Source organism: Chelativorans multitrophicus (assembly GCF_011317445.1).
Lineage (GTDB): Bacteria > Pseudomonadota > Alphaproteobacteria > Rhizobiales > Rhizobiaceae > Chelativorans > Chelativorans multitrophicus.
Window position 1 is genome coordinate 1 of sequence record NZ_JAAAPL010000009.1, and the last position, 57,671, is coordinate 57,671.

The window sequence follows — 57,671 nt, forward strand, 5'->3', positions numbered from 1 at the left end:
CCGACAGACCATTATGCGGGTTCGCGACGAGGGTTCACGATCCGTTCGACCTTAGCGTACGATTTTGCACTGCTCTTGTTCCGACCCCGACCTCGGATGGTTGAAGCCCGAATCCTATGGAGCGGCGACCCTTGGCAAGGTTCTCTTCGGGATGGCGGCTTATCCGGTCGGCTCGGCAATTGATCGCGGTCATGGGCGGCTGATTATGTTTGGAGCTTCGGTCCGATGACGAGCGCTGGCGTGCGCCAGGTCTTTGATGAGGGAAACCGCCCGTATCACGCCGCAGCCGTGACAGATTTCCTGCTGCGCGACGCGTCCAATCCCTCAAGCGTGGTGTCCTGCATGGAAACCGCGCGGCAGAATGGGCGCATGGTGCGCACGGCGCTCACACGGGAGACCCGGGAGAGCATCAAGGAACCCTGGATAGCGCTGCGGCGCATCTTGAGGAAACCGGTGGACAAGCGTGAACTGCCCCCAGTGTTCGATGCCATCAAGCGCGAGACGGCGCTGATCCGTGGGGCCTTCCAGGGCGCCATGCTACGCAACGAGATCTTCGTTTTTGCCAAGCTCGGACGATGATCTAGCGGGCGGACAACACCGCCCGCATCCTGGACGTGAAATATTATATGTTTCTGCCCTTGGAGACGTGGGTGGGATCGTCGCTCGACAACCACCACTGGCAGACGATCCTTCGCTCTGTTTCGGCGCAGCGCTCCTATCGCTGGAGCTATGACGGAGACTATGCGCCGGCCAATATCGCCAACTATCTCATCCTCAATCGGCGCATGCGGCGCTCTCTTGCCTATTGCTCTGGCATCTGTGATTCACTCGGCTTTCTGGTGGAGGAATACGGAGCGGCCACGGATGTCACGAAATGGCCGAGGCCAAGCTGAAAAAGCTGAAGACTGTGACCATTTCCGAAATTTTTGAGGAGGTTCCTGACCGAGTTCATCCGCGACAACGCCGCGCTGGGCGATCAGATGCGGCGGATTATCGATCCATTGAGGGTGAATGTGAATGGTGAATGGTGGTGAGCTGGAATGGCTATTATCGGCAAGAATGTAGCGATCCGATATTTCCTGCGCTGGATCACTGTTCATCATTTACTATTCACCATTGACCGGCGTACACGCGCATGATCCCATGCGGCTGAAGATCTCCTACAGCACCGAGTACCACTGTGATGCGCCGCTCACATACGCGCTGCAGCGGCTGCGGCTCTTCCCAAATCCGGGCCAACCCAGACCGTTCTGGAGCGGGCGCTTTCGATCGAGGGAGCCATGGAGGAGGTGCGTTATGACGATTCTTCGGCAATGACACGCACCTCCTGAGCATTGGCAGTGTGCCGACCGGATCGTGATCACAGCATCCGGCCCTGGTTGACACGATTGATACGAGCGGGGTTTTCGGAGCGCATAGGGAGCTCGCGTCGCTGTGGCTGTTCCGTCAACCGGCCGATCTTTCGGAGGCCGGCCTGGGGGTGGCCGCGCTGGTGGAGAGGGTGGATGAGGGAAGCGGGATCGATGGCTTTTTCGCAAACCGCGCGGTAACATGGATTGGGGCATGAAAGCTCTCTATTTCAGGGGCTTGTCGATGTTCAGGGCCGCCACTTCGACCAAGGGATAATTCTGCTGTGCGTACGTTGGTATCTGGCTTACAATCTCAGCTTGCGTGATCTGGAAGACACGATGGCAGAGCGCGGCATTCACGTCGACCATTCGACTGTCCACCGCTGGGTTGTGCACTTTTCCCCGCTGCTGCTTGAACGCTTCAACCGGCGAAAACGTCCGGTCACCGGCAAGTGGCACGTTGATGAAACTTATATCTGGGTGCGCGGTCGCTGGATGTATCTCTACCGCGCCATCGACAGCATAGGCGACACGGTAGAGTTCTTCTTCAGCGAAAACCGTGACCTCCCGGCCGGCAGACGCGTCATCCGCAAAGCGCTGAACCGTCATGGCCGACCAGATCGTATTGTCATTGATGGTAGTCAGACGAACCCGGAGGCAATCATTGCGTGCGATGGCGAGAGCCGGCTTCGGAGCCAAACGCAACGGCCACTGAAGCCGATCCGCGTTCGGCAGAGCCACTACCTCAATAACCGGATTGAACAGGACCATCGGCGGATCAAGCGGCGCGTCCGGTCAATGCTCGGCTTAAAGTCCTTTCCTCGGCCGCCGTCATATTGGCCGGCATCGAGATAGTGCATATGATGCGTAAGCGTCGGGCAAGCTACGCCTATAATCCAGCACCGTCACTTGTCGAACAGGTCGAAATCCTGGCCACGTAAAAACTCGATTTCGGCTTCGGGTTTGCGACAGAGCCGTCGTAACTTGCGCCGCACAGAAATACTCCATCGAGCCGCGCTTGACCGCGACGTTCGTCATAGACGGCGTGCATGTACTGTTTAATCGAGAACAGCGCCCGACCCTTCAGGTATACGCCAGTTCCTCGACTAGGGCGCGCGTGGCATGCTCCCGGTGCATGGCGTTGTAGCATTCGCCCCACCCGATAACCCCGTCCCGTGTGGTGATCTTGGCTAGGATCAGGTTTTTCGGCCCGCTTTCAGCAGGAAGCTCTCGATCGTTTCAATGGTGTCGGCCACGTCCCATATTCCTCCTGTTAGCGTGGGGTCTCATGGCTCCCCGGCACTGCACGGCCCTTCTACGGAGACCCGTCTTTGGCTTGCCGAATTGCGCTCCAAATCCGGTGCGGTGTCGCGGGCATGTCCAGATGACGAACCCCGAGTGGCCTGAGCGCGTCGTTGACCGCATTCATCACGGCGCAAAGCGCGCCGACGGTGCCCGCTTCTCCCACGCCCTTGACGCCCAGCGGATTGACTCGAGTGGGGACGTTGCTTGTTGCGAACCGGTAGCCGACCAAGTCGTCGGCCCGCGGCATCGCGTAGTCCATAAAGGAACCGGTCAGCAATTGCCCGTCTGCGTCGTACAATAGTTCTTCGCTCAGAGCCTGACCGGCACCTTGCGCGACGCCCCCGTGGATCTGGCCCTCGACCAATTCGGAATTCAGAACCCGGCCGAGATCCTCTACGGCGGTGTAGCGTGTCAGCCACCGTTCGCCGGTCTCGGGGTCGATTTCGATTTCGGCGACATGCATGCCGTTCGGGAAAGTGGGGGCCAAAGGTTTGAAGGATCCCTGGGCAACCGCAACAGTCCCGTCCTCGCCGATCGGCAGCCCCCCCGCAAATTCCGCGAGCGACAGCGACTGATTGCTTTTCGAGTCTCGGAAGACGCCAGCCTCGAAGACGATATCCTCCGCCGCCACCCCGAACTGTCGAGCGGCAATGGCAGCCAACTGGGTGATCAGCTTATTACAGGCATCGGAAATCGCCGGGCCTCCGACGCTGGTGGAACCAGAGCCGCCATTGCCGCGGCCGCTTTCCAGCCGGTCGGTATCGCCTTGGCGATGCAGCACCCGCTCTGGCTCGACGCCAAAATGCTCGGCCACTAAGTTGGGGAAGGCGGTTTCGTGGCCCTGTCCAACCGAGAAGCTGCCAGGCTCGACGAGTAGACTGCCGTCAGACAGGAGCGATACCTTGGCGTGGTCCGGCGAGGGGCCTCGGATGGTGCCGCCGGAGGTCTCGATGCAGATTGCAACGCCCAGCCCCAGCAAGCGGCCGTTGCGCTCGGCCTCGGCGCGACGGGCTGGGAAGTGTGCAAGATCAGCTTCAGCGGTACCCCGCTCGATGAGTGCCGGGAAATCTCCGCAGTCGTAGGTAAAGGTGAGAGCCGTCCGGAAAGGCATGCGCTCAGGTGGTACGAGGTTGCGACGTCGTAACTCTAGCGGGTCGAGCCCGAGCTCGTGCGCGGCGACGTCCAGGATGCGTTCGATGTAGTAGGCCGCCTCCGGCCGCCCGGCACCGCGGTAGGCGGCGATCGGCGGAGTATTGGAGAGAACGCCGCGCACCTCCACGCCGATTACGGGGATTTCGTAAACTCCGGCCATTGAGCCGATATTGTTGACCGCGCCGCCGCTGCCCCCGGAAAGGTACGCGCCGACGTTGAGGTCGATCCTGCCGGTCAGTGCGACGATCCGGGCGTCAGCATCCAAGCCGACTGCAATTTTTGCATCTGCCTCGCGGCCGCCAGGGTCGGATAGCATCGCCTCGGAGCGGCTGCTTTCCCAGAGCACCGGCTGGCCAAGATACTTCGCAGCGAACGCCACAGCCGCGCCCTCGCCGTGCAGTCCGCCCTTCATCCCGAACGAGCCGCCCACGTCGCCGATGCGAACATGTGGATCGTCATCGAGTCCGCGAGCCTTCAGCGCGTTCAGCAATCCGTGCGGTGACTGATGGCTGGCGCTCATGCCCAACCGCCCGTCGGGCTCGATCCAGGCGAGAAAAGCCCTCGTCTCGAGCGGACAGGCGCCAACGCGACTAACCTTGCAGGACAGGCGCGTGACGTGCGCCGCGCCGGCTAGTGCGCGCTCGGCCGTGTCCATATCGCCGCCTCGCCAGACAAAACCGATATTGTCCGGCTCCCAGACCCTCGGCGCGTCCGTAGTGGACCTCGCAGAGGCGACAGTCGTTACGTAAGGTAGCGGTTGGTAGGTCACCTCCACGGCTTCCGCCGCGTCCTCGGCCTCCGCGGCCGTGTCCGCAACCACCATGGCCACGGGCTCACCGAGATATCGCGCAATTCCCGACGCAAGCGCCGGTCTGTCCGTCTTGGGGGCCGGTGAACCGTCGGCGCGGGGATATGCGATGCCGCCGGGCTCGGGCCCTACACCGGCCGCTTCCAGGTCAGCCGCCGTAAAGATCGCCCTCACGCCCGGCAGGGATGCGGCCTGCCGACTGTCAATGCCGATGATCCGTGCGTGAGGATGCTCGGATCGCACGAAGCGAGCAATAAGACACCCTTCCGGCTTAACATCCGACGTGTAGCGGCCGTTTCCGATCAGGAACCGAAGATCCTCACGCCGTCCGGCGCGGGTCTGTCCGCGCTCATCTGATAGTATTGCCTGCAACCCTCATCTCCGATTGATTTACTTGTGGCAGTACCGGTTCTGGCTGGCTAGGTGCGCACGCCCACTACGCTTTGTCGACGCGGTGAGGTACTTGGATCTCCGGCTAGCCAGTACCTTATTGACATTTTTATCAATAATTCGCATAGCTGCAACCGATATTGGAGACAAAGGCCGCACCCGTCGCCTAACTCTCCGCTTATACGGGATTTTGTGAAGGTGCAGCAGACATGACGCTTGAATCAGAACGCTTGCAGGGACTGAAGGAGGGATTGACGGCTACCTTGACCATCGTCCTTCTCAAGCCTGGGCTACGCAGCGTATGGATCCACCGGTGCCATGCCCTTGCGCCCGGATCGGGGCAGGGTCGCCGGAAGACCCTTCCGCTTCGAGCCGGCGCCGGAGGATCTCGCGGACGCTGGCGGCCTCGTGGGGCACAACCTGTCTCCACCCGCGCCGCCATTGGGCGATGCCCGAAAGCGCGGTCGGGAGATCGGTGCAATGGGGCAGGCCGATGCCGGGACCTTCGGTGATATCCTCTGCGCGTGGATGGTGAAGGGGAAGGCCGGGAGTCTCGTGACGGACGGGCCGTGTCGGCTTGGTGCAGCCGGCTTGTTTACACCAGTAAAGAAATGACGCGAGCACTTAAAATCGCGCCGGGAAGGCGAACAATGATACAGAATCCACTCGGCCAGACCGTAGAGATCCCGGCCGATTCAAATCTGGAAAATATAATCAGTCAGCTTGAGGAGGATATCGTCTTCGGCCGGCTGCATCAGAGGGAACGGCTTATAGAGGACGATCTGATCTCTCGTTTCGGTGCCAAGCGACACGTCATCCGGCAGGCGCTGGCGGAGCTCGAGCACAGAGGGCTGGTCGAGCGTGTGCCTAACAGGGGAGCGTCGGTCTGTGCTTACAGCGCAGAGACCGTGCGCCAGCTCTACGACGTGCGCGAGGTGCTTGAACTCCACGCGGCGAAGCTGATTCCGCTACCGCTGCCTTCCGACATGCTCGACAAGCTGAAGCGCGTCCAGCAAGACCATGACCGGGCGGTGGACGAGGTCGATTTTCACATGGTCTTCCGCTCCAATATCGCGTTTCACCGGGTGTTCTTCGATTTCTGCAACAACCCCTTTCTTGCCAAGTCCATCGATGAATACGCGCTGCGCGCACAGGGGATCAGGTTCTACGCGCTGGCTGATCCGAACGAGCACAAGCGGGCGCGTGACGAGCACCACGAGATGATCGCAGCGCTTGAGGAGGGAGATCGCAACGCGCTGATAGATGTCTGCCGTCGGCACCTCGTTCCCGCCCCGCGGTTCTACATCGGCGCCCTTTCTCGCCTACCGGGCTGATGAAACCACACGCCCGCGCGGAAATCGCCTTGCCGCGCCCAACACATTGAGACGGAACTGACGCATGACCACCGGGCTGAAACGCGGCTTGACCAATTACGGTGATCCGGAATTCTCCGCTTATCTCCGTCGCGCCTTTATCAAGGCCATGGGACTATCGGACGATGCGCTGTCCCGGCCAATTGTCGGCATCACAAATACGTACAGTGACTTCAATCCATGTCACGGCAACGTTCCGCAACTGATCGAGGCAGTGAAGCGCGGAGTGATGATGTCGGGTGGCCTGCCGATGGTGTTTCCCACCATCACGCTGCACGAATCCTTCGCGTATCCGACCTCAATGTTCCTACGGAACCTGATGGCGATGGATACCGAGGAGATGATCCGCTCGCTGCCCGTCGACAGCGTGGTGGCGATAGGCGGTTGCGACAAGACGCTGCCCGCTCAGGTGATGGCGATGGTCAGCGCCGACCGCCCGGGCATCGTGCTGCCGACCGGGGCGATGTTGACCGGGGAGCATCGCGGCGTGCGGATCGGAGCCTGCACGGATTGCCGCCGGTTTTGGGCAAGCTATCGCGGCGGCGAGATCGCCGACGGCGAAATCAGCGAGGTTAGCGGGCGGCTGGTGCCGAGCGTCGGCACCTGCTCGGTCATGGGAACCGCCAGCACGATGGCGGGCCTTTGCGAGGCTATGGGCCTTAGTTTGCCGTACAGCGGTTCGATCCCCGCGGTTCTGGCGGAACGGATCCGTTGCGCGGAGGAAACCGGACGCCGCGCGGTCGGCCTTGCCGCAGAGGGACTGACACCTCGGCAGATACTCAGCGATGGCGCGATCCACAACGCGATGGCCGTACTGCAGGCGATGGGCGGCTCGACCAATGCAGTCATCCACCTCGCCGCAATCGCTGGACGCACCGGCCGCGCCTTCGATTTCGAGGCGCTGGACCGGTTAGGACAGGAAATCCCGGTTCTCGTCGATCTCAAGCCGTCGGGCACCTTCTACATGCAGGATTTCCATGCAGCCGGCGGCTTTCCTGCTCTGTTTGCGGAACTGCAGGATTTCCTTCAAACCGATTGCATGACCGTCGCTGGCGTCCCACTGTCCGCGACGATCTCCGGCGCTACAGACAGAAGGACCGCAAGCAAGGTCATTCGCAGCAGGGTCGATCCGATCTCGGATTATGGGGCGGTAGCGATGCTCTACGGCAACCTTGCACCGAACGGGGCGGTTATCAAGCAGTCCGCCGCATCGCCCGAGCTGATGCAACACGAGGGCAGGGCGCTCGTGTTCGACGGCGTGGAAGACCTGGCCGCACGGATTGATGATCCGGATCTCGACGTGGAAAAGGATGATATCCTCGTTCTGCGTAATGCAGGACCCATAGGAGGGGAAGGGATGCCAGAGGCGGGCTACTTGCCCATCCCCGCCAAGCTGGCGCGGCGCGGGGTCAAGGACATGGTACGGATTTCCGATGCCAGGATGAGCGGCACGGGGTTCGGCACGATCGTGCTGCACATTGCACCGGAAGCCTGGATCGGGGGACCGCTGGGCCTGGTGCGCAGCGGCGACCGGATCCGGTTGGATGTGAAGGGCCGGCGCTTGGACCTTCTGGTGTCGGATGCCGAACTGGAAGACCGTCGCGGTTTCTGGAAACCCGTGAGGCGGCCCGCGCCTCGGGGTTACGCCCGGCTTTTCGAACATTGCGTAACCCAGGCCGACGCCGGTTGCGACTTCGATTTCCTGAATGAAACCTCATCCGGAACATCGCTGGCATAGGAGCCTGAGAACGCAAACGTCGGGCCGCGTCTGCGGTCGACGCAACGTAGTCGCGGAGGTGGACTGTGGAAGCGGTCGCTCCAGGCCTGCCGCTTCATGCACTTTGTGGTTTGCCCAGAAGCTCCAGCGCCCGGACGAATGGCGAGTGATCCTCTGGCGCACGAGTGTGAGCGGCGCAGGCATCGAAAAGCTGCCGCGTCGAAGCCGTGTTCGGAAGCACCACGCCCATTGTTCGCGCGCCTCGAGCGCCAGGTTGAGGTCCTTCTGGTGCAGTTCGATACGGAATCCGGGGTTGAATTTGCGCTCGATCATCCGAGCGCGTTCATCCTCCGTGCAAAGTCACGGGTCGCGGTGGGTGAGATCGAACTCATGTTGATTACGAGCTTGCCGTCAGAAAGCCCATCGGCGACACTTTTCTCGCCGAACAATAGGTCGGCGACCTGCGGCGTTCCCGCGCGACTGCATCGTGGCCCGTCACGGTCTGCAGCCCCTTTGTAGCCAGGTCCGGATTCGGGGAGCGCCTTTGGTCCATGGCGAAAACCCTGGGGCCGGCTTCGAGCAGGTGCTCTGGCATCGGTTTGCCCACGACGCCCAACCTTATGAAGTCAATGGTTCCATATGGTCACTCCTTTCGGTTTTGCTTTTCGGCTGAGGGTATCCACTCGTACTATCCCGCGAAGTGCTTCTTCGGTGGGTTTATGAACGGCCTTTTTTGCCAGCCTGTGCAGCACCGAAGGTGAGAGGAAGAAAAAGTCAATATCTTTATTAATAAGATTTTCGAAAAAGATTATTTACAATCTATCGGCCTGATGTTATGCAGTTTTTTGGGAGAATTTGACGGTGAGGAGATGCAGCGCCAGGGCCGCACGTGGATGCGGCGCACCGCTAAACCTGATCAGAACATGCAAACCATGCAGGCGGAAGGTACCGAATGGCGAACGGGATAACGTTGGGAAATGAACTAACGGAAAGCGCGGAGCACGAGCCCTGGTATCGTTCGCCGTTTCGTCTGTTCCAGACCAATCTTTTGGAACCCGATGCCGATATGGACGTGGAGAAGGTTCTTGATTTCATCGAGGACATGGGTTGCAACGTCTGGCTGGTGAACGGCGGCGGCATCCTTTCGTTCTATCCGACGCGGCTTGAGCACCAGACCCGCAACCCTTATCTCGACCGGCGGCCGAGCGGTGACCTGTTCGGCGACGCGGTTGAGGCCGGCCACCGGCGCGGTATCCGGGTGATGGCGCGGATGGACTTCTCGAAGGTCAACCAGGCGGTGGCCGACAGGCACCCGGATTGGCTGTTCGTGCGTCCCGATGGCCGGCGGCAGGCCGCCGAGGGGCAGGTAAGCGTCGATCCGAGCGGCGATTATTACCAGGAAAAGCTGCTCGAGGTGGTCGACGAAATGATTGACCGCTACCCGCTCGATGGCTTTTTCTTCAATCGTGCCGGCTTCAACGAATTCGACTACGCGATGCACTATCACGGCGTATCGCAGTCAGAGGCTTCGAAGAGGGGGTTCGCCGCCTTCAGCGGCGGCCAGCAGTTACCGACAGGGCCGGAGTCGCCCAACTACGATCTCTGGCGAGCGTATTGCGCGAAGGTGGTCGGCGATCTCTGGGTCCGGATCTCGGCCCACATCAAGACCCGACGCCCGGACGTGGCGCTGCTGCGCTCGGACGATGTGATCTTCTTCGAGGCGAATAACAAGATGGGCCGCCCATTCTGGCCGCATCATGTCAACGAACAGGTTAGCGCCTACCGGACTCAGCGTCCGGACAGGCCGGTTCTGTGTCACTGCGTGACCTTCGTTGACATGCCTTACCGGATCGCAAGTGAGCAGCCGGAACATTTCGCGCAGCACCAGATTCAGGGCTTGTCCCGCGGCGCCAACATCTCAGCTTACATCATGGGCGTTCCGGGCGAGATCGAGTACCCTTCGCTCGAGGTAGGGCGCGAGATCATGCGGTTTCACCGCGACAATCAGGACGTCTACCACGGACTTGTTCCGGCCGCGCATGTGGGCCTCGTCCGGCCGAACATGCTGGCCATGAGCCTCGACCGGCATCGTGAGGCGCAGGAGGAATTCCGCGGGCTCTACGAGGCGTTGCAGCAGGCGCACGTTCCGTTCGACGTCGTCCCCGCCGAGGGGCTCGACGACATGAGGGCCAATGGCGGGCTGGGGCGTTACTCGGTCCTCGTGCTGGCCGATCTCGGTCCCCTCCCAGCTGAGGCAGTCACCGCGCTCGACACCTTCGTCGAGCGCGGTGGACGGCTGGTCGTGACTGGCCGGTCCGGCTTCGACGCCAAAGACCGCGCCCAGCTTGCCCGGATGCCCGCGGTCCGTGTCACCGAGACCACCACCGACCCTGACGCGCTGAAATCTGTCTACGTCACCGAGCGCCCGGTGGAAGAAGGCCGCTACTATTTCGCTCCTCTGTCGCCGGTTTTCGGCGCGCACCTTCGGGTGGAGGCGGCACCAGGCGCGGAGGGGAGGCTGGTCTTCCTGCCACAGGCGCCCTACGGACCGCCGGAGAAGTGCTACGGCCATGCCGCGGACGGCACGCCGGGCTTCTGGCTCGACGCAAGCGGCAAGGTTGCACTGATCCCCTGGACCGTCGGACGATCCTATCACGAACTCGGGCTGACCACGCTGCGCGACATCATTGTCGACGTGACGCTCTCTCTTCTGGGCGACGACGAACCGGTGCAGGCCGATTTGGAAGAGCATGTGGAGATGACGTTGCAGCGGCGCGGCAGCGATCTTGTGGTCCACCTGATCAACCTCTCCGGTGCGCGGCGCAAGAACTACGGGCCGCCCATTCGGACTCGCGGCGGAACGCTGCGGCTGGCCGGCGCGGCGGATGGCACCACCGCCAGAGCCCTTATCTCCGGATCGCCGTGCCCAGCAGTCCGCGACGGCGACGCCCTCGTCTTCTCTCTTCCCGAACTCAACCGCTTCGAAGTTTTGCTGATTGAGGCGAAATAGGGCGACGAAGATGAACCAGACCGTGACGAACACCGGCAAACAGGCTCGCACCATTAAGAGCGTGTTGGCTACGGTGCCGTTCGCATCCGAGCATATCGAAGCGTTGCGCCAGGCTGTGTTCCCGGCAGAGTTCGTGCACTGCGACGCAAAGGATGACGCGACTATCGCCAAGGCGCTGGAGACTGCAGACGTGGCGATCATCGCGGGCGATCTCGACGACCGTCACGTTGCAGCGCCCAACCTGAAATGGGTGCACTGTGACCATTCCGGCCTGACCAGGTCAGCGCGCCCGGACGTATTCGAGAAGGGGCTAATCGTGACCGGCTCGGCCGGACGCTCGGCCGAAGCCTTGGCACAGCACGGCTTCTACTTCGCGCTCGCGCTGACCTTCGAGGCCAAGGCCCTGCTGCGCGACCAGGCCGCACATGTGTGGCGCGGCATTCCCGACTACGCGCAAAAGCTCGGGCTGCCGGGCAAGACGCTCGGCATCGTGGGCTTCGGGCATACCGGAAAGGCGATGGCGGCGCTCGGTCGGGCCTTTGGAATGAAAGTGATCGTCTACACCCGCAGCGTTTGCTCCAGCACCGAGAACGTGGACGTTCTGCTCTGTTCCGAGGCCGGCCAAACCAAAGACCGGCTGGTCGAAGAGGCGGATATAATCATGCTGGCGACGCAGCTGACCGACGCCACCTACCACATGTTCTCCACCGAAGAATTCAGGCGAATGAAACGAACTGCACTGATCATCAACATGGCCCGAGGCCAGGTGATCGATGAGGACGCACTGCTGGTAGCACTGGAAGAAAGACAGATCGCCGGCGCCGGGCTTGACGTCTTCAGGCAGGAACCGCTGCCGGCTGACTCTCCGTTATGGGACCAGCCGAACGTGATGATTACCCCCCACGCCACGCCCGGACTGCCGGACAAGACGCAACGCTCGGTCGATATGATTCTCGGCAACATTGAGCGTTATCGGATCGGCAAACCCATGATCAATGCCATCACGGAACAGGACGTCTACACACCGAAATAGGCCCGTACTTACGCACGTCGGCTGCTGTATCCACTGAAGAATCGGTGGTCGGGGGAACAAAGTAGGAGGCCCGGAGAGGCTCAAAAAAGGGAGGAAGACAAATGTTAAGGCTATCGGGAAGACTAGCCGCCGCCGTCAGCGCCGGCATGCTGACCTGGGCAGCCGGCGCTCCACTCGCGGTAGCCCAACCAACTGACCGTGCGATTACGGTGGTTCTGCCGACCGAGCCGGATTCACTCGATCCGTGCGACACGCAGACCGCAACGAATGGTAATGTGAGCAAGGACAATATCTTTGAATCGCTTACCAAAGTCAGTCCTGAAGACGGAACGGTCATACCGTTGCTGGCGGCGTCCTGGGATCGCGTCGAGCCGAATGTTTGGCATTTCCATCTCAAAGAAGGTGTGAAGTTCCACGACGGTTCTGAGTTCGATGCTGAAACGGCAGCCGCAAACATTATCCGATCGCAAGCCGGTACTGATTTCTACGGCGGAGCTCTGGCCTGCTACAACTCCGAACAGTTCGTGGAGCGGGTCGATGCCGAAGCAATCGACAAATATACGCTTCAAGTGTCGACCGAGAGGCCCGATCCGATCATGCCCCTGCGGCTGACCTATATCGATATGGGCAGCCTCGAGAGCCAACAAAAGGCCGAGAAGATCACTAACCCCGTTGGTACGGGCCCCTATCAGTTTGTCGAGCGGATTCAGGGTCAATCGATCAAGCTGACACGTTTTGATGGATACTGGGGTGAAATCCCTGAGGTGAAAGATGTCACTTACGTATACCGTACCGAAGCGTCGGTCCGAGCGGCCATGGTCGAGACTGGCGAAGCGCAGCTCGCCACCGCAATTAGGGCCGAAAATGCCACGGGAGATGATCGTACTGTCGCATATAAGGACAACCGTATTTTCCTGATGCGCGTCATGACCCACAAGGAGCCATTTTTGGATCCGCGGGTTCGCAGAGCTATCTCCCATGCTGTTGATCGGGATTCGATAACGAGGGCACTAATGGGGATAACGGGATCTCCTTGGTATCAGATGCTCGGACCCCAGGTGAACGGCTTCATCCCGGATTTCGACAATTCGCAACTCGCGTATGATCCGGAAAAGGCACGGCAACTCCTGGAAGAAGCGAGGGCGGATGGTGTGCCTGTGGACACCGAATTCCTCATCATCTCGCGGCCCGACCAGTTGCCGAACCAGACAGAAGTGGTCCAGGCCATTGCTCAGAATCTGGAACAGGTTGGCTTTAACTTCCAGTTGCTGAACATGGAAGGCAGTGCCTGGTTGAAGTACCTGCGGGCACCGTTCCCTGACGATCAGCCGGCAACGCTTCAGATGGTATCGCACGACAACACATCCGGTGACGCGAGTTTTAGCTTTCCGCGGTACATCTCCTGTGAGGGACCGGTCTCCTCGACTTGTAACGAGCGGATAGACGAACTGCTCAAGCAAGCGGATGTTGCCGCCGACGAGGAGCGTGCAAAGCTATATCAGGAGGCAGCACGCATCCTTTACCTCGAAGAAACGTCCATGATCGGCGTTGCAGAGCAGGCGCGGTTGATCCGGCTCGGCGATGGAATCCGATACGATGCCAACCCGATGTCTGGTGTCATTATCCGCATCGCCGATATCCATTTGTCCGAGTAATTCCGTAGAGGGCTTCTAGGTTATTCAAGCTGCCCGATCCCATAACGGGATCAGGCAGCGCTAAAATTAAGCTCACCAAGCAAGACACAGCCGGAAGCGGTCGTTATGATAACATTCCTTAGCCGCCGCCTGACCTCGAGCATTATTACGCTCATTGGCGTCGTCGTCATGGTATTCTTTCTGGCTCGGCTAACCGGCTCGCCTGTCGATGTATTCTTTCCGGAAGGTGCGGCGCCAGAACGAATTGAAGCCTTCAACCGTGCATACGGTCTGGATAAGCCGGTCATTGAGCAATTCAGAATATTCCTATGGAAAGCACTGCAGGGAGATTTCGGTGATTCCATCTGGCAGCAGCGGTCCGCGATGGCAGCGGCTTGGGGAGAGATGCCGATAACGATTGTACTCGCTGCCATTGCTCTGTCCGTGTCGACGGGTATGGCGATTATTCTCGGATCTCTCGCGGCAGTCTTTCGTTTCACTGTTGTCGACCGAACGATAACATTCTTCTCACTTGTTTTGGGCAGCATGCCGGCGTTCTGGTTTGCTTTGGTCGGAATTCTTCTGTTCGCGGTGCACTGGCGCCTCTTACCCACTTCGGGCAGTAACACCTGGCTGGCGTGGATTTTACCCGTCGCAACGCTTTGCTTACAGCCGATTGGCGTGCTAACGCAGGTCGTTCGCGGAGCGATGATTGACGTCTTGACCTCTGGCTTCGTGCGTAACGCACGGGCACGTGGGTTTAACTCACGCCGTCTGGTATTTCGGCATGCTCTACGCAACGCGGCGCTGCCGATCATTTCTGTTGCAGGCGATATTGCCGCCGGAATGGTCAACGGTGCAGTTATCGTCGGCGTCGTTTTCGCATTCCCAGGCATCGGTAAACTGATTGTCGGCGCGATGTTGGCGCGAGATTTTCCTGTCCTGCAAGCGAGCGTGGTTGTCGTTGGGATTTCGGTCATCCTCCTCAATCTTATTGTGGACCTGATCTACGTCCTGGTCGATCCGCGTGTTCGCCTGAGCTGAGGGATTCCATGACAATCGCCACTCGTAGTTCTCAGATTTCACCGTTGAAGCGGATTTTTAATTCTCCTAAGTGGGAGATGTTCTTAGCATCACCTTTAGCTATTGCTTCGCTTGTCTGGCTTCTATTTGTGACATTTGTCGCCGTTATCGGCCCGATATTCGTTGCCGAGCAAGCTAACCATCAGGATCTGCTTTTACGCTTTTATCCGCCATTTACGCTCGACGAAGGTGTGAGCTACGTACTTGGTGGAGATAGCCTGGGCCGACCAATTCTTCTTCAGCTTATCGTCGGTGCCCGTACCTCCCTGATCATTGCAGCGTTCGTCGTGGGGATGTCGGCTTTGCTCGGCTATGCGATCGGCCTTTACTCAGGCTACTTCGGCGGGTGGATCGACAACATCCTTTTGCGTCTTGCCGATATTCTCCACACGGTTCCTTCGATGCTGCTAGCGCTGGTGGTGCTATTTGTCCTGGATCCAAGTATTACCAACCTGATTGTAGTGCTCGGAATCACACGTATACCGGTTTATTTACGCACAGCGCGGGCGCAGACGCTGGAGGTTCGCGAGCGAGTGTTCATAGAAGTCGCCCGCGCGGCCGGAGCGTCTCATTGGCGGATTATGACGCGTGACGTGGCTCCGATGGTTTTTCCGACAATCCGTACGTTGGCTATGCTCGAGGTCGCCACCGTCATTCTTCAGGCGGCCAGCCTGACCTTCCTCGGTATCGGCTTGCAGCGCCCCGACGTCGACTGGGGCATGATGGTGGCCGATGGTCGCGAATACTTGCGCAGCGCCTGGTTCGTTACGGTTTTTCCGGGCATCATAATCGTCCTCACCGCACTTGCGGCCAACCTGTTCTCGAACTGGCTGCGGGCGGTAGAGGACCCTGCACAGAGCATCCACTTCTTCTCGAAACCCCGCCGCCAAAAGGCTGAATAGCATGAGCGCGCTTCTAGATGTGGAGGACGTACGGATCGATTTCACTACGCGCCGCGGCGTCGTCCACGCTGTGAGAGGGGTTTCGTTCTCCATTGATCAAGGAGAATCGGTTGCCATGGTTGGCGCCAGCGGCTCAGGCAAAACCGTGCTCGGCAGGTCGCTCTTGGGACTTGTGGAAGAACCAGGTGAGGTGAGCGGGTCCATCATATTTAACGGACAACAAGTAGTCGGCAGTTCCGAAAGCCACCTTCAACCTATCCGGGGGTTGGGTATGGCGATGGTTTTCCAAGACGCGCTCGACGGGCTGAATCCGGTCTATAGCATAGGCTCGCATCTTATGGAAATTCTGACGATCCGGATGAAGAAGTCGCGATCCGAGGCCCGCCACGAGGCGCTGCGACTAATGGAAGAAGTAGGCATCCCGAACGCGAAATCCCGTTTTCACGACTATCCACACCAATTCTCAGGAGGCATGCGGCAGCGCATCTGCATTGCTCTGGCTATCGGATTGCGTCCCAAGATCCTAATCGCTGACGAACCGACCACAGCGCTGGATGTGACTGTGCAGGCTGGCATCCTGGATCTCATCCGCCGATTACAGGACGACTATGGAATGGGATTGATATTCATCACACACGACCTTGCGGTCGCTCAGCAGATTTCTGAACGTGTGCTTGTGATGTATAATGGTGAGATTGTAGAGCAGGGTGAAACGCGTGAAGTGTTTCAACATCCAAAGCACCGCTATACGCGGGCTCTGCTGGCCTCTCATCCGGCCCATGCGACGTCCTGGCGTGATCTGCAGCCGATGCCAGAAAGCTTTGTCCTGGAAGCTTGAGCCAGCGGGGTAAACCGCCGTGTCATCTCGATTCTATTCTGGAGAATAAGAGCTCGTGACAAAACGCCCGCAGCCCGTCGAGAACAGCCCTCCGCTTCTTGAGGTCAGAAAGCTCTACAAGTCTTTCGGAACACCGCGGCGGGGAGAAAAGCTTGGGCCGATCATTGCCGTCAACGATGTCAGTTTCAGCCTAGCAAGCGGCGAATGCATGGCTATTGTAGGTGAATCCGGGTCCGGCAAATCGACGCTCGCACGAACGCTTTTGAGATTGGTGACGGCGGATAGCGGAGAGGTTCTGTATCGAGGCAAGGATATACTGACGCTCTCCAATGCCGAAATGCGAGTGCAGCGAAGAAGTCTGCAGATGGTCTTCCAGGACCCTTACGCTTCTCTGCATCCGCGCCAGAATGTTCGCCGCCTGATTTCGGAACCTTGGTACATTCATCCCGATGTTCTCGAACGCTCCAATAGGCCGGCCAGAATTTCGCAACTGCTCGAACAGGTGAACCTGCCAGAGCACTTCGCCGACCTCTATCCCAACCAAATGTCGGGTGGACAGCGACAACGGGTGGCCATTGCCCGCGCGCTGGCGCTTGAACCGGAGATCCTCATCCTTGACGAACCGGTTTCGGCACTTGACGTTTCGGTTCAGGCACAGGTCATCCAAGTATTGATGACCCTGCAGGAAAGATTGGGTCTAGCCTATATCTTTATTTCGCACGATCTCGCGCTTGTCCGTCTTCTGGCCAGTAAAGTAGCCGTCATGTACCGCGGCGCATTCGTAGAAACCGGCCCGACCGAACAGATCTTTAGCAATCCAAAGCACGAATACACGAAGACCCTGCTCGCATCGTCTCCGGGTCTGAACCAAGTCTCCGCGAATTACAAAAGGGTGGAACAGGTGACATTGCGGAATTGAAGAAACCGATGATCCAATCTTGTGTAGTTTAGCGAAGTGAACTGTCGACAGAGGGGCAACAATTGATATCACGACAAATTAAAAAAGTTTTGGCGACGGTTGAATACAAAGGATGGCATCTCGAACGATTAAAGGAAATATTTGCGCCGGCGGAACTCATCCAGATATCTCCTGATGATGATTTGGGTATCGAGCGCGAACTCCGGAATGTAGACGTCTGCGTACTCAAGTCCGACCTTGATGCACGCTTCGTGGCGGCCAATCAGCTTAAATGGATTCACTGTGACCATTCCGGGGTTAACAAGAGCGCCCGGCCGGAGGTGATCGCAAGAAAGGATTTGATCGTAACCTCATCGGCCGGTCGTGCCGCGCCGGCACTGGCCGCGCATACTTTCTTTTTTGTGCTTGCGTTGACCTACGACGTCCCGGCCCTGGTTGAAGCCAAGAAAAAGCATGAATGGCGAAAGATTGCAGGCTTCTCAGACCGACGCGGGCCGTATGGCAAGACCCTAGGGGTCATCGGGCTCGGCTATACTGGGAAGGAAGTCATCGCGCTTGGCCGGGCTTTCGGAATGCGTGTTCTTGGGTACGGCCGCGGGTCGGAACAGGCGAAAATCGCAGGTCTCGACCAGTACTTCGACGGAGGTGCCGGAGAAACCATCGATACATTGCTGAAAGAAAGTGACTTCGTGGTGCTCTCAGTTCGATTGACGAATGAAACGTATAGGTTGATCGGTTCGCGCGAATTAGCGCTCATGAAGCCCAGTGCCTATCTGATCAACATGGCTCGGGGCAACGTCATCGACGAAGCGGCCCTCGTCCAGGCCTTGCACGACGGAACCATTGCCGGAGCTGGACTGGACGTCTTCGAGCAAGAACCGCTGCCGCCCAATGCGCCAATCTGGGACGCGCCGAACACAGTGATCACTCATCACCAAACTGCCGAAATGCCTGATCTTGTTGCGCGGTCGCTCGACATTATCGCGGAGAATGCGCGCCGTTACCGCGCCGGCGAAAAGCTGCTGAACCAAATCAAGGCGCAGGACGTGTACACACACTGAATCGCCGGTCTGCGAGAGGAAGGAACTAAAATCGTGGAGCATCCTAAGACGCTGGATGGGCCTTGGCGCGTAGCAAGGCTGAATCCGGAGGCCCTGCCGCAGGGTGTTGACCCCGCTTCCGTTACAGACCTGCATTGGATCGACGCCAAAGTGCCGGGCGCCGTGCAGTACGATCTTGTCCGCAGCGGCGACTTAGAAAATCCGTTCAGCGGAACAGCAGCCGCCTTCGCGGCGAAATGGGTCGCCGAAAGCAATTGGGTCTACGAAATTGCATTCGATGTCGACCCCGGCGCTTCGGAGCGCTGGGCTCTGGAATTTGAGGGTATCGATACATTTGCCGAAATTTGGCTGAATGGCTTCGGCATCGGCACAACCGCCAATGCAAATCGTCAGTACCGTTTTGACTTCGCATCAAGTCTGCTGCGGCCCACGGGCAACCGACTGGTTATCGTGGTTCGGCATCACGAGGCGGGCATTGTCGACAAAATACCCGAGGCAAGGCGCATCCTTGGCCACAAAGATGGCGTCGAAGGGCGCTTGGGGAAATCCCTCATACGTCGATATCAGAGAAGCTTTTTTTCAGGCAACAGTACGCTTCTGAATGTCGGAACCGGTGTCTTGGGCATCGGCATCAATGGTCCGGTTCGCCTGATTCCCGTTCGCGAGGTTGAAGTTATCGATCTTTTTGTCAGAACCGAATCTCTGACCGCAGATCGGGCCGACCTCGCGTGCTTTCTCGAACTTGTACATCACGATAATTCCGGACTGGTCGAAGTGACGCTGGAATTGGCGGATCCGGATGAACCAGAGCACGTTGTTGCCACAGAGACTGCCAGTTCAACAGCTTCGGGCAAGCTCCGCATCGATCTAGTTGTCGATAATCCCAAGCCTTGGTGGCCGCGCGGCTATGGCGCCCCGGCGCTCTATACCATCACCGTAAGAATTTCCCGCGCTTCCCGCACGCTGGGCACCCTTCGGCGTGAAATCGGTATCCGCACAGTCAAACTTCTGCAGAAGTTGCCATCCGGCCGCCCGACATTCCAGCTTGTCGTTAACGGACAGCCCGTGTGGGTCAGGGGCACCAATTTGATCCCGTTCGATTACCTCAAGGTTCATGGCGATCCCGAGGACTATGTCCGCATCTTCGCCTTACTCGACAACGGAAACATCAATTTCATCCGGATGTGGGGCGGTGGCGCGGTTGAATCCGATGAATTCTACGACCGCTGTGACAGAAGCGGCATCATGATATGGCAGGATGCTTACCTCCATAGTATGTACTACCCCGAATACGACCCCGAATTCGTCGAAAACTTTCGCGAAGAGTCGCGGCAGATGATCACCAAGCTGCGTCGTCATGCCTGCCTTACCGTCCTGTGCGGCGGCAACGAGCAGCGCGAGGGTTGGGACGAGTGGGGCTGGCCAGATGAGCTGGACCGTTTTTGGGGGGAGGGGATGATCACAGAGCTCATTCCGTCCTTGGTCGAGGAGCTCGCGCCCGGCGTGCCCTATGTTGACAACTCTCCACACGGCGATGGACGCTCGGGATCTCCGATTTCTGGCGACGGACACATTTGGGGCAATCACTTCAATTCATTAAAGGATCCGCTCTTTGTCAGCGAAACCTGCTGGTCAATCGAAAGTTATTCGCGGGCCGAAACGTTAAAAGAAGTGATGGACTTGGACGTCGGGGATTTCAGTGGCAAAGGTTGGGTCCAGAAGTGGGCCGATCGGACCGGCCGTCCCTTGATCAACAAGTTCCCTTATTCAAGCTACCATCCTTCAGGTGGTCTCGGTCCTTACATCCGTGCGCTCGAACTCGAGCAAGGGCTGGCTGATCATCATTCGCTTTCGAACTTCCGCCTTCGCAGCCCCTCATGCAGTGGTATCGTCTACTGGTCATTTAACAAGGGGGGACCACTGTTCCAGTTCGGAGCGGTAGACTACGCGCTCAGGCCGATGATGAGCTACTATATCGTCACGCGGCTATACCGCGACGTGGTCGTGGGCCTATACCGCGACCTTCAGGATATTCGAGTGGTTGCTTCGAACGTTTCGGCGGCAGATGTCGAAGCAGAGATTGAGCTTGTGCACTTGAGGACTGACGGGACCATCATGAAGCGCTGGACGGAGCAGATCACCCTGCCGCCCGGCCGAAGCATCCGGGTTATGGATCTCGACGACTACTATAGCAGTATTGTGCAGCGTGACCGGGAGGTTATGTATGCCCAGGTCAAGGTCGGCGGTTCACCAGTCGCCGATGATCTGCTGCTTTTCGCGCCACTCGTGGATGTGTGTACGCCAGAATCAGGCCTATCGATTGCTCAGCGGCAGATCGGTGCCGACGAATGGGAATTGGAATTCACGACAAAAGGGTTGTCCAAGCTAGTCCAGATCGAAAATAGCGACGGGCTCATTCTCTCCGACAACTATTTTCCTCTCGCCGCGGGCTACAACCGAACCATCCGTGTTACCGCCTTGGAAAAATCCGGGGCCGAAGTGCATCTGGACATTTCATCGCTCGACGCTGAGTCGCACGCGCGGATCCAGTTGGAACGTGGGGCTTACTAGGTCAGAACTTAATGCGGTCGCGTAATGGTTATGTCGCAAACTGATCGTCAACGAAGGGCTGGCGCATGAATGCCGCTCCCTTTAACCCGGAGTGTATTGGTCTTGCGGGCGCAAACGCGGATTGAGATTGTGAGGGCGCAGCCCTGAACGGAAGTATCCGGTCTCACCCCCGCCAGCATCGCAGGAGGGTGGATTCCAGAAAATAGCAAAGACTGTTTGGCGGACAGTTGCCGACGCTTGATCACATTGACCGGATGTCTTGATCGGGGGCCGCAAGCCAACAGAACGGTTCTGGCGGAGAATATAGACAAGCCGCCATTTAGCCGCCCATCCCATCTCCGTCGTTTGGAGCGGAAGGCCGAGCTCAGTGCGCGGGTTGCTGTGCAGAACGACTTCCGCCTCCTGAGTCTCCCGCGATAGTTAATGGCCGGTAACAAAATCAGCGCTGTCCATCTAGGGTCACCAATTCGTCGCTATGTATTTGGTCTCTGTGAATTCCAGTATTCCGTGATGCGAGCCCTCCCGCCCCAGCCCACTCTGCTTTACCCCTCCGAACGGCGCGGCCGGATCCGAGACCAATCCGCGATTGAGCCCCACCATGCCGCTTTCGATCTTTTCGGAGACCCTGAGGCCCTTGGAGAGGTCCTGTGTATAGACATAGGCCATGAGACCATATTCGGTCCCATTCGCTGCAGACAAAACTTCATCCTCGGAATCGAAGCGGATGATTGGCGCCACCGGACCGAAGATTTCCTCGCTCATTATTGCCGAGGCAGGATCCACATTATCGATTACCGTCGGCGGGAAATAATATCCTTCACGATTGAGCGCCTTACCTCCCGCGAGCACCCGAGCCCCCCGGCTCTGCGCCTCTTCCACCAGGCCTGATATCCGCTCGACTGCATCCTTGTTTATCAGCGGGCCGCATTGGCTTCCGGTTTCGTAGCCTTTGCCGATCGCAAGGGCCTTCATCCTTTCGGCGAGACCTTTTGCAAAGGCGTCAGCAATACCCGATTGGACATAGAACCTATTGGCTGCCGTGCATGCTTCCCCGCCATTGCGCATTTTGGCGACCATTGCGCCATCGAGGGCTGCCGACAGGTCGGCGTCGTCGAAGACGATGAATGGCGCATTTCCGCCGAGTTCCATCGAACACGAGATCACCTTGTCGGCGGCCTCGCGCAGCAATATCCGTCCGACTTCGGTCGAGCCTGTGAAGGACAGTTTGCGCACGCGCGGGTCATGCAGCATCGCACTGACAGTCTTGCCCGATCTGGAACTGGTGTAGACGTTGACGACACCATCGGGAACGCCTGCTTCGGCGCAGAGGGCCGCGAGCGCATAGGCGGTCAGCGGCGTCTCTGTTGCGGGTTTAAGAATGACCGTGCAACCGGCAGCCAATGCAGGCCCTATCTTGCGCGTTGCCATAGCCGCCGGAAAATTCCAGGGTGTCACGAGTACTGAAACACCTATCGGCTGATGTTGCACGAGTATCCGATTGGCTCCGCTAGGCGCTTTGTACAATTCGCCGTTGAGCCGGACCGTTTCCTCGGCAAACCAACGAAAGAATTCGGCCGCGTACGCCACCTCCCCTTGCGCGTCAGCTAAGGTCTTGCCGTTCTCGAGCGAGATCAACTCGGCAAGCATGTCCCTGTTCTCGATCATCAGTTCAAAACAGCGCCGAAGAACCTCCGACCGGTGACGCGGGGGCGTGGCCGCCCAACCGGGCAATGCCTCATGGGCGGCGTCGATCGCACCCATAACGTCCTCTACTTCCGCATCCGCGACTTCCGCAATAACCGTGCCGGTTGACGGGTCGTAGACCGGAATGCGGTTGCCCGTTGCGCCCTCCTTCCATGCACCTCCAATAAACAGGTTCGAGCGAAGCGCTTTTGGATCGAAGCTTACGCCTGGAAACCGATTGCGTGCAGAAGTGGACATGACCTGAGATTTCCCTGATGCGTTCATGAATTCAGCGAGCCGATGTATCCCGAGAATGCCGCCTCCACCAGGAGTTGCATGGATTCCTGGTCGAGCGGCCTGGGATTGTTCTTTACGAGTCTTTGTGCGCCCAGAGCGTTTTCCACCGTCCAGCCGACCTGGTCAGGTGTCAGACCCAAGGCTTCAAGGGTTGGGGGAATGCCGATTGCCGCACAAAGATTCCGCACCCTGTCGATTGCAGCCAGGGCATTCGACGCCGGTTCTGCGCCGGAGGTGGCGACGCCCAGAGCATCCGCGACTTCAACCAGTTCCTGCGTACAATGACGCCGGTTGAATTCCATCACATAGGGCAGCATCACCGCTACACCCGCTCCGTGGGCGGTGTGCGTCAGCGCGCCTACGGGATACTGAACCGCGTGAGCAGCAGACGTACCCGCCACCCCGAATGCGAGTCCGGCCAGGAGCGAACCGTACATCAAGTCGCTCCGCGCTGATGTGTCCGTGCCATCGGCAACGGCCGCTTCAAGGCTGCGTCCGATCCGGGTGATCGCCTGCAGGGCGAACTGGTCCGACAGGATATTCTTGCCGATGAATACGTTTTCGTGGGCGATGGAGGGCGACGGAGAATGCGTGCGCGTTGTGAAGGCTTCAATTGCATGTGTGAGGGCATCGGCACCCGAAACCGCTGTCAGGCCGGGTGGGCAGCTATAGGTTAGCTCGGGATCGCATATCGCAACCTGTGGGATCAGGTAAGGACTGGCAACGCCCACCTTCAGCGTCCGATCAGCGTCCGAGATGACGGCCACCGGAGTCACTTCCGAGCCGGTACCTGCTGTTGTGGGAATGGCAACCAGCGGCATGACCGGACCGGGCACTTTGAACTCACCATAGTAATCGGACGGGCGCCCTCCATGGGCCGCCAGCAGCGCAATGAACTTGGCTGCATCAATGCAACTTCCCCCGCCAATTCCCACGATCATGTCGGCCGAGGCTCGGGACGCTACCGAGGCCCCTGCCGCCACGGATCTGTCTGGCAGTTCGGGTTCGACGCCGGCAAAGACCGACACTGAGTGGCCCTGTGCCTTAAGCCCATCAACAATCTCGCCGAAATCCCGCTCCGATTCCAGTCGCGTGTCGGTGACAATAACTATGTTTTGTCCCATCGGAAGCGTGAACCCGGGCAGGGACCGACGCTGGCCAGCTCCGAAAACGACATGTCGCGGTGCCCGCATTACTCCGACAGAACTCAACTGTTCACTCTTCATTCTTGTGGTCCTTACCGAAGGCGAGATGGTTTATGCGGGCCCATATTTCATTGGGAATTTCGAGACCATTCTCGAGATTGCGTTGGCGACTTGCCTGACTGCGTTCCCCTGGCAACCGGACGGCATCAAACCCCTCCGCGGGCGGCTCGGCGCGCAAAAGATCGAGATATGCGGCAAGACCCGCACCTGGACTGTCGATGATTATGAACACGTCGCCCTTGTTGCAGATGTCGGTAGAATCGAGGGTTCCCCTGACGTCCCGCCCAAGCGCGGCGCCGGTTAGCGCCGAAACCAGCAACTCGAATGAAAGCCCCAGAGCGTATCCCTTGGCTCCACCAAAGGGAGCAATCGCTCCCTTTTTGGCCCGATGTGGATCGGTCGTCGGATTTCCATCGATATCGAGCGCCCAGCCGAGCGGGATTGGCTCGTCCCTGTTGGCGTGGTCATGAATCTTCCCCATGGCCACGTGACCGGTCGCCGTGTCAGCTATGTAGGGACCCGTCTCGGTCGGAATTCCGAATGCGATGGGGTTCGTGCCAATCATGGCACGCCTTCCGCCCCAAGGGTGCACCAGTGCCTCACTGGTCGACAGGGCAATCATTATCTGACCGTCGGCGGCGACATGTTCGGCGTAAAAGGCGAGCATACCGATATGGTTCGAATTCGAGATCGCTGCGACAGCGACGCCGTGCTCTCTGGCGCGCCGCCTGGCCACCTCGATCGCTTTCATAGCGACGACCGGTCCCAGACCCATCTGACCATCAACCTGAAGAAAGCCAGGGGCGCGCCATTCATGCCTGCCGCTGGTCCGCGGATCGGCAACGCCATTTGCAATGCGCTCGATTATACGTGGCAGGCGCAGAAGGCCGTGCGATGCCAGTCCTCGCAATTCGGCCTCGATCAGAAGATCTCGCTGCAGGTCGGCGTTGGCAGCCGGAGCGCCCGCTCGTCGCAGGACCTCCCCGGCAACTTTTCTCGCTTCTTTAACCGAGACAATTGGCAATGCTGCAATCCCTCAAGTCTACTTGTTCTGGCAATGTCGTCGAACATCGCGAACGGTAGCTGGTCAATGAGCGCGCCGTTCCCGAATTTCGGCGCGCCCTGTTCGATATCCGCTTCTAGACCCTGAACTTCTCGATTGCGTCTGGTCTGACCTCGAGGCCAAGGCCAGGTTCGTCGGTCAGGGAAACGAAGCCGTTCCTGGGCGCAGGGGGATCGACAAACAGGGCCTCGCCCACCTTCCAACTCAACCAGTGGAACTCGACGAGCCCGCCGTTCTGAACGCCGGCATGGAAGTGCATGTTGTGATGGGGCTGGGCGCCTCCGGTGGCGATCGGCATATTGTGCGCTTCAGCCAAATGCGCGATCTTGAGAGCTTCACTGTAGCCGCCGCAATGGGTTACGTTTAGCTGGCAGATATCGTACGACTTGCTTTCGATCAAAGTCCTGTGGGCTGCCAGGCTGCCGATATTTTGTCCGGCAGCGATAGGAACGGTGGTCTGGTCCCTGAGCCGCTGCAGCAGGTCGGGATCATTTCCGAGGACCGGTTCCTCAAACCAGATGAGATTGAAGGGCTCGAGGTTCTGGGCGAGCCGCTTGGCTTCGCCGAGCGGGAATGCGCCATTGCCGTCCACCATCAAGCCCTTGTCGGGCCCGATTGCCTCCCGGACCGCAGCCACGCGCTTGACGTCGTTGAGCAAGAGGTCCTCGGTAAATCCCTGGAACCAATGGGAACCGCCTGGGCGAAGGCTTTCCTCCCTCGTGATCGGGCGGGACCGGAGCCCTCCCACGATCATCTTGAAACGGGTATGACCTTCGTCAACGAGGTGGGAGACGGTATCAACCAGTTCCTCGGTCGAATATTCGGCGAGGCCGAATGTGATATAGACCGGGACCTCAGTCCGCGCTCCTCCCAGGAGCACCGACGTCGGAACCCCGTATAACTTGCCCAGCAGGTCCCAAAGACCAATGTCGACCATGCTCACAGCCGAAGCCCACGCTCCCGTGGCCCTGTGCCTGTTGAAGCGCGTCGAGAGCGAACTGATGACGCTGTTTATCTTGCACGGATTCTGTCCAATGAGGACGTCACGGAACATGTCGTTCACGACTTTGGCCGCTGTCGAATGCCACTCGCCTGGCGAGGTGTAGCCGTATCCGCTAATACCTGAGTCGGTATCGATCCTCACCAGGTTGCACTGGCGAACGAACGGGTCTTTCCTGTGTCGCACCATAATGGGGACATCAAGGGCCACGGCTTCCACATTGGTAATCTTCATCTCTGTCCTACCTTCTTCTCAGTATTGATTGAGCCTAGTCGTCCATCACGGGCATGACCCATGGAACGTCGTCGCCGAATGACACGACGACTTTCTCGGATATATTTGCGACCACGGGTGAGCGACCCTGGACCCGGAAAGCAGAATCGACACCTTCGATATCAAGGAAGTATTCGACCACACTCCCGAGATAGCTGATCTTGCTGACAGTACAGACGAAGCTGTTTTCGCCGTTTGGTGTTTCGCTCTTGGCGTCGCCCAGGCGGCTTATCTCTACGGCGTCGGGCCGGAACATTACATCCACATCCTGAGACATGGCGATGGTATCGATCGACCTGGCGGCCCTGATGCAGATGCTCTCTCCGACCATCACATGTACGTCATGGCTGCTCCTGGCGGAAACGCGGCCACGCAGAAAGTTTGCAACCCCGACCACTTTGCCGACGAACCGGTTGGTGGGCCTGTGATAGATTTCATCGGGTCGATCGACCTGGAGGATTCTTCCCGCCTGCATGACAGCAATGCGATCGGCCATCGCCAGCGCTTCTTCCTGGCTGTGCGTCACATAGAGGCTGGTTGTGCCGAGCCGCTGCTGCAGGTGACGAATCTCAAAGCGCATGGACTCGCGCAGGGCTGCGTCGAGATTGCTGAGAGGCTCGTCGAACAGGAGCACGTTGGGTTCGAGGGCGATTGCGCGGGCGAGTGCCACGCGCTGCTGCTGCCCGCCGCTCAGCTGGGCCGGAAACCTGTCACTGTAGGGCGCCATGTCCACTATGGCCAATACGTTCGACACTCTCTGGGCTATTTCGGCCTTCGGAACCTTCCTCAGCTTGAGACCGTACGCGACGTTGTCGAAGACCTTCATATGCGGCCAGAGGGCATAGCTCTGGAACACCATGCCGATACCGCGGTCCTCGGGCGGCACGGACTTGCGTCCGTTGGCCAATACCGTTTCGCCTATGCGAATAGAGCCTGATGTAGGATGCTCCAGCCCCGCAAGCATCCGCAGCGTCGTGGTTTTTCCGCATCCGCTGGGGCCAAGCATTGCCAGCATCTCGCCTTCCGACAAGACAAGGCTGATATCATCGACCGCTGTAACGGCACCGTATTTTCTAGTAAGATTTTCAAGCTCAACGGCGGGCATTGGCATCCTCGGATGAATCAGTGACAAGGCTGCCGGAAGGCGGATCCAGTCGGTCCGCCTTCCGGCGGTTCGCGTCGTAGCGAGGTGCTACCGCGCTGCTTCCATTGCGGATCTTACGATCTCGACCTGCGTGCCCACGTTTTCGGCAAGGTAGGCGTTGTCGGGAACAATGAGCTGATGGTCCGCGGCCGTGGTGCCGTCGAAGAACTCTGGCGAGAAGTCGGAATTGACAGGGATGCTGTCAAATCCGGCCGTGAAGGCCTTCTGCCCAGCCGGGCTGAGCAACCAGGAGGCAAAGAGTTCTGCCGCAGGCCTGTTCGGCGCCGCTTCGAGAACCGCGATGGACGAGTCGGATGTCGGTGTGCCTTCCGTCGCCCAGTTGAAGGCAACCGGCTCTCCAGAGCCGATCTGCCGCTGCATCTGGGTGATGGTAACAGGCGCGATTGCTCGTTCGCCCGTGATCAGCAGTTCGCCCAGCTCGCCGTGCCCTGCTGTGAGGTAGGGATCGTTGGCCGCGATGCCCTTCCAGTAGTCGGGGCCGTAACCTTCCTCGTCTGCAAGGTGTGTGGTTACGAACCACACGAAAGGATGAACAGCCGACGCCGTTGCAGGATCGGCCATGGCCATCATGCCGCTCCATTTGGGATCGGTCAGTTCGAGCCAGGATCGAGGCGAGTCCTCGGGAGCGATGATCGAGGTGTTGTACCCGATGACGTACGGAATTGTCGCCACGGTATGGATACGTCCGTTCTCGGAAAGGAGATTTTGCGGGATACCGGACGTATCCGCAGGCTCGAAACTCAGGAACGCATCAGGATTGCGGATGTCGAGTTCGGCGATGGCGGAACCGCCACCCCAGATGATGTCCGCCCTGTTGCGGTTTGCGTTGAGTTCAAGCTGCAGCGTTGTGACAAGCTGGCCCGTAGGCTGCTCGAACAGCGTGACGCTGATGCCCGGATACTGCTCCTCGAAGATGTCGACGACAGGCTGGGCGTCGACGGCACCGTGTCCGAGATAGATCAGCAGGTCTCCGCTCGGATCCTGCCCATATGCAGGCATCGCAACCGCGCCGGCAATGATCAGTGCATAGATGCCAGGCATAACGCCCGCACCCAAACGCATTGTTTCTAGTCGATTTTTCACCTTTTCCTCCCTCTTCAGTGAATGACAAACAACAGGTTTCTAATCGTCGCTGGCCTCCAGCAGGGACCTCCCTACAACCTTCATTGCGACAAGCATGGTTATTCCGATGACCAGAAGCAGAATGATGCCCATTGCGGCCGCGGCCTGGACGCCGCCCGTGCCCTCCCAGGCCGCGATCATCGCTGTGGACACGACTTCGGTACCCGGCCCCTTGAGCATGATCGAGGCGCTAAGCTCCGGCAGGCACTGAACAAAGACCATGATCCACGCGTACAGAAGGCCGCGCTTGACCAGCGGAACAGTCACAAACATCAGAGTTTGCATCCAGCTCCCCCCGGAGATGCGGGAAGCTTCTTCCAGCTCGGACCCGACCTGAATCAAGGCGTTCTGGGAAATGCGGACGCCAAAGGGGATATTGGAAGCCACATAGGCCAGCAGCAGGATCGAAAGCGTCCCATAGACCGGGAAATATCCGAGCGGCGGCGAAAGATATGTGACAATCAACCCGACCGCGAAGGACGTGCCGGCAATTCCGAGGGGCAGGATGGCGATATAGTCGAGAATGCCGCTGCCCGTTATCCTGGTCCGCACCACGATGTAGGCGACCACCACCCCCAGCACCACAACCGAGGTGGCCGCGGAAAAGCTCAGGATGAGGCTGTTGCCGAAAGCCTCAAGGAAAATGGGCGAGCTGAATACGAATTCGTAGGCCCGGAAGCTGAAATTGTCCCAGCGCAACCCAAGGCCACGCGCGCCCATGAACGACACAAGCAGTATCGCGATATACGGGATGACGCATGTGGCCAGCGCGTAGACCGCGCCAAGCGCCGTAAAGAGATGGCGACCCCACCCAAGATCGAGCATGGCCGGACGGAAGCTCTTGCCGCCGATGGTCTGGAACAGCCTAACATTCCTGATGCTGAGCCTATAGAGGAACAGCATAAACAGGGACCCGATGGCCAGGACGATCGAGAGTGCACCGGACGCCTGGAAACTCCCTGTCACCAGCAGCGCATTGCGAATCTCGATAGTCAGATAGTCCATCTGCAAAAGGTAAGGCGTGCCATACAGCGTAAGGGTCACCGTGAAGGCCAACAGGCCGCCCGACAGGATCGCATGCCGCATCAGCGGGATTGTGATCGTCATGATCATCTTGCCGGGACGCGCGCCGTTCAGACGGGCAGCCTCCTCGAGCGAGGGATCCATGTTTTCGAGAAGCGGTGCGGTCTGAATAAAGACGAACGCCACTCCGCTCGGCAGTGCGAGCAACAGGAAGCCAAGGATCGAGAATACGTTGAAGGGGCCGTAGCTGGTATCGATCTGGAAAAGATCGCGGACCAGGACATTGATCCAGCCATTGGTCGGCCCAATCAGCGCGATATAAGCCATCACGATCAGGAACGGCGGACTGAACAGCGTCAGAAGTATCGCAACACGCACAATCTTCTTGCCGTACATCCTTGTGCGTGCAACCCCGAACGAGAGCGGCACGCCCACAAGCACGCTCAGGACGGCAACGCCGCTCGAAACGAGCAGGGTCGTGTAAAGAGCACGCTGGACGCGCGGCAACGCCAGTTGCTCGAAATACGCGCCAAGCCCCAGGTCGCCAGAGCCCGCACCCAGGCTGACCAGAAGCAGCGCAAGCATCGGCGCCACCACAAGCAGGAGCAGCAGGAGAACTGCGGCCACCCAGATGATGCGTGTGGCGAACGCACCACCAAAGCCGCTTTTCGGCTTCACCTTCAGCCGCTGCATGCCGGACGCGTCGTCCGCGCTGACAGACGTCGCCGTCATCTCAGCGCCCACCCCCTTACCAGGGTCGTCCATTCTCGCTTGCCTGACGGCCCGAATATCCATCGATTTGGCATCCCCTCCTCCTGCAGACGCGTCCCTCTCGCTCTGACTAACCTGCGCAAATCGCGGATGTCAACTATACAATTTGACATTGTATATCCGATATGATTTTACATTTGCCCTGAGTTAGGGCGGAGTTGCCGATACAAAACGCCCGGAAATTCGGCCAACCCAAGGCGTTGAAACGGGAAGTGGCCGAGCACGCGAGGAGGAGAAATCTACCGATGACGTCAACCGTCCAGGCCGTTAGCCAATCGCAGTCGGGCCGCGACAGCACCATCGCTCGTGTCGAGCTGTTCCTGTTTAAGCAGGAAATGCAGAATGTCGCGTTCGACGTCAGCCCGAGCGGGATCGACATGCCGGACGTGCGGTCAAGCCGGACCAGGTTGGCAATTACACTCGAGACCAGGGATGGCTGCAAGGGCGAGTATATCGGAGGGCGCTCGGATATCGTTCCGCACCTGAGCTTTGGCGCCAAACGGGTCCTCGGCCAAAGCGCGTTCGACCGCGAACGATTTTACACCGATCTGCGCCGTCATCTGCGCAAGGAAGATCGTATCGGCCTGAGCCAGCTGGATATCGTTTTGTGGGACTGGCTCGGCAAGCAGCTCGGCGCCTCGGTCTCCGATCTCCTGGGTGGCGGCAAGGACCGGCTTCCCGCATATGCGAGCACCTGGTTCGGCGGCGACGGCAGCGGCCTGGAACATCCCGAGGCTTATGCCGACTTCGCCGAGGAGTGCTACGGACTCGGCTACCGGGCTTTCAAGATGCACGGGTGGGTTGATGGTAACGTCGAACGGGAGCGGTCGGCGATTCTGAAGCTTGGGGATCGTGTCGGTGGCCGCATGAATCTCATGCACGATGCGGCCTGCCACCTGATTACCTTTGCTGATGCACTTGCGGTCGGGCGCGCCTGCGACGAAGCCGGGTTCTTTTGGTATGAGGATCCCTACAGCGATCTCGGCCTGTCGGCGCACTCGCATCGCCGGCTTCGCGAACTTCTAAAGACGCCAATCCTTCTCGGAGAGCACGTGCGCGGCCTTGAATCCCTGGCCACCCTGGTTCTGGCGGGCGGCACCGATTTCGTACGGGCGGACCCCAATTTCGACATTGGCATTACAGGCACCATGAAGATTGCGCACTTTGCCGAGGCCCTCGGAATCGACGTGGAGCTTCACGGCTGCGGCCCGGCGCACAGGCAATGCATGGCTGCGATCCGGAATACAAATTATTACGAGCTCTCGATGGTCTCCCCGTCTCGAGGGCAGCCCGTGAACCCGTTCTATGCCGGCGGATACTCGGACCTGCTCGACGATGTGGACTCCGATGGATCTTTCCCGGTTCCGAAGGGACCTGGTCTCGGTGTCGAATACGACTGGGATGTGGTCACGCGCAATTTGGTCAATCACATCGTCATCGAGTAATTGCCCCGAAAGCTTTATCGCCCGTCGCCCAACTCATCCAGACGAGACCGCCCTTGCCGAAATTTTCAGCAAATCTATCCATGTTGTACAGCGAATGGCCCTTTCTCGAGAGGTTTGCCATGGCCGCAGCGGACGGTTTTCAAGCCGTCGAATATCTGCGCCCTTATGACGAGACCCCCGAGGCGATATGCGAGCAGCTTGAACGCCACGACCTCGTCCAGGCACTTTTCAACCTGCCCGCCGGGGACTGGGCAGCGGGCGAACGCGGAATCGCCTGCATGCCGGACCGCGTCGAGGAGTTCAAGGCAGGCGTCGAGGTTGCGATCCGTTATGCGCAGGCGTTGAAGTGCAGCAAAATCAATTGCCTCGCCGGGATTGCCCCGACAGATGCCAGTGCTGCGGTTCTCGAGGTAACGCTGATCAGCAATCTCTCCCATGCCGCGGCGAGGCTGCGAGATGTCGGGATCGATCTGCTGATCGAGCCGATCAATTTGCGGGACATTCCTGGCTTTTTTGTATCAACGACCGATCATGCCGAGCGCATCATCGACGCCGTCGGGGCCGATAATCTGTTCATCCAGTATGACCTCTACCACACGCAGATCATGCAGGGTGACCTGATCTGCGGCTATGAGCGGCTTAGGGAGCGCATCGGGCATATCCAACTGGCCGACACCCCCGGCCGACACGAGCCCGGCACTGGGGAGATCAACTTCGCAAACGTCCTGCCCGCCCTCGATTCGCTGGGATATGGCGGATTCGTCGGCTGCGAATACAAGCCCCTCGCCGGAACGCGCGAAGGCCTTATCTGGATGAAGCCATACCTGCAGGGAGGAGTTGGAGAATGAATATCGGGTTTATCGGTCTCGGGATCATGGGCCGGCCGATGGCAGGCCATCTGATCGACGCCGGCTATACGGTGCACCTCAATCGCGTGAAGCCTGTTTCCCAGCACCTGGTCGACAAGGGGGGCCGCGCTGTTGCGACAGCCAAGGCTGTTTCAGAAGCAGCCGATGTGATCATCCTGATGGTCCCGGACACGGACGACGTGGAAACGGTCCTGTTTGGCGCTGACGGCGTGGCGGAAGGACTTTCGCCCGGCAAGTTGATCATCGACATGAGTTCGATCTCACCGGTGGCGACCAAGGCCTTTGCCGAACGCATCGAGGCCCTGGGCTGTGACTATCTGGATGCACCGGTTTCCGGCGGCGAAGCAGGTGCAATCAACGCGAGCCTGACGATCATGGTCGGGGGCAATCCGGAGGTGTTCGAGAAAACGCGACCTCTATTCGAAGTCCTGGGAAAATCGATAACCTTTATCGGACCGGCGGGCAGTGGGCAGATCACCAAAGTTGCCAATCAGATCGTGGTCGGGTTGACCATTGAGGCGGTGGCCGAGGCGCTTACGTTCGCGCGTGTGGCCGGGGCTGATCCGGTGAAGGTCAGGGAGGCACTGTCGGGGGGACTCGCTGCATCCAAGATTCTGGAGATGCACGGTGAGCGGATGATCAAGCGAACGTTCGATCCGGGGTTTCGCATCCGCTTGCACCGCAAGGACATGAGCATTGCAGTCGACTCAGCCCGCCAACTTGGTCTAGCCCTTCCCAACGTTGCACTTGTTGAGCAAATGATGAATTCAGCAATCGCGCGCGGCGACGGGGATAAAGACCATTCAGGCCTTGTCCGGACTATCGAGGCCTTGGCCGGCGCTTCCCCGGACCCAGAGTGATCCAGGTGGGAAAATATTGCGGGACGCGGTAAGACCACGATTTAACGGGCAATGCGGCAAAGTGAAAAAATGGCAAAAAGCCTCATAAAAAGACCTCCACCGTTGGGCGACGAAGTCTACAACGCGATCTACGCGCGCCTCATGTCGCTGAAGATTCCACCCGGCGGTCGCATTTCTATCGACAGCCTCGCAAGAGATTTGGGCGTTTCGCAGACACCTGTGCGTGAAGCGCTGTCGCGTCTGGAGGAACAGGGTCTGGTCGTAAAAACGCACCTGATGGGATACAGCGCCGCCGATCAGATGGCTGTAGAAAGGTTCGACCAGCTCTATGAGTTGCGGCTGCTGCTTGAACCCGTGGCGGCAGCAAGAGCCGCTGCCAATATGTCGAAAGAATCTAAAAAGGCGCTGGCTAAGCTCTCACAAAGCATCGAACCCGGCTCCAAGATGTCTCTCACTGCATACGGCCACTTCGCACGAAAGGATCAAGAATTTCATGAATTGATTGCACAGGGCAGCGGCAACGAACTCATTCGAGAGTGCTTGGCCAGGCTGCACATACACGTGCACCTCTTCCGCCTGTTCTATCACGCACACGCAGCCCAAGCGGCGTTTGACGAGCATCAGACGATTGTGACCGCCATCATCGCAGGCGATTCAGAGGCGTCGGCCGACGCGATGCGGGAACATATCGAACGGTCACGCGAACGGTTTAGACCGGCTTTCGACTCCGGAACCACCGATTTGCCTCTGCTGCTTCCATGATGGGTTTAGGGGGTGGCGAAATGCAGCGCCAAGATGCCCGCCAATATGACGGCGGCCAAGGAAAAAGGACTTGAAGCCGAGCATAGACCGGACGCGCCGCTCGATCCGACGATGGTCCTGTTCAATCCGGTTATTGAGGTATTGGCTCTGACAGACGCGGATCGGCTTCAGTGACCGTTGCGATTGGTCTCGAAGCCGGGTCTCACCATTGCAGGCAACAATTGCTTGCCGGTTCGTCTGGCTACCGTCAATGACGAAGAACTCGACCGTGTCGCCCACGCTGTCGACCGCGCGGTAAAGATACTTCCAGCGACCGCGCACCCGGACATATGGTTACCGTGTGGTTTGCGACAGAGCCACCGCCTGCAACAAGGTGCTTGCCATGGGGTTTGGACATGGTCGTCGCCTCCTCAGCGTCCGGTCCTTGCACGCCATTCGGCATACTTCTTCTGGTTCTCATCCTCCGTGGCCGGATAGAGCCCTATCACGGCAGCACCCGCCTTGACCTCCTCGAGCACGAAATCCTCAAAGCTCTCCATCCCCAAACATTCGTCGGCGATTTCTTCTGCGAGATGGGCCGGAATCACCATCACGCCGTCGCCATCACCCACCAATACGTCGCCGGGGAATATCGCGACATCGCCGCAGGCGATCGGCACATTGATATCGAGCGCTTCATGCAGCGTCAGGTTGGTCGGAGCGGAAGGACCGGCACAATAGGCCGGCATATCCAACGCACCAATGCCCGCCACGTCCCTGAACCCGCCGTCGGAAACGACACCGGCCGCGCCGCGCAATGCCAGTCGTGTTACAAGGATCGACCCTGCGGTTGCCGCGCGCGCGTTCTTGCGCGCATCCATCACCAACACCCAACCGGCAGGGCAGGTCTCGATGGCCACACGCTGGGGATGATCGGCTTTGCGGAAGACGGTGATCGGATTGCGGTCTTCGCGCGCGGGAATATAGCGCAAGGTGAACGCCTGGCCGACCATGTTCGTCGGCTTGGGCGAGACGCGCGTCACCCCCTGGATGAACTGGTTACGCAGGCCGCGCTTGTAGAGCGCCGTCGCAATCGAAGCGGTCGACACTTGTGAAAGCTTGCCGCGTGTCTCGTCGGAAAGGGCGTAATCGGTCATGGGAACCTCAAACAAGGGAGTTTTCGGAAAGAAATTGGCTCAGGCGGTCGGCTTGCTGCCCGGTCAGCGGCCAGGCTGACGGCGGACGCGTCGGACCGCAATCAAGTCCTTGCGCGATCAGCGCGGCCTTGACGGCGGTAACGTTCGTGCCTGCCATTTCTTCAGCGCGGATATCCTCGAACACCTTCATGCCGGAAATCAGCATATTGGCTTTGGAATAGTCGCCTGCATCGAGCGCGTCGTGGATTGCTACCGATCTTTCCGGCCAGACATTCATCAGTCCGGACGTGAAGCCCCGCGCTCCAACCGCGTAGAAAGTCGGCGCCCACACTTCGGCAAGACCGCCGACCCAGACGATCGATGGATCGCAGGCCGCGCGGGCCTCGGCAAGACGAATTGGATTGGGTGTCGCCCACTTGACGCCCTGGACGGTAGGGAGCGCGCAAAGATCGGCTATCGCCTTGGTGCCGATTAGATCGTTGCGCAGATAGAGCATTATCGGCAATCCGCCGGATGCGTCGCTGAGCGCACGAATGTAATCGCCAATTCCGCGCGGCGCGACAAACGGATCCGGGGGCTGATGAACCATCAGTGCCGCAGCGCCCGCTTCAGCAGAGACCCGCGCCAGCCGCATGGCGTCTCGCAAGCCGCGCCCCACGCCTGCTATGACCGGTGCGCGGCCGTCCACCATTGCGACGACTTCCTGCACCATCCGACAGGCCTCGTCGGTGGTTAGCGCATAAAATTCACCGGTATTGCCGTTGACGACGGGCAAGTGAACGCCGGCCTTCAAGGCGCGATCGATGATGGATTGAAGCCGGAGTGGCGCTACTTCGCCCGCTTCGTCATAAGGCGTCACAAGGATGCCCGAGATGCCGGTGAGTGCGTGCGCGAGGATTGCCGTCATTCCTGTTTCTCCTCAGTAGATCTGGGGTTCGCTCGCCGCGCGACCAAAGTCGCGCTCGAGGAAGTCAAAGTCGCAGCCCTTGTCCGCCTGGGTCACATGACGGGAGAACATCCAGCCCCAGCCGCGCTCAAAGCGGGGCTCGGGTGCCCTCCATTGGCCGTGGCGGCGTGCGATTTCAGCTTCGTCCACCAGCATGTCGAGCCGCCGTGCCGGCAAGTCGAGGCGCACGATGTCGCCGGTGCGCAGAAGCGCCAGCGGGCCGCCGATGTAGGATTCCGGCGCGACATGCAGGACGCAGGCGCCATAGGACGTACCGGACATCCGCGCATCCGAGATGCGCAGCATGTCGCGGTGACCCTGCTTGATCAGAGCCTTGGGAATGGGAAGCATCCCCCATTCGGGGAAGCCGGGTCCGCCGAGCGGCCCTGCATTGCGCAGCACCAGCACGTGGTCAGGCGTAACGTCGAGGTTTTCGTCGTCCACGGCCTTCTTCATCTCGGGATAGCTGTCGAACACCAGCGCCGGACCCTTGTGAACATAGAATTTCGGATCGCACGCCGCGGGCTTGATCACCGCACCGGATGGGCAGAGATTGCCGCGCAGCACCGCGAGCGATCCCTCGTGATAGATCGGGTTGGACAGCGGGCGGATGACATCCTCGTTGAAGACCTTCGCCCCTTCGAGGTTCTCGCCCATCGTTTTGCCGCTCACCGTCATCACGTCGAGCGCGAGGCGATCCCTTATCTGCACCATCAACGCGCGGAGCCCGCCGGCATAGTGGAAATCCTCCATCAGATAGTCCTTGCCGGAAGGTCGCACATTGGCGATCAGCGGGGTGACGCGGCCAAGCGCGTCGAGATCGTCAAGGGTCAGGTCGACGCCCGCCCGCCGCGCCATGGCGATAAGGTGCACGACCGCATTGGTCGAGCAGCCCGTCGCCATTGCCACGATGGCCGCATTGCGCACGGACGCATCCGTGACGATCAGGTCGGGGGTGAGGTCTTCCCAAACCATCTCAACGATGCGGCGCCCACATTCCGATGCCATGCGCTGGTGGCCCGAATCCACGGCGGGTATCGAGGATGCGCCTGGTAGCGTGAGGCCCATCGCGTCGGCAATCGCCGTCATGGTGCTGGCAGTGCCCATGGTCATGCACACACCTGCAGAGCGCGCAATGCCACCCTGCAACCCTGTCCATTCGGCATCGGTGATGTTGCCGGCGCGCCGCTCGTCCCAGTATTTCCAGGCATCCGATCCGGAGCCGAGATGCTGGCCGGCATAGTTGCCGCGCAGCATCGGACCGGCCGGGAGATAGATCATCGGCAGGCCGGCCGTCAGCGCGCCCATGATCAGGCCGGGCGTGCTCTTGTCGCAGCCGCCCATCAGCACCACGCCGTCGAGCGGATGCGAGCGGATCATCTCTTCCGTCTCCATCGCCAGCAGGTTGCGGTAGAGCATCGATGTCGGCTTGGTGAAGCTCTCGTCTACAGACAGCGACGGTAGTTCGACCGCGAAGCCACCTGCCATCTGCACACCGCGTCGCACATCCTTCGCCCGCTCGCGGAAGTGCGAATGGCAGCTGTTGAGCTCGGACCAGGTGTTGAGGATACCGATCACCGGCCGACCCATGAATTCTTCCGGCGCGTATCCGAGCTGCATCATGCGTGAGCGATGGCCGAACGAGCGCAGGTCGTCGGGGGCGAACCACCGCGCCGACCGCAGGGTTTCAGGTGTCTTCTTGTGCTGCAGCGTCATGCCGGCTTCCTCTGGTTATGGCGTGTTGCAACCGGACGGGAAAACCGGCCGGCGCTGGAAATGTGCTCGGCTGTCACAGCTCACGCCCCCGCTGGTTTGCGCGGCGATAATCTTCGACGGGCGCAATCCGCGATAGATCTGCCAGCAGACTGACGCCGCTGCGAGGCCGAGGAACGTGCCGGAGATCGGGTTCGTAAGGAAGCTTGTGGCATCGCCGGCCGCAAGCTGCAGGTCGCGCCTGAAATTTGTCTCCGCCATCGGCCCCAGGATGAAGCCTATGATAAACGGCGCGGTCGGGATGCCCGCCTTGACGAAGGCATAGCCCAGCACGCCGAAGCCGAGGATCGTCCAGATGTCGAAGATGCGGCTCGCGAGCCCGAAGGCACCCACGGCGCACAGCACCACGATAACCGGCAGCAGGATGTGTTTGGGAATGGCCAGCAGGCGCACGAAGATGCGCAAACCCCAGAATTCGAGGACCAGCATCATCACGGCCGCCAGAATGAGCGCGGCGAAGATGGTGTATACGAACTCGCCTTGCGTGAGGAACAGCATAGGTCCGGGCTGGATACCGTGGATCATCAGGCCGCCCAGCGGGATCGCCGTCACCGCGTCGCCGCAGCCTGCCTCCTCCTCGGTTTCCGTGTCCTGCCGCCGCCATCCTGAAACGGCCTGCAGCAGGCCGAGAAGGATCATGACCGTGGCCAGCACGTAGGGGATGAATGTCGCGTCCACGGCGCCGCGCCGCGGCAGCCCGGAGGTGATATAAAGGTAGCACAGCCCGGCGGCCAGCATGGCAAGGCCAACCGTCAATTCCTTGACGCGCAGAGCGGACATGGGTCGAATCCTATCCCAGAACCACGGTCTCGCCCGAGGTGTGGTAATCTTGGATCGCGCCGTAGGCGATGCCGGCCACTTGGATGCGGTTGCCCAGAGGTGCGGTGATCTTCTCCCCCGCCGAACCGGTGTCGCCGCCAGGGCTTGCGCCGATGATGACGTTGACGGTGCGAGTGGGCCAGTCGATCTGCGCCAGCACGGGGTTCGAGAACAGCGCGGCGGTTGCAAAGGCCAGCGTCGCGGCCACGGGATTTTTTCATTTGGTTCCTCCCATGCGAACTACGAATTGTCAGCTTTACGTTTGTCGCACTAATATATTTGCGCATCAAACGCAAGGTCGGATATGCAGGCCACGTTCGGCCGCGGTGACAAGGCCGGTCTTTCAAGGTATGCGGAGCAGAAATGGAGTTACATGCCACGAGCCGGCCGCGACGCCGCAGGTCGCTTGCAGACGATATCTACGAGCAGCTTCGCCGGCTGATCGTGATGCTGGAGCTGCCGCCCGGCGCCGTCCTAGCCGAACGCGAATTGTGCGAACGCTTTTCCGTGAGCCGTACGCCGGTGCGCGAGGCGGTGCTGAAGCTTGCCGAGCACGGCCTCGTCACGATCGCGCCGCAGCACGGAACGTTTGTGTCCGGCATCGACGCCCGCAGCGTGCGCCAGGCGCATTTCCTGCGTACAAACCTGGAGATTCCGGTGGTACGGCTTCTCTGCGAGCAACCCGCCGTAGACCTTGCGGAACCACGCGCGCTCCTTGTCGCGCAGAAGCTTGTCAACGGCGATTTGACGGCATTCATGCCGTTGGATGACCAGTTTCACCAGTCGCTTTTCGCGCTGGCCGGAATGCGCGAACTCTGGTCCGTCCTCCAGGGGAAGAAGGCGCATCTGGACCGCATCCGCTTTCTTCAGGGGCCGCAGGACGGAAAGGTGGCGGCGCTGATCTCTGACCATCAGGCGATCCTCGACATGATCGTGCGTCGCGACGCCGAAGGTGCCGAAACGATCCTTCGCCGACATGTGGCCGGTTCCGTGCTCTACATGGAGGAATTGCTTCTCCTGCGCCCGGAATTGTTCCGTCCCGTGAGCGCATGAAGCCTTACGGCTGCAGCTTCCTAAAATCGTGCCCCGCGTCGCTCTGATTGTTGCACTAGAGTTTTAGCTTCTGCTATCTGGAAGTCATGTCGACCTCTCACAATAGCTACGCCAGCACCCGCATGGATCCTTATGTGGATTTGCGCCAGCGCATCATCTCGCTCCAGCTACCCCCCGGCACGCTCCTGTCTAGGGCGGAGCTGCAAGCGCGCTACGGCGTCAGCTCGACTCCAATGCGCGACGCGCTGCTGCGCCTGCGCGATGAGGGGCTGGTGGAAATCTATCCGCAATCGCGCACCCTCGTCAGCCGCATCGACCTACCGCTGGCCCGCGAGGCGCATTTCCTGCGAAGCTCGGTGGAGCGCAACATCGTTCGCGAGCTGACGAAGACCATCCCGCCCGGTCTCATCGATATGCTCAGGCGCATTGTCGCGCTTCAGGAACAGAATTCGGGCCCCGAAGACCTGGCGGTCTTCGCTGGCCTCGACCAGACATTTCACGAGACTTTGTTCAAAGCGATGGGATATTTGCGGACATTTGCGGTTATACGTCGCGAGAGCGTCCACATCGATCGTCTGCGGGCGCTTCACCTGCCACTCGGCGACAAGATCGATCGTATCCTCGCCGAACACAAGGCAATTGTCGACGCGATCGAGGCAGGCGACCCAAACCGTGCGGATGAGGCGATGGCATTCCATCTCTCTCAGTCCATTGCGCTCGCGAGCAGGCTGAGCCATGACTGGCCCGGATATTTTACAGGCAATATAGACTGACTTGTCGATTTTGGATCCGCGCGCGCTTCCTTTGGTGCGACGATCCCGACCGCAAAGGCATGCGCCGGATGGGTAACCGGCTCCGACACGAACATCCCAGCGGTCCACCCTATTGCGACATAAAGATGGCTATCCAGTCCAGTGGCGATGTGCCGGCCATTGTAAAGCCCAACCCGACGCCGCTTCGTGCAGTCGGCCGCGATCGCCGCTGTCGCACCGGCGAAGCCGTCGTACCGGCTCCTGCTGTCGGACGCGTCATCGATGACGGCCTGCTCTCGGACGCCCAGATCGAAAGCGTCATCTATCCCGGCGGGACACATTCCGGCCACCATGCTGGCGGCTGGACGGTCGACGAGACCTGCGACATCGTCTCGGCCGCCGCTGAAGGCGCCGAGAACCCGGTCCGGTTCCGCCGTGGATGGTTCCTGGGGGACGGCACGGGCTGCGGGAAGGGGCGAAAGATTTCGGGGATCATTCTGGACAACTGGCTTCAGGGCCGCCGCCGCGCAATCTGGTTCTCGAAGTCGGAACAAGCTCCTGGAGGGGGAGGACGGTACCGAGATCCGGATCGTCCAGGTCCTGCTCGGGCATGCCAAGCTCAACAGCACCGCTTTCTACGCGAGACGACCTGCTTGCCGGTCGGCTACTTCCACGTCGTGTTCACGCTGCCGGCAGAGGTCGCCGACATCGCGTTCTATAATAGGCCAGCGATCTACGACTTGCTGTTCAAGGCGGCATCGGAGACGATGCTGACGATTGCCGCCGATCCAAAGCACTTCGGAGCCAGGATCGGCGTTACCGCGGTCCTCCACACCCGCGATGACGCACCATCCGCATGTGCACATGATCGTCCCCGGTGGCGGCATCGCACTGGACGGGCCACGCTGGATATCTTCCAGGCCGGCCTTCCTGCGCCATCTGAAGCCTGTCCGGAGCAAGCGCTGGGTGGTCTACGCCAAGACGCCGTTCGCCGGCCCCGAGGCAGTACCGCCTATCTCTCGCGTTACACCCACCGGGTCGCGATCTCGAACGGTCGCCTGATCACCTTCGACGAGAGCGGCGTCGCCTTCCGCTCTAAGGATTATCGCTGCAGCGGTGCGGACCGGCAGCAGGTCATTACGCTCGCCACCGACAAGTTCATCCGCCGCCTCTTGCTTCATGCCTACCCACGCGGCTTTCCTTCGCATCCGCCTACGGCCTGCTCGCTGGCAGTTCCCGAAAGACGAACCTGGCGCTTGCTCGCGAACCGCTGAACCGCGCTCCGCCGCCCGATGACGACCTCCAACGCGAACCGGACGACTTCCGCCCGACATGCCCCTGCTGCGGCGAACGCATGAGGTGTTCAACTCTGGAGGCCGCCGCGCGGACCGCCGGACACAACGGCGGCGAACCGGGAGAAGTGTCCATGACCCGGCATGGCATCATCCAGCGTTCAGCCGCAGGCGCCCAGCATTCGGCACCCGGCCAGCGCGTATCCATGATGACTGCTGACGCCGAACTTGGCCTCGACGCCCGGAGCCGCATCGACGTGGTCGTCATCAACGACTGCATCCAAGACCTCCGCCGGCCGAGAAAACAGCTTACGAGATGCTGTGCGAAGCCATTACCTTTCGCGAGATCACCGCTTCCATCCGCGCCTTCATGGCGCAGCGCCAGACGTGGAGAGATCGTCCAGCACGTGCATCATGTAATGGTTGATTGACACGTCCTTCATCGCGTGAGGGGCCGGACACATCGCGTGCACACGACCAGTGCGGCATCACAAATTCCCGCGGATGTCGACAACGTCCACGCCACGCGCTCGGGGCACTTATTCCCCCTGACGCACGACTGGAGACGACGAGAGCTACTTACTATCCAAACTGCTTGCGAAGCGCGATCTTGTTGGTCTTGCCGGTGTTGAGCTTCGGAATCTCACTTAGGAAGACGTAGCGTTTCGGCTTCTTATAGCTTGCAATAAGCTCTCGGCAGTGTGATTCCAGCGTCGCCTCATCAAGAATCGCGCCGTGCTTTGGAACGATGGCTGCGACCACAATCTCTCCCCATTCCGGATCAGGGGTCCCGAAAACTGCCACTTCCGCCACGAGCTCGTGTGCATTCAGCGCGTCCTCGACCTCGCGGCAATAGATGTTCTCGCCGCCGGAAATGATCATGTCCTTCTTTCGGTCGACAAGATAGAGAAAGCCCTCTTCATCGAAATAGCCGATATCGCCGGTGTAGTACCATCCTTCACGGATCGCATCGGCCGTCGCCGCCGAGTTGTTCCAGTAACCGGACATGCGGGTGGCCGTGCGTGTGACGACCTCGCCGGGCTCGCCAACCGGCACTTCGTTGCCATCGGAATCCACGACGCGAATTTGCATCGTATGCGGTGCCTGGCCCACGGAGGAAAGCCATCGCCGCTCGCGTTCCATTCCTGCCGGCCTGTGCTGCCGTTTCGACAGGGTGGTGCCCGCTCCCTCGGTCATGCCGTAGAGCTGTACGAACACATTTCCGAAAAGTTCCAATCCTTTCTTCAGCGTCGGCAGAGGCATCGGCGCTGCGGAATAATAGATCGTGCGGAGGCTGGAAAGGTCGGCTGTTTCGACCAGCGGATGTTGCAGCATCCGCTGCACCAGGGTCGGCGCCATGTGGGTCAGCGTGATGCGCTCCCGGGCGATCGTCTCGATGACCTCGGCTTCATCGAATTTCTGGTGCAGGACGAGCTTCGCCGCACGAAGCTGCGCACCGAGTTGCACCCAGCGCGCACCGACATGAAAGAGCGGCATCATCACCTGAACGATATCGTCGGCCAGAAGGCCGACCTCCGTCGTCATCATCTCCGCCATGTGAATCTCGGCGAAGTGCGACCGCATCACTCCCTTGGGACGTCCGGTCGTGCCACTAGTATAGATGATATGAATCAGATCCTGCGGCACCACCTGCCAGGGGTTCTCTTCGTCCGAGGCCCCCTCGATCAGCGTGTCGAACTCGGTCGCCCACGCCGGCGCCTTGCCTATGCAGATAAAGTGGCGCACGCTCGTCAAGCGTGCCCGGATCGTCTCCACCATCGGCACATAGGCTTCATCGAAGACGAAGACGCTGGGCGTGCAGTCCAGCAATATCTGCTCTACCTCGGGAGCGGCAAGCCGGTAGTTCACGGTAGCTGCGACGAAGCCGGAGAGTTCGCAGGCGGAGTAAGCCGTGATCTGGTCGTAGCTGTTCATCGCCATGATGGCGATGCGCCCCTGGTGCTTCACACCAAGTTCGCGCAGGCCGGCGGCCAGGCGCCTGGCACGGTGGTAATGATCCGCAAAGGTGACATTCCTCTCGCCGATGACGTAAGCGATGTCTTCGGCGTGCCGTTTTGCGTTGTGGCGGATCACATCGCCCAGAACCAGGAACGAGGCAGGCGAAAGATCAAGCATCGGCCAGACCCAGCAGCTTCCGCGCGTTTCCACCGAGGATCTTTCTGAGCGCATCCGGCGGGAGATCGGAGTTGAGGAACTCCGATACCGGAAAGGGTGTGTTGAACAATTGCGGTTGCGAATAGAAATTTGTGCCCAGTAATGTCCGGTCGGCACCTGCTACGGAGATGAAATTTTCGATCAGGTGGCCGACTGAGACCATCACGCCGGTGTCAAACATGATATTGGGATGGCGCGAGGCAATATAGGGCATCCACTGTGAATGATCGGGCGAGGAGAATGCGTCGAGCGCGACGAAGGTCGCATCGGGATTTCGATCGGCAAGTTTCTCCAGCCGCCATGGGCTTTCCAGCTTGGAATCGGCGATGATGTGAACGAAGGCCGGCTTGCCGTGATCGGTTAGCCGGCTGACGAACTCATCCATCATGGGATGATCGATGATTACGCCCATGAACCGGTGGTGCCACATCATTGCGCTCATACCAAGCCGATCCAGACACCGATCGATTTCCTTCAGGGCAGCAACGCCCTCCAGGGGATTGACGGTGCCATAACAGGCGGCGATGCGGTCTGGCCGCACCTGCTGGTAGCGGCGGATATAATCGTTTACGCGTCGGGTGTCCTCGATTCCACCCGCCGTAGGATAACCGTTTCCGGCCATGACCGAGGCCTGATGGATACCGAATTTGTCCATGAAGGCGATGCGCTGCTCCACGTCGGCATGCAGGGCATCGCCGTCGAGAAACCAGTTGGAGGAGCCAAGAAGGCCGCCCAGCGGACCCACATGCTGATGGAGATCGTAGATATCGTATTCCGCAATCATTCTTTGCTCCAGAAATCTTCGTAATCAGGCTTCCGCTTTTGTACGAAGGCAGAGGTGCCTTCCCGCCACTCCGCGCCGTTCATCAAGCCGAGAATTCCATCGATGCTGTCCCAATCGGCGGTCCGAAGGGCCGACTTCACACCGCCGATGGCGGCGGGCGGCGCTCCCTTGACGATGGCGGCGGCCAGGGCGACTGCGCGTTCGAGCAGTTCCTCCTCCGGCGCGATGGCGGTCACGAAACCGAAGCGTTCCGCTTCTTCCGCGCTCCATGCGCGGCGGCTGAGGATCAGTTCCGCCGTCCGGCGACGGCCGATGATCGCAGGGAGCCGAGCAAGCGCGGTATTGGGGAGGACTCCGAGACCGATTTCAGGCAGGCGAAACGTAGTCTGTGGCGCCGCCAGCACCAGGTCGCAGACCGTTGCCAGTTCGACACCGCCGCCAAGCACCAGACCGCGCACGGCCGCCACCACCGGGCGCGGATCGGCGTCGATCAGCTTGAAGAGATCGACGGGCGTGGGCGTTTCCCCATGTGAACGCGGCTCACTCTCAAGCCATCCGGTGTCGAGCATGTCGCGTATGTCGGCGCCGGCACAGAAATCCGTACCGTGATTGGCCAGGACCAGCGCTCGCGCCGGATCAGGCCCCTTGCAGCTCTCGCTGATTGCAGCCATCGCATCCGTTACAAGCACGGTCGAGAGTGCGTTCTTGCGTTTTTCGTCGTTCAGATAGACGATGGCTACATGACCCCGACGTTCGATATCGACAAGCATCGGCTTTCTCACTCGCTCAGAAAGGCCCGGGCGATCTGGATGCGCTGCATCTCCGACGTGCCCTCACCGATACGAAACGCGCGGGCGTCCCGATACATGCGCTCGACCGGCCAATCGCACATATAACCGGCTCCCCCGAAGATCTGCAGCACGCGGTCCGCAACCCGCCCAACCATCTCGCTGGCGTAAAGCTTGGAACGCGAACCCGCGACACGGAACGAAGGATCGCCCTCGTCGGCAAGCGTGGCGGCGCGATAGGTCAGAAGCCTCGACGCTTCCACTTCGCAGTCGCTGTCGGCAAGCATGAACTGGATCGCCTGATGGTCTGCGAGCCGGCTCCCGAAGGCCTGCCGCTCCCGCACATAATTACGGGCCAGCCGCAGGAGTTCGTCAGCCATTCCGACATAGCGGGCGGAATACTCGATCCGAGTCGTATTGATCGTTGCCATCATCGCCGCGAAGCCGCCGCCGACCTCGCCGAGGACATGGCTCTCCGGGAGCTCGCAATCTTCCAGCGAGAATGCACCGAGTTGATAGCCGCGCCAGCCCATCTTGCGGAAATTGCCGGAATATTTGAATCCGGGATTCGAACGTGGCACGATAAACAAGGTGAAACGTGAGCGAAGCGGAGCTGCTAGATCGGTCACCGCCAGAACGATGATGAAATCGGCATAGTCAGCGCCGGAGATGAACTGTTTGGCGCCACGCAGTACCCATCCTGCCCCGGTTCTGGAAGCGCGCGTCTTGAGACCTCCGAGATCCGAGCCTGCGTCCGGCTCGGTCAGTGCGTAGGCGACCGTCAGTTCCCCGGAGACGACCGGGTCGACGAACCAGTCGCGCTGGTGATCGGCGGCAAGCGACATCGACGCGGGCAGGAAGCCGATAGCGTCGGCGAGCGGCATGGAGGTCTTGCCGATCTCCTCGCCGATCACGACCTGACCGAGCATACTGAGACCGGCGCCGCCGACGCTCTCAGGAAGGTTATGCGCATAAAGACCGAGGGCAACGGCTTCGCGGCGCAGACGCAGGAAATCCTCATCGGAAAAATGATCCTCCGCCTCCACCCGGGCCTCGAGCGGCCGCAGATAGTCGTTCACATAGCCGCGCACCGTCTGCCGCAGCATGTCTAGCTCTTCCGGAAACTGGAAATTCATCTGATTATCCCTGCTTGTCACGCCTGCCATTCGGAGCGTGCTCGAAATAGCCGCGCATCATGTCGAGTGTTTTCACAAGATCCTGAGCCCGTGCCTTGCCCAGTTGCCTGATAATGTCGGCCTCCATCTCCTGCGCGAGAGTGACGAGCTTCTTGCGCAGGATGTTGCCCTTCTTGGTAAATTTGAGCGAAATCAGCCTCTGATCGGCTGCGTTGGTGGTACGAGTCAGGATGCCTGCCGCTTCCAGCCTTTGCAGCGCGACGCTGACCCGCGACTTTGCAAGCGTCGTCATGCGGCAGATCTCGCGCGATGAGATTTTGGAGTAACGGGCGAGCACATGGATGACGCGGCTTTCCGGGATCGTGATGCCCAGCTCCCGTCTATAGCGCTCATCATACATCTGGGTTACCTGGGCTGTAACATACAGGAGGCGATAGGGGAGGTAGTCATCCAGGATGATGTAATCGACGCCCTTGACCCCCTCCGATACCAGAGCTTCATCCTCGTCTGATGTGTTCGTTGCCGCCATCGTTACTTCTCGTACGGGATGTTATTTTCTACATAAGACCATATCTCACGCGCCAAATGCGTCTCGCGCTCCTCCTGAATGTGAGCGATCAGGCCGCCCGAACGCGACACCACTGCCAGGCCGCGCATGACATCCGCAGGCAGACCGATCTCCAGAAGCAAAGCCGCGATCGCCCCTGTCGCATTCAGGGTGATTGGTTTGCCCGCCGCCCGATCCATTGCTGCGGAGAGCTTACGCAGGAGATCGACATAGCGACCGCTGACCCCCAGTTCGTCGGCAAAGACAAGGAGCTTCGTCGCGCGCGGATCGGTGGGCTTGTGGAGCGGATGACCGAAGCCGGGCACCGGCTTGCGCTGCTGCCTGTATTCGGCGACGAGCGCATTGCAGTAATCCTCGGGAGTCTGGCCGGACCGTTCGCCAGAAACGAGCAGCTTTGCGCAGGCCTCTGAGGTGCCGGCAAAGATGTTGCCAAGGGACAGAAGGCCGGCGGACATACCGACCTGCATCTCGTCCGGTACGCTGTCGATCATCAGCCGGGCGATCAGGGATGATGGCGTCCAGCCATGTTCCATCAGGGTCACCAGGCAGGCATCGAGGATCCGCCGATGGTCGTCCGGTGGCAGGCTGCCCTTCATGAGCAGGTAGAGCACGTCGGTGAAACTGCGCTCTCCGATCAGATCGGCAGCGAGATCGAAGCCACGGATCGTGACGCTGTCCTTGTCGGCATGTGCGATTCTGGTGGTTATCTGCGGCATGGCGGGTCAGTAAAGTTCCATGAGCTTGCTGCGGTCGGCGATAGCGTCGGGTTCCCCGGAATAGAGAACCGTCCCCGCCTTCAGAACGAGAGCGAGATCCGCAACCCGCAGGGCGGATTGCACGTTCTGCTCCACGAGGATGATCGAGAAGTTGAGGCTCTTCTGGGCTTCCTTTATCGTGCCGAGCAGATCCTGGAAGAGTTTCGGGGCAAGGCCGATCGAGGGTTCGTCGAGCAGCAGGCTTTTCGGATTGGCTGCAAGCGTACGCGCCAGCGACAGCATCTGCTGCTGCCCTCCCGAGAGCAGGCCGGCCTTTCGCCGGAAGAACTCCTTCAGGATCGGCAGGGGCTCGACGACACGCTCAATTCGCGCTTTGCGTTCGGCATCGCCAAGCTTGAGCGCGGCCAGACCAAGCTTGAGATTGTCTTCCACCGTAATGTTCGGAAATACGCCCTTACCCTCGGGCATGTAGGAGATGCCGTGGCGCATCCGCTCGACAGGCGCCATGCCCGCAAGGGCAAGACCCTGATACGTCACGGTTCCCTCGCGAGCCGGCAGCAGGCCGTAAAGGAGCTTCAGCAAGGTCGATTTGCCGGCCCCGTTATGCCCGATCAGCGCCAGGGTCTGGCCCTGCCCGAGCGTAAAGCTGACATTACTCAGTACGGTCCGGTCAGCATAGCCGGTGCTGACATTGGAAACCTCCCACTCAGGTAGGGCTGCGGACATCAAACGGCCTCCCCGAAATAGATGGCGGTCAGCTTCGCATCATTGAGAATCCGCTCCGGCTCACCCTGGTCGAGCACAGTGCCGCGATCCAGGAAAGCGATCTCGTCGGAGATTCCCCGCACGATGTCGAGATTGTGCTCGATGAGGCAGATGGCGACGCCTGCCTCCACCCGCTCACGCAGGATGCCGAAGAACCTGTCATACGAACTCAGGTCCAGACCGGATGCCGGCTCGTCGAGCAGCCATACGTCCGCCTCCATGGCCAGGATGCGCGCAAGCGACAGGAATTTCTGCTCGCCATAGGAGATATCGACGGCAAGCTCATTCCGCAGGCCAGCCAGTCCCACGCGGCTGAGGATTTCCTCCGCCTTCTCGAGGCGTAGCCGCTTCTCCGACCCGCCCGACAGAAAAGACCAGGGGCTGCGCTCCATCACGGTCAGTACGTTCTCCAGCACGGTCATGTGGGAGAACAGCCGCAACGCCTGAAAGGAGCGGGCGACGCCCCGAAGCGCGATCGCACGCGGGGACATGGTCAGAAGCTCGACGCCCTTGTGCAGGACAGATCCTTCGTCAGGACGGATGTGGCCTGTCATGATGTTGAACATGGTGGTCTTGCCGGCACCGTTCGGGCCGACCAGGCCGGTCACCTTCCCATATGGCAAGGACAGGTTGACGTGATTGGCAGCGGATATGCCGCCGAAATGCTTGCTGACGTCGATCAGCTGCATGGCGATTCCCGACCGCGGGTTCATCCCTTCGACCTCGCCTTGCCCATCAGCCCGGCAGGCCGGTAGATCATCAGGAGCACCATCGCCAGGCCGTAGAGTATCTGTTGCAGATAGCCGATGTTCTGCGGTGGCAGGGGGAGCCAGCTCAGCGCCGCCGGCAGGCACTGGATAAGTGCGGCACCGATGATCGGCCCCGTAATCGTGCCCGCTCCGCCAATGATCACCATGGCCATCACCAGCACGGACAGGTTGAGGGTGAAGCTTTCCGGGTTCACGAAGGCGATGTTGAAAGCGTAGAGTACGCCCGCCACGGCGCACAGCGCCGAGGAGATCGCCACGGCGATGGATTTGATGACCGCGACGTTCTTGCCGGCGGCGGCGGCTGCCGTCTCGTCGTCGCGTATTGCCCTCAAATCACGACCGAAGGCTGTACGCAGCAGACATATCACCGCCAATGCCACAAGGGCGACAAGGGCGATGGTCACCCCCATGAACGCCAGTGGTGAGGCAAGCGAATATCCGAAAAGCTCCGCGACGGGGATGCCGATAAGTCCGCTAAGGCCGCCGGTGACGGAATGCCACTGCTCGAACACGGTGAACGCAATAACCTGGAGGCCCAGCGAAGCAGCTACGAAATACTCGCCGCGCACCCGAAGCGCAGGAAGCGAGATCAACAACGATGCCGCCGCGCAGGTCACCATGGCCAGGGGAACCGCAAGCGTCAGTTCGGCCGTGTAGTGAAGCGCGAGCAGCGCCGCGACATAGGCGCCGACGCCGTAGAAGGCTGCGTGGGCCATTGAGAAGATACCGGCATAGCCAATCAGCAGATTGAGGCTGATTGCCAGGATCATGCTGATACCAGTCACAGTCACCAGATTTGCGAAATAGTTGACCATGCCGGCCTCCTACACCCTCACCTTCTGGCCGAGCAGACCAGACGGACGCAAAAGAATGAAGGCGAGCAGGATCAGGAACGTGACGGCATCGCTCCACCCCGCCGGCAGGCGCCAGAAGGACAAGCTTTCCGCCACGCCGAGCAGAAGACCGCCAAGCCCGGCTCCCCGCAGGCTGCCAATGCCTCCGATAATCGTCGCCGCCAGACTGATGAGCATCACGCGGTGACCCGCCGATGGCGTCAGACCTGCGGTAATCGTCTGGAAGACCGCTGCCGGCACCACCAGCAGCGATCCCAGCACCAGCGCGATGAGGAACAGGCTTTTCGCCGAAAGACCGTAGACGGTGACCAGATCGGGATTGTCGGCGAGCCCGCGCAGGGCGAGCCCCACCGACGTACGATCGAAGAAGTAGTTGAGGGCGAGAAAGATCAGTGGCGCCGTGCCGACTATGATCATGCCTAGCTGCGAAATGTATAGGCCCATGATTGGCTGGGCGCGTGACAGTGGCGAAGTCACCGATAGAAAGCCACTGCCGAACATCATGGCCAGTAGGTTTTCCACCACCACACCGACGCCGAACGATGCGACGAAGACCGTGAAGAAGGAGCCGGCATCGCGCTGGACGGGACGATACACCAGAAGTTGCACTAGGGCCCCGAAGCCGGCCGACAGCACGATGGCCGCCAGCACGGAGAGATACCACGGTAACCCGAACACACTCGTGCACGCGTAGAAGCCGTAACCGGCAATTAGATAGGTCGCGCCATGAGAGTAGTGGAAAATGCGCGTCATGCCGAAGACGATCGCAAATCCTACGGCCATCAGCGCATAGACGGCACCGGACTGGATGCCATCGAGTAGCAATTGCAGCAGCAGCATCGGAGATCCGTAGCGCACGCGCTGTCCTATTGGACGACGCGCACCGCCCTGTTTTCAATAAGGTTGATCTGACTGGGCACTGTCACCGTTCCATCATCATGGAACTCAAGCTCGCCTCCGACTACCCGGAATGACCTGATTTCGGCGAGCTTGTCACGAATGGCCTTGCCAGTGACCTCAAGGCCATCGCTTTCCAGCTCATCAATGACCTTCGCCACGATCATCGTAGCGTTGTAATAGTTGGCGTCATAGGGGGTAGGCTCCTTGCCGAACTGCTCTCGATAACCATCGACGAAACGCCGCGTCAACGCGTCGTCAGCGCCCCAGTCGGTCTTCTGGCTGACATAGATCGTGCCTTCGCCAGCGGGGTCTGCAATGAAATTCGGATCACCTATGGTAGAGATTCCGACAAATGGCACCTCCACGCCTGCATCGCGCAGTTGCTTGGCCAGCGAGATGAGTTGCTGCCCGAAATAGGCCAGGAATACGGCGTCGGCGCCTGTCTGCCGCACCCTGGCGGCGATGCTGGCGAACTGCGAGGTCGAACTGGAGATCGCGAACGAGCCGGCCAGTTCCATGCCATTCTTCGGTGCGTCCTCGCCGAGCGTTTCCACGACGGCCTGACCAAGCGGGTCGTCGACATAGACGAGCGCGATCTTCCTGGCCCCCATCTCCTCAGCCAGATAGGGGAGAAGGGTTTTGACTTCATCATTCGCGAGCGGAATGACATTGTAGAAATAGGGCGACAGTCCGGCCAGATCGGGAGAGGAGGCTCCTCCGTTGATCACCAGCACTTCGTCGCGTTCTCCAAGCGGAGCAATCGCCTTGGAGACGGCGGAAAATCCGGTTAGCACAACAGGAACCTGCGCCACCCGCACCAGCTTGTTCATAGCGACGACTGCAGTCTGGGCCTGTGCCTGGCTGTCCTCGAACGTGACCGTGAGCGGTTTGTCGAGGAACTTGTCGGCATTAATGTGCTCGACCGCCAATGAGGTGGCACTGCGGTACATCTCTCCGAAGGCAGCCGTGTGGCCGCTCAGTGGAAACAAGGCGCCGATATCGTAAGCGTCTTGCGCCATCGCCTGGCCACCCACAGCCAGAGACATCGCGGCAGCGCTCAATGTTCTAATTACAAGATTCATCTCTTACCTCCCAGGGCCCGCACGGGCAACACATGCGTTTTGTTTCGTTATGAACGAAATGTCAAGAAGGCGGATCTGGAAAGCTCTGCTGTTGTTGTTTCAGGGAAGATCGCACAGAAGGGCAGATTCGCGATGAACCGCAGGAACAGACGGCCCCAACGACGTCTGGCAATCTGTGGGAAATCGCAAATGCTTCCCTTGCGCGTGCGCAGCTCGATGCATCGCGCACTACCGTCGTTCAGTCCCTCGTCGGCCCCGCAAAAATAGATGAATGCTACAACAACGGCCGCTCTCGTATTGGCGTATGAACTGTTAATGAACGCTTCGGCATGCCCGGATGGAAGTTAAAGTGACATCGCCGGCCAGGACACTGTAACCACCAGCTGAAAGAACACCGATGTCCCCCCTGATGGGCGCGAGGCGCAACCCACATCCGAACCTATCCATCGGCGAAGCAGGGGGCAGGCGTACCTCGCCTGTCGCTTCGCATCATAATGGATCATCTCGATGCCGGAAAGGATGGTTACTGCGCTAGTCATCGACTTGATGCGCCGATGATCCTGCTCAAGGCGCGAAGAGGGGGTATGATTTAGGCACTTCCCAAGCAGCTATGCTGCACAGGAAATGGGGGTGGGGCTCCCTCGGAGCCGGCTTCAAAGCGCCTCAAGCTGCTGTGAGCGTTGAGGAAAAGGCCGGACTTGATCCGGTCAGGTGAAGGCCAAGGAGACGAGCGCAAGCGAACCGCTGATAACGTGTCGAAAAGTGCATAGATGGCGCCAAAACCGCGCGCGTCTCGTTAGCCCGGGACAAGTCTGGGGGAGACCTGCTGACCGCCCAGATGGCGTCCGGCATGGAGTGCGCCCCAAGGGCGGCGCGGCAGCGGAAATCGTCGCTGGGCGAGAAGAGAGTTGACAGCTAGTATCATACTACCATACCAATTGGCGGGTCAGGGAGGAGAACATGACACGCTTATTGAATATGACGCGGCGCGGGTTTCTTCGCACTACGACCGGGGCAATCCCGGCTGCCGCCATGGGGCAGCTTCTGTCCGTAACCAGCGCCTTCGCGCAGGAGGAGCGACCGGGTCCGTCGCTGATTGGAAAGCTGGAAGGCCCCAAAGTGGTGCGCGACGAGTCGCGCTTCCCGACGAGTTTTCAGGAGGCACCGCAACTTGCCGAACAAGTATCCAGCGGTGCGCTTCCCGCCGTGGCCGAGCGGATCGGCGAGGACCCGTTGGTCATTGAGCCGCTGAACGAGATCGGCACCTTTGGCGGCATCCTGCGCCGCGGCTTCACGGGTCCGTCCGACGAATGGAACGGCGTTCGCATTGGTGGCCACGATACCGTGCTGGCGATGGACTATGCCAACAATGAGGTGGTGCCGAACGTCGCGCGAGACTGGGAATGGTCCGACGATCAGCGCGTTCTGACGCTATATCTGCGCCGCGGCATGAAGTGGAGCGACGGCGAACCGCTGACCGCGGACGACTTCATGTTCTGGTACGAAGACATGTACCAGAACGAGGATTTGACGCCGTCGCCGCATGCGCATATGGCGATCAACGGCAAGCCGATCACGATGGAGAAGGTGGATGACTTCACCATTCGTTATGTCTGCCCCGATCCCTATCCGCTGCTACTGAAACTCTTGGCAGGTGCTGGTGTCATGGGGTATGGGCCGGCGCAGTACGGCCGGCGGGCGCAGGGCGGCTTCGCGCCGAAGCATTATCTGACGCAGTTCCATCCAGCCTATGTCGATCAGGCGGAACTGGACAAGATGGTCGAGGAGGCCGGCTTCGATAACTGGAAGGGATTGTTCCTGAACAGGATCGATTGGGCAATCAACCTGGACGTCCCGGCGGTCACCGCGTGGATCCCGGAGACGCTGGCCAACACGCCCACCTGGCGACTGAAGCGCAACCCCTACAGCATTTACGTCGATACCGAGGGCAACCAGCTGCCCTATATCGACGAGGTCGTGATGTCGCTGGCCGAGAACCTTGAGGTTCTGAACCTGCGCGCCGTGGCGGGGGAATACGACTACCAATCGCGCCACATTGACATGGGCAAGCTGCCGGTGCTGCTGGAGAACGCCGATCAGGCGGGTTATGACGTCAAGCTCGACCCCGGCTCCTATGGTGGGGACTTCATTATCCGACCCAACCTGACCTTCCCCGAAGACAAGGATCCCGAGATCGCCAAGTGGCTGAAAAGCGTCGAGTTCCGCCGCGCTTTATCCCTGGGCATCGAGCGCGACCAGCTGAACGAGACCTTCTGGCTGGGCGTCGGCGTGCCAGGCTCGCCGATCCCGGAACCGGAGAACGCCTATTATCCGGGTGACGAGTACAAGACCCGCTGGCACGAATACGACCCCGCCCAGGCGAACCAAATCCTCGACGAGCTCGGCCTGACCGAGCGTGACAGCGAAGGTTTTCGGATGCGCACCGACGGCAAGGGGCGGCTGCGGCTGGAACTGATGACCATGACCGGCATGTTCCTTCCCTTCACCCAGATTGCCGAGGTAATTGTCAACCAATGGCGCGACATCGGCATCGACGTCCGGGTGGACGAGGTCGAGCGCGGGTTGGGCTTCAACCGGGTTTCGGGCAACGAGCAGCAGCTTTGGGCGTGGTCAAACGATACGACCGAGGCGCTGTTCCTTGCGATTCACGCGCTGCCGGTCTCGACCTCGCCGGCTTCGCAGAACCCGCTCTTCGGTCTGTGGTATGACAGCAATGGCGAAAAGGGCATCGAGCCGCCGGAGAGGATGCAGGAAGCGATGGCAAAATACCGCAAGGGCGCCGGCGTGACCGACGAGGAGCGGGCCAAGCTGGGCAAGGAGATCTGGTCCTATCTGGTGGACGATGTCGTCGCCATCGGCGTTGTCGGGCAGTCGCCCGCGCTGATGGGAGTCCGCGTGTCGAACAAAAAACTGGGCAACTCGCCGGCGAGGCAGTTCAACTCAACCCTGGTTCGGACCCCCGGCGGGTCAATCCCGGAGACCTTCTTCTGGAAAAGCTGATCCGGGCGCGGACGAGTATCTATCACACACGCTTCGGACCGGGGCGGTATCGCAACGTGACGGCAGATAAAGGAATAGGTGGGACTGAATGACAAGCAAAACGGCGCCGGTACGGTTTGGAATTATCGGTCTGGGGTTCGGCGCGGGCCGCATCCCAATGATCGAATCCTGCGCGGAGACGGAGCTCGTCGCCGTCAGCGCCCGGTCCGAGGAAAAGGCCCGCGAGGTGGGTGAGAAGCACGGCGTCGACTGGCACACCGATTACAATGACCTGCTGGCGCGCGACGACATCGACGTGGTGGGCCTCTACACCCCTTCGGGCGCGCACCTGGACATCGCGCTGGCCGCGGCAAAGGCGGGCAAGCACATGGTCGCTACCAAGCCGCTTGAGATCAATCTCAAGCGCGTGGACGAGATCATCGCCGCCTATGACGCGGCGGGGCTGAAGCTCGCCACCGAATACGTGGTGCGCTACCTGCCGGGCAATTACGCGCTGCACCAGGCGGTGACTTCAGGCAAGCTGGGCAAGATGATCCTTGGCGAATTCAGCGAGAAGCTCTACCGCCCGCAATGGTACTACGAACTTGACGGCGGCTGGCGGTCGAAGTGGGAAGTCTCGGGCGGCGGCACCGTAGTCAACCAGACGATCCACACCCTGGACCAGATGCAGTGGATGTTCGGCAAGGTTGAAAGCGTGACCGCCTTCATGGGTACCTACATGGCCAACATCGAAAGCGAGGATACCGCGACGGCGATGGTGAAATTCACCAGCGGCGCCATTGGCATAGTTGTCGGCACCACGACCTTCCGCAACGAGAAGCCGCCGACACGCTATGGCGGCGGCACCATGCGCCGGATCGAGGTGAACGGTGATCTGGGTAGCGCACGGATCGAGGACGAGACGATCACGATGATGGCGATAGAGGGTGACCCCGAGTTGCCGCGCGAGGTGCAGCCGCCGGCAGCGAACGTTTTCGAGGACATGGCCCGCTGGGTGCGCGACGACGCCTACGACTCCCCGACGCTGGTTAAGCCAGCCGAGTCCCGCGCGTCAATGGAGCTGGTGCTGGCGATCTATGAATCCGCGCGGTCCGGCAAGACCGTCGTGCTGAACAGCTAGCCGGGAAGGAGCATCGCCAGTGCTGATGAATTTCGAGCATGTGGGCCTGACTTGCAGCGATATGAACAAGACCATCGAGTTCTATTGCGGGCTGCTAGGGCTGAAGGAGGTCCTGCGCAAGCCGACCCATACCGGCGGCGAGGTTGCGTTCCTGGATGCCGGCGGCGGCATGCTCGAAATCGTTCGGCCTAAGGGCGCGGTGCAGAGCCCGGCGCGCGAGATGCCGCGGAGCGAGGCGGGGATCCGCCACTTTACGCTGACCGTCGACGACCTGGACGCCACCTACGAACGGCTCGTCGCCGCCGGGGTCACCTTCACCGAGCCGCCGCGCGACGCCTACAATCCCGAGATACTGAAGCGGGTCGCCTTCTGCCTCGATCCCGACGGGATTTCGGTCGAACTGACCCAACGCTGAGAGGTGCGCCGGGAGGGCTGAACTGGAATGGTATCTTATCTGGTCCGACGATTGTTCATGGCTATCGTCACGATGGTAGCCATCTCGGTCCTGTCCTTCGCGATCATCCAGCTGCCGCCGGGG

General features: G+C 59.9%; 51 protein-coding genes and 4 pseudogenes (1 of these 55 running past the window's edge). 27 read left to right on the top strand and 28 right to left on the bottom strand.

The genetic code is table 11. From position 1 onward, the window contains the following. Positions 1–225: 225 nt before the first annotated feature. The 3 genes from GNP00_RS23915 to GNP00_RS21865 all read left to right on the top strand — a co-directional run bounded on the left by GNP00_RS23915 (position 226) and on the right by GNP00_RS21865 (position 2,290). Complete coding sequence (locus GNP00_RS23915) at positions 226–579, top strand: alpha-E domain-containing protein (RefSeq protein ID WP_049764974.1); 354 nt, start codon at positions 226–228, stop codon at positions 577–579. A gap of 47 nt (positions 580–626) precedes the next feature. Further along, positions 627–893, top strand: coding sequence for an alpha-E domain-containing protein (locus GNP00_RS23920; protein WP_049764975.1), 267 nt, complete (start codon positions 627–629; stop codon positions 891–893). Between the two features lie 663 nt (positions 894–1,556). After that, positions 1,557–2,290 (top strand): IS6 family transposase gene (locus GNP00_RS21865; protein ID WP_157038255.1). Its coding sequence is split into 2 segments (ribosomal slippage): positions 1,557–2,166 and positions 2,166–2,290, totalling 735 coding nucleotides; the frame shifts between segments, so codons are not numbered across the junction. Positions 2,291–2,664: 374 nt separating this feature from the next. On the opposite strand, the gene GNP00_RS21870 is transcribed toward GNP00_RS21865, so the two are convergent. Then, the gene (locus GNP00_RS21870; protein WP_011578988.1) at positions 2,665–4,986 is read right to left on the bottom strand and encodes a xanthine dehydrogenase family protein molybdopterin-binding subunit; all 2,322 of its coding nucleotides are present in this window, start codon (positions 4,984–4,986) and stop codon (positions 2,665–2,667) included. 336 nt (positions 4,987–5,322) lie between these two features. On the opposite strand from GNP00_RS21870, the gene GNP00_RS21875 reads away from it, so the two are divergent. From GNP00_RS21875 to GNP00_RS21885, 3 genes are all read left to right on the top strand, one after another. Further along, positions 5,323–5,619: an RraA family protein gene (locus GNP00_RS21875; RefSeq protein ID WP_049764976.1), complete on the top strand. Its 297-nt coding sequence runs from the start codon at positions 5,323–5,325 to the stop codon at positions 5,617–5,619. A gap of 35 nt (positions 5,620–5,654) precedes the next feature. Further along, positions 5,655–6,338, top strand: coding sequence for a GntR family transcriptional regulator (locus GNP00_RS21880; protein WP_011578989.1), 684 nt, complete (start codon positions 5,655–5,657; stop codon positions 6,336–6,338). A 64-nt stretch (positions 6,339–6,402) separates the two neighbouring features. Continuing rightward, on the top strand, positions 6,403–8,115 hold the full coding sequence (locus tag GNP00_RS21885) for an IlvD/Edd family dehydratase (protein WP_011578990.1): 1,713 nt from the start codon (positions 6,403–6,405) through the stop codon (positions 8,113–8,115). Between the two features lie 94 nt (positions 8,116–8,209). Here GNP00_RS21885 and GNP00_RS21890 read toward each other — a convergent pair. Further along, positions 8,210–8,689, bottom strand: a pseudogene (locus GNP00_RS21890) (NAD-binding protein). A 357-nt stretch (positions 8,690–9,046) separates the two neighbouring features. On the opposite strand from GNP00_RS21890, the gene GNP00_RS21895 reads away from it, so the two are divergent. From GNP00_RS21895 to GNP00_RS21935, 9 genes are all read left to right on the top strand, one after another. Further along, positions 9,047–11,104 (top strand): alpha-amylase family protein, encoded by a 2,058-nt coding sequence (locus GNP00_RS21895; RefSeq protein ID WP_011578880.1) that lies wholly within the window; start codon positions 9,047–9,049, stop codon positions 11,102–11,104. Positions 11,105–11,114: 10 nt separating this feature from the next. Beyond that, positions 11,115–12,137 (top strand): D-2-hydroxyacid dehydrogenase, encoded by a 1,023-nt coding sequence (locus GNP00_RS21900; protein ID WP_011578881.1) that lies wholly within the window; start codon positions 11,115–11,117, stop codon positions 12,135–12,137. Positions 12,138–12,238: 101 nt separating this feature from the next. Beyond that, positions 12,239–13,792, top strand: coding sequence for an ABC transporter substrate-binding protein (locus tag GNP00_RS21905; protein ID WP_011578882.1), 1,554 nt, complete (start codon positions 12,239–12,241; stop codon positions 13,790–13,792). A gap of 105 nt (positions 13,793–13,897) precedes the next feature. Next, entirely contained in the window at positions 13,898–14,815 is a 918-nt protein-coding gene (locus GNP00_RS21910; protein ID WP_011578883.1) for an ABC transporter permease, read from the top strand. An 8-nt stretch (positions 14,816–14,823) separates the two neighbouring features. Then, on the top strand, positions 14,824–15,756 hold the full coding sequence (locus GNP00_RS21915) for an ABC transporter permease (RefSeq protein ID WP_166016298.1): 933 nt from the start codon (positions 14,824–14,826) through the stop codon (positions 15,754–15,756). 1 nt (position 15,757) lies between these two features. Next, the gene (locus GNP00_RS21920) at positions 15,758–16,594 is read left to right on the top strand and encodes an ABC transporter ATP-binding protein (RefSeq protein ID WP_011578885.1); all 837 of its coding nucleotides are present in this window, start codon (positions 15,758–15,760) and stop codon (positions 16,592–16,594) included. Between the two features lie 55 nt (positions 16,595–16,649). Further along, positions 16,650–17,513 carry an ATP-binding cassette domain-containing protein gene (locus GNP00_RS23775; RefSeq protein ID WP_166016300.1) on the top strand — a complete coding sequence of 288 codons (864 nt, stop codon included), beginning with the start codon at positions 16,650–16,652 and terminating at the stop codon, positions 17,511–17,513. A gap of 62 nt (positions 17,514–17,575) precedes the next feature. After that, positions 17,576–18,574, top strand: coding sequence for a D-2-hydroxyacid dehydrogenase (locus tag GNP00_RS21930; RefSeq protein ID WP_011578887.1), 999 nt, complete (start codon positions 17,576–17,578; stop codon positions 18,572–18,574). 33 nt (positions 18,575–18,607) lie between these two features. Next, positions 18,608–21,145 (top strand): glycosyl hydrolase 2 galactose-binding domain-containing protein, encoded by a 2,538-nt coding sequence (locus GNP00_RS21935; RefSeq protein ID WP_011578888.1) that lies wholly within the window; start codon positions 18,608–18,610, stop codon positions 21,143–21,145. Positions 21,146–21,604: 459 nt separating this feature from the next. Here GNP00_RS21935 and GNP00_RS21940 read toward each other — a convergent pair whose 3' ends face one another. The 7 genes from GNP00_RS21940 to GNP00_RS21970 all read right to left on the bottom strand — a co-directional run bounded on the left by GNP00_RS21940 (position 21,605) and on the right by GNP00_RS21970 (position 30,741). Beyond that, positions 21,605–23,086: an NAD-dependent succinate-semialdehyde dehydrogenase gene (locus GNP00_RS21940; protein ID WP_011578889.1), complete on the bottom strand. Its 1,482-nt coding sequence runs from the start codon at positions 23,084–23,086 to the stop codon at positions 21,605–21,607. A 23-nt stretch (positions 23,087–23,109) separates the two neighbouring features. Beyond that, the gene (locus tag GNP00_RS21945) at positions 23,110–24,336 is read right to left on the bottom strand and encodes an iron-containing alcohol dehydrogenase (protein WP_425482952.1); all 1,227 of its coding nucleotides are present in this window, start codon (positions 24,334–24,336) and stop codon (positions 23,110–23,112) included. Positions 24,337–24,340: 4 nt separating this feature from the next. Further along, positions 24,341–25,354, bottom strand: coding sequence for an Ldh family oxidoreductase (locus GNP00_RS21950; RefSeq protein WP_011578891.1), 1,014 nt, complete (start codon positions 25,352–25,354; stop codon positions 24,341–24,343). A gap of 115 nt (positions 25,355–25,469) precedes the next feature. After that, a complete protein-coding gene (locus GNP00_RS21955) occupies positions 25,470–26,627 on the bottom strand; it encodes a mandelate racemase/muconate lactonizing enzyme family protein (RefSeq protein ID WP_011578892.1) in 1,158 nt (385 codons plus the stop codon). A 34-nt stretch (positions 26,628–26,661) separates the two neighbouring features. After that, the gene (locus GNP00_RS21960; RefSeq protein WP_011578893.1) at positions 26,662–27,771 is read right to left on the bottom strand and encodes an ABC transporter ATP-binding protein; all 1,110 of its coding nucleotides are present in this window, start codon (positions 27,769–27,771) and stop codon (positions 26,662–26,664) included. 87 nt (positions 27,772–27,858) lie between these two features. Next, the gene (locus GNP00_RS21965; RefSeq protein ID WP_157038251.1) at positions 27,859–28,914 is read right to left on the bottom strand and encodes an extracellular solute-binding protein; all 1,056 of its coding nucleotides are present in this window, start codon (positions 28,912–28,914) and stop codon (positions 27,859–27,861) included. 39 nt (positions 28,915–28,953) lie between these two features. Further along, positions 28,954–30,741, bottom strand: a complete 1,788-nt coding sequence (locus GNP00_RS21970; protein WP_166016305.1) for an ABC transporter permease — start codon at positions 30,739–30,741, stop codon at positions 28,954–28,956. Between the two features lie 251 nt (positions 30,742–30,992). Between GNP00_RS21970 and GNP00_RS21975 the strand changes: the two genes are divergently transcribed. From GNP00_RS21975 to GNP00_RS21990, 4 genes are all read left to right on the top strand, one after another. Continuing rightward, the gene (locus tag GNP00_RS21975; protein ID WP_011578896.1) at positions 30,993–32,192 is read left to right on the top strand and encodes a mandelate racemase family protein; all 1,200 of its coding nucleotides are present in this window, start codon (positions 30,993–30,995) and stop codon (positions 32,190–32,192) included. A 53-nt stretch (positions 32,193–32,245) separates the two neighbouring features. Continuing rightward, positions 32,246–33,040, top strand: coding sequence for a hydroxypyruvate isomerase (hyi, locus tag GNP00_RS21980; protein ID WP_041545843.1), 795 nt, complete (start codon positions 32,246–32,248; stop codon positions 33,038–33,040). Then, positions 33,037–33,921, top strand: a complete 885-nt coding sequence (locus GNP00_RS21985; protein ID WP_011578898.1) for a 2-hydroxy-3-oxopropionate reductase — start codon at positions 33,037–33,039, stop codon at positions 33,919–33,921. The genes hyi and GNP00_RS21985 overlap by 4 nt, the downstream gene beginning before the upstream one ends. Before the next feature lie 102 nt (positions 33,922–34,023). Then, the gene (locus GNP00_RS21990; protein WP_246259493.1) at positions 34,024–34,683 is read left to right on the top strand and encodes a GntR family transcriptional regulator; all 660 of its coding nucleotides are present in this window, start codon (positions 34,024–34,026) and stop codon (positions 34,681–34,683) included. Here GNP00_RS21990 and GNP00_RS21995 read toward each other — a convergent pair. The 6 genes and pseudogenes from GNP00_RS21995 to GNP00_RS22020 form a co-directional block, all read right to left on the bottom strand. Further along, a pseudogene (locus GNP00_RS21995) lies at positions 34,618–35,013 on the bottom strand (DDE-type integrase/transposase/recombinase); the annotation flags it as partial. The gene GNP00_RS21990 and the pseudogene GNP00_RS21995 sit on opposite strands and share 66 nt — an antisense overlap. An 80-nt stretch (positions 35,014–35,093) precedes the next feature. Next, positions 35,094–35,819, bottom strand: coding sequence for a ribonuclease activity regulator RraA (locus tag GNP00_RS22000; protein WP_011578901.1), 726 nt, complete (start codon positions 35,817–35,819; stop codon positions 35,094–35,096). Positions 35,820–35,826: 7 nt separating this feature from the next. Continuing rightward, positions 35,827–36,726, bottom strand: a complete 900-nt coding sequence (locus GNP00_RS22005) for a dihydrodipicolinate synthase family protein (protein ID WP_011578902.1) — start codon at positions 36,724–36,726, stop codon at positions 35,827–35,829. Positions 36,727–36,738: 12 nt separating this feature from the next. Further along, on the bottom strand, positions 36,739–38,481 hold the full coding sequence (gene araD, locus GNP00_RS22010; RefSeq protein WP_011578903.1) for an L-arabinonate dehydratase: 1,743 nt from the start codon (positions 38,479–38,481) through the stop codon (positions 36,739–36,741). A 15-nt stretch (positions 38,482–38,496) separates the two neighbouring features. After that, positions 38,497–39,318 carry a tripartite tricarboxylate transporter permease gene (locus GNP00_RS22015; RefSeq protein WP_011578904.1) on the bottom strand — a complete coding sequence of 274 codons (822 nt, stop codon included), beginning with the start codon at positions 39,316–39,318 and terminating at the stop codon, positions 38,497–38,499. Positions 39,319–39,328: 10 nt separating this feature from the next. Next, the gene (locus GNP00_RS22020) at positions 39,329–39,565 is read right to left on the bottom strand and encodes a hypothetical protein (RefSeq protein ID WP_011578905.1); all 237 of its coding nucleotides are present in this window, start codon (positions 39,563–39,565) and stop codon (positions 39,329–39,331) included. Between the two features lie 155 nt (positions 39,566–39,720). On the opposite strand from GNP00_RS22020, the gene GNP00_RS22025 reads away from it, so the two are divergent. The 4 genes and pseudogenes from GNP00_RS22025 to GNP00_RS22045 all read left to right on the top strand — a co-directional run. Beyond that, positions 39,721–40,410, top strand: coding sequence for a GntR family transcriptional regulator (locus tag GNP00_RS22025; protein WP_011578906.1), 690 nt, complete (start codon positions 39,721–39,723; stop codon positions 40,408–40,410). Between the two features lie 86 nt (positions 40,411–40,496). Beyond that, positions 40,497–41,183: a GntR family transcriptional regulator gene (locus GNP00_RS22030; RefSeq protein ID WP_011578907.1), complete on the top strand. Its 687-nt coding sequence runs from the start codon at positions 40,497–40,499 to the stop codon at positions 41,181–41,183. Between the two features lie 125 nt (positions 41,184–41,308). Continuing rightward, positions 41,309–41,656 (top strand): annotated as a pseudogene (locus GNP00_RS22035) (strawberry notch-like NTP hydrolase domain-containing protein); the annotation flags it as partial. 117 nt (positions 41,657–41,773) lie between these two features. After that, a pseudogene (locus GNP00_RS22045) lies at positions 41,774–42,592 on the top strand (transposase); the annotation flags it as partial. A 23-nt stretch (positions 42,593–42,615) separates the two neighbouring features. On the opposite strand, the gene GNP00_RS23655 reads toward GNP00_RS22045, so the two are convergent. The 13 genes from GNP00_RS23655 to GNP00_RS23925 form a co-directional block, all read right to left on the bottom strand. Further along, positions 42,616–42,738, bottom strand: a complete 123-nt coding sequence (locus tag GNP00_RS23655) for a hypothetical protein (protein WP_281352180.1) — start codon at positions 42,736–42,738, stop codon at positions 42,616–42,618. Between the two features lie 298 nt (positions 42,739–43,036). Then, positions 43,037–44,590, bottom strand: coding sequence for a long-chain-fatty-acid--CoA ligase (locus GNP00_RS22050; RefSeq protein ID WP_011578910.1), 1,554 nt, complete (start codon positions 44,588–44,590; stop codon positions 43,037–43,039). Then, positions 44,583–45,413: an amidohydrolase family protein gene (locus tag GNP00_RS22055; RefSeq protein WP_011578911.1), complete on the bottom strand. Its 831-nt coding sequence runs from the start codon at positions 45,411–45,413 to the stop codon at positions 44,583–44,585. The genes GNP00_RS22050 and GNP00_RS22055 overlap by 8 nt, the downstream gene beginning before the upstream one ends. Beyond that, positions 45,410–46,183 carry an enoyl-CoA hydratase/isomerase family protein gene (locus GNP00_RS22060; protein WP_011578912.1) on the bottom strand — a complete coding sequence of 258 codons (774 nt, stop codon included), beginning with the start codon at positions 46,181–46,183 and terminating at the stop codon, positions 45,410–45,412. The genes GNP00_RS22055 and GNP00_RS22060 overlap by 4 nt, the downstream gene beginning before the upstream one ends. An 8-nt stretch (positions 46,184–46,191) precedes the next feature. Further along, positions 46,192–47,337 carry an acyl-CoA dehydrogenase family protein gene (locus GNP00_RS22065; protein ID WP_011578913.1) on the bottom strand — a complete coding sequence of 382 codons (1,146 nt, stop codon included), beginning with the start codon at positions 47,335–47,337 and terminating at the stop codon, positions 46,192–46,194. A gap of 4 nt (positions 47,338–47,341) precedes the next feature. Next, complete coding sequence (locus tag GNP00_RS22070; RefSeq protein ID WP_011578914.1) at positions 47,342–47,866, bottom strand: MarR family winged helix-turn-helix transcriptional regulator; 525 nt, start codon at positions 47,864–47,866, stop codon at positions 47,342–47,344. A 2-nt stretch (positions 47,867–47,868) separates the two neighbouring features. Continuing rightward, positions 47,869–48,621 (bottom strand): citryl-CoA lyase, encoded by a 753-nt coding sequence (locus GNP00_RS22075; protein ID WP_011578915.1) that lies wholly within the window; start codon positions 48,619–48,621, stop codon positions 47,869–47,871. Between the two features lie 6 nt (positions 48,622–48,627). Continuing rightward, complete coding sequence (locus GNP00_RS22080; RefSeq protein WP_011578916.1) at positions 48,628–49,347, bottom strand: ABC transporter ATP-binding protein; 720 nt, start codon at positions 49,345–49,347, stop codon at positions 48,628–48,630. Then, the gene (locus GNP00_RS22085; protein ID WP_207621493.1) at positions 49,347–50,075 is read right to left on the bottom strand and encodes an ABC transporter ATP-binding protein; all 729 of its coding nucleotides are present in this window, start codon (positions 50,073–50,075) and stop codon (positions 49,347–49,349) included. Before GNP00_RS22085 ends, GNP00_RS22080 begins: the two co-directional genes overlap by 1 nt. A 20-nt stretch (positions 50,076–50,095) precedes the next feature. Next, the gene (locus GNP00_RS22090) at positions 50,096–50,971 is read right to left on the bottom strand and encodes a branched-chain amino acid ABC transporter permease (protein ID WP_011578918.1); all 876 of its coding nucleotides are present in this window, start codon (positions 50,969–50,971) and stop codon (positions 50,096–50,098) included. Positions 50,972–50,980: 9 nt separating this feature from the next. Further along, positions 50,981–51,868, bottom strand: coding sequence for an ABC transporter permease subunit (locus tag GNP00_RS22095; protein ID WP_011578919.1), 888 nt, complete (start codon positions 51,866–51,868; stop codon positions 50,981–50,983). Between the two features lie 8 nt (positions 51,869–51,876). Further along, positions 51,877–52,992 (bottom strand): ABC transporter substrate-binding protein, encoded by a 1,116-nt coding sequence (locus tag GNP00_RS22100; protein WP_011578920.1) that lies wholly within the window; start codon positions 52,990–52,992, stop codon positions 51,877–51,879. A gap of 47 nt (positions 52,993–53,039) precedes the next feature. Then, positions 53,040–53,309 (bottom strand): hydantoinase B/oxoprolinase family protein, encoded by a 270-nt coding sequence (locus GNP00_RS23925; protein WP_157038259.1) that lies wholly within the window; start codon positions 53,307–53,309, stop codon positions 53,040–53,042. Positions 53,310–54,024: 715 nt separating this feature from the next. On the opposite strand from GNP00_RS23925, the gene GNP00_RS22110 reads away from it, so the two are divergent. The 4 genes from GNP00_RS22110 to GNP00_RS22125 all read left to right on the top strand — a co-directional run. Then, the gene (locus GNP00_RS22110) at positions 54,025–56,013 is read left to right on the top strand and encodes an ABC transporter substrate-binding protein (protein WP_166016307.1); all 1,989 of its coding nucleotides are present in this window, start codon (positions 54,025–54,027) and stop codon (positions 56,011–56,013) included. A gap of 88 nt (positions 56,014–56,101) precedes the next feature. Further along, positions 56,102–57,133, top strand: a complete 1,032-nt coding sequence (locus GNP00_RS22115; protein ID WP_011578922.1) for a Gfo/Idh/MocA family protein — start codon at positions 56,102–56,104, stop codon at positions 57,131–57,133. 19 nt (positions 57,134–57,152) lie between these two features. Further along, positions 57,153–57,548, top strand: a complete 396-nt coding sequence (locus GNP00_RS22120; protein WP_011578923.1) for a VOC family protein — start codon at positions 57,153–57,155, stop codon at positions 57,546–57,548. 27 nt (positions 57,549–57,575) lie between these two features. Then, positions 57,576–57,671 carry the beginning of an ABC transporter permease gene (locus GNP00_RS22125; RefSeq protein ID WP_011578924.1) on the top strand. The gene runs 897 nt beyond the window's last position, so the window shows 96 of its 993 coding nt (coding positions 1–96); the start codon lies at positions 57,576–57,578; the stop codon falls past the right edge of the window.

Bases quoted from the DNA above. Each gene is read 5' to 3' on its own strand.
- GNP00_RS23915 (WP_049764974.1), top strand. From the start codon at position 226: ATGACGAGCGCTGGCGTGCGCCAGGTCTTTGATGAGGGAAACCGCCCG.
- GNP00_RS23920 (WP_049764975.1), top strand. From the start codon at position 627: ATGTTTCTGCCCTTGGAGACGTGGGTGGGATCGTCGCTCGACAACCAC.
- GNP00_RS21875 (WP_049764976.1), top strand. From the start codon at position 5,323: ATGCCCTTGCGCCCGGATCGGGGCAGGGTCGCCGGAAGACCCTTCCGC.
- GNP00_RS21880 (WP_011578989.1), top strand. From the start codon at position 5,655: ATGATACAGAATCCACTCGGCCAGACCGTAGAGATCCCGGCCGATTCA.
- GNP00_RS21885 (WP_011578990.1), top strand. From the start codon at position 6,403: ATGACCACCGGGCTGAAACGCGGCTTGACCAATTACGGTGATCCGGAA.
- GNP00_RS21895 (WP_011578880.1), top strand. From the start codon at position 9,047: ATGGCGAACGGGATAACGTTGGGAAATGAACTAACGGAAAGCGCGGAG.
- GNP00_RS21900 (WP_011578881.1), top strand. From the start codon at position 11,115: ATGAACCAGACCGTGACGAACACCGGCAAACAGGCTCGCACCATTAAG.
- GNP00_RS21905 (WP_011578882.1), top strand. From the start codon at position 12,239: ATGTTAAGGCTATCGGGAAGACTAGCCGCCGCCGTCAGCGCCGGCATG.
- GNP00_RS21910 (WP_011578883.1), top strand. From the start codon at position 13,898: ATGATAACATTCCTTAGCCGCCGCCTGACCTCGAGCATTATTACGCTC.
- GNP00_RS21915 (WP_166016298.1), top strand. From the start codon at position 14,824: ATGACAATCGCCACTCGTAGTTCTCAGATTTCACCGTTGAAGCGGATT.
- GNP00_RS21920 (WP_011578885.1), top strand. From the start codon at position 15,758: ATGAGCGCGCTTCTAGATGTGGAGGACGTACGGATCGATTTCACTACG.
- GNP00_RS21940 (WP_011578889.1), bottom strand. From the start codon at position 23,086: ATGTCCACTTCTGCACGCAATCGGTTTCCAGGCGTAAGCTTCGATCCA.
- GNP00_RS21955 (WP_011578892.1), bottom strand. From the start codon at position 26,627: ATGAAGATTACCAATGTGGAAGCCGTGGCCCTTGATGTCCCCATTATG.
- GNP00_RS21960 (WP_011578893.1), bottom strand. From the start codon at position 27,771: ATGCCCGCCGTTGAGCTTGAAAATCTTACTAGAAAATACGGTGCCGTT.
- GNP00_RS21970 (WP_166016305.1), bottom strand. From the start codon at position 30,741: ATGGACGACCCTGGTAAGGGGGTGGGCGCTGAGATGACGGCGACGTCT.
- GNP00_RS21975 (WP_011578896.1), top strand. From the start codon at position 30,993: ATGACGTCAACCGTCCAGGCCGTTAGCCAATCGCAGTCGGGCCGCGAC.
- GNP00_RS21985 (WP_011578898.1), top strand. From the start codon at position 33,037: ATGAATATCGGGTTTATCGGTCTCGGGATCATGGGCCGGCCGATGGCA.
- GNP00_RS22000 (WP_011578901.1), bottom strand. From the start codon at position 35,819: ATGACCGATTACGCCCTTTCCGACGAGACACGCGGCAAGCTTTCACAA.
- GNP00_RS22005 (WP_011578902.1), bottom strand. From the start codon at position 36,726: ATGACGGCAATCCTCGCGCACGCACTCACCGGCATCTCGGGCATCCTT.
- araD (WP_011578903.1), bottom strand. From the start codon at position 38,481: ATGACGCTGCAGCACAAGAAGACACCTGAAACCCTGCGGTCGGCGCGG.
- GNP00_RS22015 (WP_011578904.1), bottom strand. From the start codon at position 39,318: ATGTCCGCTCTGCGCGTCAAGGAATTGACGGTTGGCCTTGCCATGCTG.
- GNP00_RS22025 (WP_011578906.1), top strand. From the start codon at position 39,721: ATGGAGTTACATGCCACGAGCCGGCCGCGACGCCGCAGGTCGCTTGCA.
- GNP00_RS22030 (WP_011578907.1), top strand. From the start codon at position 40,497: ATGTCGACCTCTCACAATAGCTACGCCAGCACCCGCATGGATCCTTAT.
- GNP00_RS22050 (WP_011578910.1), bottom strand. From the start codon at position 44,590: ATGCTTGATCTTTCGCCTGCCTCGTTCCTGGTTCTGGGCGATGTGATC.
- GNP00_RS22055 (WP_011578911.1), bottom strand. From the start codon at position 45,413: ATGATTGCGGAATACGATATCTACGATCTCCATCAGCATGTGGGTCCG.
- GNP00_RS22060 (WP_011578912.1), bottom strand. From the start codon at position 46,183: ATGCTTGTCGATATCGAACGTCGGGGTCATGTAGCCATCGTCTATCTG.
- GNP00_RS22065 (WP_011578913.1), bottom strand. From the start codon at position 47,337: ATGAATTTCCAGTTTCCGGAAGAGCTAGACATGCTGCGGCAGACGGTG.
- GNP00_RS22070 (WP_011578914.1), bottom strand. From the start codon at position 47,866: ATGGCGGCAACGAACACATCAGACGAGGATGAAGCTCTGGTATCGGAG.
- GNP00_RS22075 (WP_011578915.1), bottom strand. From the start codon at position 48,621: ATGCCGCAGATAACCACCAGAATCGCACATGCCGACAAGGACAGCGTC.
- GNP00_RS22080 (WP_011578916.1), bottom strand. From the start codon at position 49,347: ATGTCCGCAGCCCTACCTGAGTGGGAGGTTTCCAATGTCAGCACCGGC.
- GNP00_RS22085 (WP_207621493.1), bottom strand. From the start codon at position 50,075: ATGCAGCTGATCGACGTCAGCAAGCATTTCGGCGGCATATCCGCTGCC.
- GNP00_RS22090 (WP_011578918.1), bottom strand. From the start codon at position 50,971: ATGGTCAACTATTTCGCAAATCTGGTGACTGTGACTGGTATCAGCATG.
- GNP00_RS22100 (WP_011578920.1), bottom strand. From the start codon at position 52,992: ATGAATCTTGTAATTAGAACATTGAGCGCTGCCGCGATGTCTCTGGCT.
- GNP00_RS22110 (WP_166016307.1), top strand. From the start codon at position 54,025: ATGGGGCAGCTTCTGTCCGTAACCAGCGCCTTCGCGCAGGAGGAGCGA.
- GNP00_RS22115 (WP_011578922.1), top strand. From the start codon at position 56,102: ATGACAAGCAAAACGGCGCCGGTACGGTTTGGAATTATCGGTCTGGGG.